This window comes from Bacillus sp. R45, assembly GCF_021729365.1.
In the GTDB taxonomy this organism is placed as follows: domain Bacteria; phylum Bacillota; class Bacilli; order Bacillales; family Bacillaceae; genus Bacillus; species Bacillus velezensis.
Genome location: NZ_CP091421.1, coordinates 748675 through 806345 on the forward strand (window position 1 = coordinate 748675; position 57671 = coordinate 806345).

General features: G+C 47.7%; 55 protein-coding genes (1 of these 55 running past the window's edge). 33 read left to right on the forward strand and 22 right to left on the reverse strand.

Translation table 11 applies throughout. The features are described 5' to 3' along the window. The 4 genes from L3V45_RS03815 to map all read right to left on the reverse strand — a co-directional run. Nucleotides 1-53, reverse strand: the 5' end (the start) of a protein-coding gene (locus tag L3V45_RS03815) for a YflJ family protein (RefSeq protein ID WP_003155609.1). Its footprint begins 82 nt before the window's first position; only the first 53 of its 135 coding nucleotides appear in the window; it begins with the start codon at nucleotides 51-53; its stop codon lies beyond the left edge, outside the window. 178 nt (nucleotides 54-231) lie between these two features. Next, nucleotides 232-387 carry a hypothetical protein gene (locus L3V45_RS03820; protein WP_003155608.1) on the reverse strand — a complete coding sequence of 52 codons (156 nt, stop codon included), beginning with the start codon at nucleotides 385-387 and terminating at the stop codon, nucleotides 232-234. Nucleotides 388-469: 82 nt separating this feature from the next. Further along, entirely contained in the window at nucleotides 470-781 is a 312-nt protein-coding gene (locus L3V45_RS03825; protein ID WP_003155607.1) for a DUF3243 domain-containing protein, read from the reverse strand. A gap of 56 nt (nucleotides 782-837) precedes the next feature. Then, complete coding sequence (gene map, locus L3V45_RS03830; protein WP_003155605.1) at nucleotides 838-1587, reverse strand: type I methionyl aminopeptidase; 750 nt, start codon at nucleotides 1585-1587, stop codon at nucleotides 838-840. Nucleotides 1588-1751: 164 nt separating this feature from the next. Between map and nagE the strand changes: the two genes are divergently transcribed. Then, a complete protein-coding gene (gene nagE, locus L3V45_RS03835) occupies nucleotides 1752-3128 on the forward strand; it encodes an N-acetylglucosamine-specific PTS transporter subunit IIBC (protein ID WP_003155603.1) in 1377 nt (458 codons plus the stop codon). Nucleotides 3129-3254: 126 nt separating this feature from the next. Then, complete coding sequence (locus L3V45_RS03840) at nucleotides 3255-3698, forward strand: YfmQ family protein (protein ID WP_003155601.1); 444 nt, start codon at nucleotides 3255-3257, stop codon at nucleotides 3696-3698. Between the two features lie 40 nt (nucleotides 3699-3738). On the opposite strand, the gene L3V45_RS03845 is transcribed toward L3V45_RS03840, so the two are convergent. Next, on the reverse strand, nucleotides 3739-5676 hold the full coding sequence (locus tag L3V45_RS03845) for a lipoteichoic acid synthase (RefSeq protein WP_003155599.1): 1938 nt from the start codon (nucleotides 5674-5676) through the stop codon (nucleotides 3739-3741). 245 nt (nucleotides 5677-5921) lie between these two features. On the opposite strand from L3V45_RS03845, the gene L3V45_RS03850 reads away from it, so the two are divergent. After that, on the forward strand, nucleotides 5922-6299 hold the full coding sequence (locus L3V45_RS03850; protein WP_003155597.1) for a DnaJ family domain-containing protein: 378 nt from the start codon (nucleotides 5922-5924) through the stop codon (nucleotides 6297-6299). 9 nt (nucleotides 6300-6308) lie between these two features. Here the strand turns inward: L3V45_RS03850 and L3V45_RS03855 are convergent, their stop codons facing one another. From L3V45_RS03855 to L3V45_RS03865, 3 genes are read right to left on the reverse strand one after another with little or no spacing between them, the layout of a single operon-like run. Next, nucleotides 6309-6740, reverse strand: coding sequence for an Hsp20/alpha crystallin family protein (locus L3V45_RS03855; protein WP_003155596.1), 432 nt, complete (start codon nucleotides 6738-6740; stop codon nucleotides 6309-6311). Nucleotides 6741-6755: 15 nt separating this feature from the next. Continuing rightward, a complete protein-coding gene (locus tag L3V45_RS03860) occupies nucleotides 6756-6998 on the reverse strand; it encodes a spore germination protein (RefSeq protein ID WP_003155595.1) in 243 nt (80 codons plus the stop codon). Nucleotides 6999-7012: 14 nt separating this feature from the next. Continuing rightward, nucleotides 7013-7273 carry a spore germination protein gene (locus tag L3V45_RS03865; RefSeq protein WP_007408496.1) on the reverse strand — a complete coding sequence of 87 codons (261 nt, stop codon included), beginning with the start codon at nucleotides 7271-7273 and terminating at the stop codon, nucleotides 7013-7015. A gap of 271 nt (nucleotides 7274-7544) precedes the next feature. Between L3V45_RS03865 and treP the strand changes: the two genes are divergently transcribed. The 4 genes from treP to L3V45_RS03885 all read left to right on the forward strand — a co-directional run bounded on the left by treP (nucleotide 7545) and on the right by L3V45_RS03885 (nucleotide 12260). Beyond that, nucleotides 7545-8960 (forward strand): PTS system trehalose-specific EIIBC component, encoded by a 1416-nt coding sequence (treP, locus tag L3V45_RS03870; protein WP_236837260.1) that lies wholly within the window; start codon nucleotides 7545-7547, stop codon nucleotides 8958-8960. Between the two features lie 75 nt (nucleotides 8961-9035). Next, nucleotides 9036-10721: an alpha,alpha-phosphotrehalase gene (gene treC / locus L3V45_RS03875; protein WP_236837261.1), complete on the forward strand. Its 1686-nt coding sequence runs from the start codon at nucleotides 9036-9038 to the stop codon at nucleotides 10719-10721. A 23-nt stretch (nucleotides 10722-10744) separates the two neighbouring features. Continuing rightward, nucleotides 10745-11461 (forward strand): trehalose operon repressor, encoded by a 717-nt coding sequence (gene treR, locus L3V45_RS03880; RefSeq protein WP_014304613.1) that lies wholly within the window; start codon nucleotides 10745-10747, stop codon nucleotides 11459-11461. A gap of 133 nt (nucleotides 11462-11594) precedes the next feature. Then, nucleotides 11595-12260 carry an NAD(P)H-dependent oxidoreductase gene (locus L3V45_RS03885; RefSeq protein ID WP_003155588.1) on the forward strand — a complete coding sequence of 222 codons (666 nt, stop codon included), beginning with the start codon at nucleotides 11595-11597 and terminating at the stop codon, nucleotides 12258-12260. Nucleotides 12261-12295: 35 nt separating this feature from the next. Here the strand turns inward: L3V45_RS03885 and L3V45_RS03890 are convergent, their stop codons facing one another. The 3 genes from L3V45_RS03890 to L3V45_RS03900 form a co-directional block, all read right to left on the reverse strand. Beyond that, nucleotides 12296-13057 carry a YibE/F family protein gene (locus L3V45_RS03890; RefSeq protein ID WP_003155586.1) on the reverse strand — a complete coding sequence of 254 codons (762 nt, stop codon included), beginning with the start codon at nucleotides 13055-13057 and terminating at the stop codon, nucleotides 12296-12298. Beyond that, nucleotides 13054-14193: a YibE/F family protein gene (locus L3V45_RS03895; protein WP_003155584.1), complete on the reverse strand. Its 1140-nt coding sequence runs from the start codon at nucleotides 14191-14193 to the stop codon at nucleotides 13054-13056. The genes L3V45_RS03890 and L3V45_RS03895 overlap by 4 nt, the downstream gene beginning before the upstream one ends. Before the next feature lie 209 nt (nucleotides 14194-14402). Next, nucleotides 14403-18698: a multifunctional 2',3'-cyclic-nucleotide 2'-phosphodiesterase/3'-nucleotidase/5'-nucleotidase gene (locus L3V45_RS03900; protein ID WP_236837262.1), complete on the reverse strand. Its 4296-nt coding sequence runs from the start codon at nucleotides 18696-18698 to the stop codon at nucleotides 14403-14405. 220 nt (nucleotides 18699-18918) lie between these two features. Here L3V45_RS03900 and L3V45_RS03905 point away from each other — a divergent pair, with 220 nt between their 5' ends. Next, nucleotides 18919-19434, forward strand: coding sequence for a type 1 glutamine amidotransferase domain-containing protein (locus L3V45_RS03905; RefSeq protein WP_003155578.1), 516 nt, complete (start codon nucleotides 18919-18921; stop codon nucleotides 19432-19434). A gap of 20 nt (nucleotides 19435-19454) precedes the next feature. Here the strand turns inward: L3V45_RS03905 and L3V45_RS03910 are convergent, their stop codons facing one another. From L3V45_RS03910 to L3V45_RS03930, 5 genes are all read right to left on the reverse strand, one after another. Beyond that, nucleotides 19455-20486 (reverse strand): LacI family DNA-binding transcriptional regulator, encoded by a 1032-nt coding sequence (locus L3V45_RS03910; RefSeq protein WP_025854009.1) that lies wholly within the window; start codon nucleotides 20484-20486, stop codon nucleotides 19455-19457. Between the two features lie 137 nt (nucleotides 20487-20623). Then, nucleotides 20624-21508 carry a shikimate dehydrogenase gene (locus L3V45_RS03915; RefSeq protein WP_210602144.1) on the reverse strand — a complete coding sequence of 295 codons (885 nt, stop codon included), beginning with the start codon at nucleotides 21506-21508 and terminating at the stop codon, nucleotides 20624-20626. A gap of 64 nt (nucleotides 21509-21572) precedes the next feature. Next, nucleotides 21573-22334 carry a type I 3-dehydroquinate dehydratase gene (gene aroD, locus L3V45_RS03920; RefSeq protein ID WP_024085013.1) on the reverse strand — a complete coding sequence of 254 codons (762 nt, stop codon included), beginning with the start codon at nucleotides 22332-22334 and terminating at the stop codon, nucleotides 21573-21575. A 26-nt stretch (nucleotides 22335-22360) separates the two neighbouring features. Then, nucleotides 22361-23554, reverse strand: coding sequence for an MFS transporter (locus tag L3V45_RS03925; RefSeq protein WP_014304620.1), 1194 nt, complete (start codon nucleotides 23552-23554; stop codon nucleotides 22361-22363). A 334-nt stretch (nucleotides 23555-23888) separates the two neighbouring features. Beyond that, the gene (locus tag L3V45_RS03930; protein ID WP_003155571.1) at nucleotides 23889-24104 is read right to left on the reverse strand and encodes a DUF1128 domain-containing protein; all 216 of its coding nucleotides are present in this window, start codon (nucleotides 24102-24104) and stop codon (nucleotides 23889-23891) included. 155 nt (nucleotides 24105-24259) lie between these two features. Here L3V45_RS03930 and L3V45_RS03935 point away from each other — a divergent pair, with 155 nt between their 5' ends. From L3V45_RS03935 to L3V45_RS03945, 3 genes are read left to right on the forward strand one after another with little or no spacing between them, the layout of a single operon-like run. After that, on the forward strand, nucleotides 24260-24733 hold the full coding sequence (locus L3V45_RS03935; RefSeq protein WP_014304622.1) for a low molecular weight protein-tyrosine-phosphatase: 474 nt from the start codon (nucleotides 24260-24262) through the stop codon (nucleotides 24731-24733). Between the two features lie 13 nt (nucleotides 24734-24746). Next, entirely contained in the window at nucleotides 24747-25073 is a 327-nt protein-coding gene (locus tag L3V45_RS03940) for a hypothetical protein (protein WP_014304623.1), read from the forward strand. 11 nt (nucleotides 25074-25084) lie between these two features. Beyond that, nucleotides 25085-25924 carry a YihY family inner membrane protein gene (locus L3V45_RS03945; protein WP_003155567.1) on the forward strand — a complete coding sequence of 280 codons (840 nt, stop codon included), beginning with the start codon at nucleotides 25085-25087 and terminating at the stop codon, nucleotides 25922-25924. A 185-nt stretch (nucleotides 25925-26109) separates the two neighbouring features. Here the strand turns inward: L3V45_RS03945 and L3V45_RS03950 are convergent, their stop codons facing one another. Then, on the reverse strand, nucleotides 26110-27288 hold the full coding sequence (locus L3V45_RS03950) for an MFS transporter (protein ID WP_014304624.1): 1179 nt from the start codon (nucleotides 27286-27288) through the stop codon (nucleotides 26110-26112). A 158-nt stretch (nucleotides 27289-27446) separates the two neighbouring features. Here L3V45_RS03950 and cax point away from each other — a divergent pair, with 158 nt between their 5' ends. Both cax and L3V45_RS03960 read left to right on the forward strand, forming a co-directional pair. Further along, nucleotides 27447-28502 (forward strand): calcium/proton exchanger, encoded by a 1056-nt coding sequence (gene cax, locus L3V45_RS03955; protein ID WP_236837263.1) that lies wholly within the window; start codon nucleotides 27447-27449, stop codon nucleotides 28500-28502. Nucleotides 28503-28572: 70 nt separating this feature from the next. Beyond that, nucleotides 28573-29367, forward strand: coding sequence for a YfkD famly protein (locus L3V45_RS03960; protein WP_088005349.1), 795 nt, complete (start codon nucleotides 28573-28575; stop codon nucleotides 29365-29367). Nucleotides 29368-29395: 28 nt separating this feature from the next. Here the strand turns inward: L3V45_RS03960 and L3V45_RS03965 are convergent, their stop codons facing one another. Then, nucleotides 29396-30229, reverse strand: a complete 834-nt coding sequence (locus L3V45_RS03965; RefSeq protein WP_043866918.1) for a mechanosensitive ion channel family protein — start codon at nucleotides 30227-30229, stop codon at nucleotides 29396-29398. Between the two features lie 6 nt (nucleotides 30230-30235). Next, nucleotides 30236-31357: a radical SAM/CxCxxxxC motif protein YfkAB gene (yfkAB, locus tag L3V45_RS03970; RefSeq protein WP_032857435.1), complete on the reverse strand. Its 1122-nt coding sequence runs from the start codon at nucleotides 31355-31357 to the stop codon at nucleotides 30236-30238. Between the two features lie 145 nt (nucleotides 31358-31502). Between yfkAB and L3V45_RS03975 the strand changes: the two genes are divergently transcribed. Both L3V45_RS03975 and pdaA read left to right on the forward strand, forming a co-directional pair. Continuing rightward, entirely contained in the window at nucleotides 31503-31688 is a 186-nt protein-coding gene (locus L3V45_RS03975) for an SE1561 family protein (RefSeq protein ID WP_003155558.1), read from the forward strand. A gap of 100 nt (nucleotides 31689-31788) precedes the next feature. After that, nucleotides 31789-32580, forward strand: a complete 792-nt coding sequence (pdaA, locus tag L3V45_RS03980) for a delta-lactam-biosynthetic de-N-acetylase (RefSeq protein WP_003155556.1) — start codon at nucleotides 31789-31791, stop codon at nucleotides 32578-32580. 34 nt (nucleotides 32581-32614) lie between these two features. On the opposite strand, the gene L3V45_RS03985 is transcribed toward pdaA, so the two are convergent. The 3 genes from L3V45_RS03985 to corA all read right to left on the reverse strand — a co-directional run bounded on the left by L3V45_RS03985 (nucleotide 32615) and on the right by corA (nucleotide 35196). Continuing rightward, the gene (locus tag L3V45_RS03985) at nucleotides 32615-33475 is read right to left on the reverse strand and encodes an NAD(P)-dependent oxidoreductase (RefSeq protein WP_014304626.1); all 861 of its coding nucleotides are present in this window, start codon (nucleotides 33473-33475) and stop codon (nucleotides 32615-32617) included. Nucleotides 33476-33525: 50 nt separating this feature from the next. Continuing rightward, nucleotides 33526-34173, reverse strand: a complete 648-nt coding sequence (locus L3V45_RS03990) for a hypothetical protein (RefSeq protein ID WP_041481845.1) — start codon at nucleotides 34171-34173, stop codon at nucleotides 33526-33528. 63 nt (nucleotides 34174-34236) lie between these two features. Continuing rightward, complete coding sequence (gene corA, locus L3V45_RS03995) at nucleotides 34237-35196, reverse strand: magnesium/cobalt transporter CorA (RefSeq protein WP_003155549.1); 960 nt, start codon at nucleotides 35194-35196, stop codon at nucleotides 34237-34239. Between the two features lie 106 nt (nucleotides 35197-35302). Between corA and L3V45_RS04000 the strand changes: the two genes are divergently transcribed. The 18 genes from L3V45_RS04000 (at nucleotide 35303) to L3V45_RS04085 (ending at nucleotide 57381) form a co-directional block, all read left to right on the forward strand. Beyond that, nucleotides 35303-36166 carry a DNA-3-methyladenine glycosylase family protein gene (locus L3V45_RS04000; protein WP_024085017.1) on the forward strand — a complete coding sequence of 288 codons (864 nt, stop codon included), beginning with the start codon at nucleotides 35303-35305 and terminating at the stop codon, nucleotides 36164-36166. A gap of 145 nt (nucleotides 36167-36311) precedes the next feature. Beyond that, a complete protein-coding gene (gene rlmD, locus L3V45_RS04005) occupies nucleotides 36312-37712 on the forward strand; it encodes a 23S rRNA (uracil(1939)-C(5))-methyltransferase RlmD (protein ID WP_003155545.1) in 1401 nt (466 codons plus the stop codon). A gap of 744 nt (nucleotides 37713-38456) precedes the next feature. Further along, nucleotides 38457-38738, forward strand: a complete 282-nt coding sequence (locus tag L3V45_RS04010; protein ID WP_159165029.1) for a YfzA family protein — start codon at nucleotides 38457-38459, stop codon at nucleotides 38736-38738. Between the two features lie 882 nt (nucleotides 38739-39620). After that, nucleotides 39621-40604: a tRNA dihydrouridine synthase gene (locus tag L3V45_RS04015; protein WP_003155542.1), complete on the forward strand. Its 984-nt coding sequence runs from the start codon at nucleotides 39621-39623 to the stop codon at nucleotides 40602-40604. Between the two features lie 156 nt (nucleotides 40605-40760). After that, nucleotides 40761-41288, forward strand: coding sequence for a DUF6884 domain-containing protein (locus L3V45_RS04020; protein ID WP_048367638.1), 528 nt, complete (start codon nucleotides 40761-40763; stop codon nucleotides 41286-41288). Between the two features lie 228 nt (nucleotides 41289-41516). Continuing rightward, on the forward strand, nucleotides 41517-42518 hold the full coding sequence (gene acoA / locus L3V45_RS04025) for an acetoin:2,6-dichlorophenolindophenol oxidoreductase subunit alpha (RefSeq protein ID WP_048367640.1): 1002 nt from the start codon (nucleotides 41517-41519) through the stop codon (nucleotides 42516-42518). 1 nt (nucleotide 42519) lies between these two features. Beyond that, nucleotides 42520-43548 carry an acetoin:2,6-dichlorophenolindophenol oxidoreductase subunit beta gene (gene acoB, locus L3V45_RS04030; RefSeq protein ID WP_094247150.1) on the forward strand — a complete coding sequence of 343 codons (1029 nt, stop codon included), beginning with the start codon at nucleotides 42520-42522 and terminating at the stop codon, nucleotides 43546-43548. Nucleotides 43549-43562: 14 nt separating this feature from the next. Then, nucleotides 43563-44756, forward strand: coding sequence for a dihydrolipoamide acetyltransferase family protein (locus tag L3V45_RS04035; RefSeq protein ID WP_003155538.1), 1194 nt, complete (start codon nucleotides 43563-43565; stop codon nucleotides 44754-44756). A gap of 14 nt (nucleotides 44757-44770) precedes the next feature. Beyond that, entirely contained in the window at nucleotides 44771-46150 is a 1380-nt protein-coding gene (lpdA, locus tag L3V45_RS04040; protein ID WP_236837264.1) for a dihydrolipoyl dehydrogenase, read from the forward strand. A gap of 106 nt (nucleotides 46151-46256) precedes the next feature. Continuing rightward, complete coding sequence (locus L3V45_RS04045; protein ID WP_015388533.1) at nucleotides 46257-48065, forward strand: sigma-54-dependent Fis family transcriptional regulator; 1809 nt, start codon at nucleotides 46257-46259, stop codon at nucleotides 48063-48065. Between the two features lie 65 nt (nucleotides 48066-48130). Continuing rightward, nucleotides 48131-48313 carry an H-type small acid-soluble spore protein gene (locus L3V45_RS04050; protein ID WP_003155535.1) on the forward strand — a complete coding sequence of 61 codons (183 nt, stop codon included), beginning with the start codon at nucleotides 48131-48133 and terminating at the stop codon, nucleotides 48311-48313. A gap of 170 nt (nucleotides 48314-48483) precedes the next feature. Beyond that, nucleotides 48484-49833 carry a maltose-6'-phosphate glucosidase gene (gene glvA / locus L3V45_RS04055; RefSeq protein ID WP_003155532.1) on the forward strand — a complete coding sequence of 450 codons (1350 nt, stop codon included), beginning with the start codon at nucleotides 48484-48486 and terminating at the stop codon, nucleotides 49831-49833. A gap of 68 nt (nucleotides 49834-49901) precedes the next feature. After that, the gene (locus L3V45_RS04060) at nucleotides 49902-50663 is read left to right on the forward strand and encodes a MurR/RpiR family transcriptional regulator (protein ID WP_007408530.1); all 762 of its coding nucleotides are present in this window, start codon (nucleotides 49902-49904) and stop codon (nucleotides 50661-50663) included. A 16-nt stretch (nucleotides 50664-50679) separates the two neighbouring features. Continuing rightward, nucleotides 50680-52266 carry an alpha-glucoside-specific PTS transporter subunit IIBC gene (locus L3V45_RS04065; protein WP_236837265.1) on the forward strand — a complete coding sequence of 529 codons (1587 nt, stop codon included), beginning with the start codon at nucleotides 50680-50682 and terminating at the stop codon, nucleotides 52264-52266. Between the two features lie 137 nt (nucleotides 52267-52403). Continuing rightward, nucleotides 52404-54137: an ABC transporter ATP-binding protein gene (locus L3V45_RS04070; protein ID WP_043866926.1), complete on the forward strand. Its 1734-nt coding sequence runs from the start codon at nucleotides 52404-52406 to the stop codon at nucleotides 54135-54137. Beyond that, a complete protein-coding gene (locus tag L3V45_RS04075; RefSeq protein ID WP_024085027.1) occupies nucleotides 54118-55935 on the forward strand; it encodes an ABC transporter ATP-binding protein in 1818 nt (605 codons plus the stop codon). The genes L3V45_RS04070 and L3V45_RS04075 overlap by 20 nt, the downstream gene beginning before the upstream one ends. Nucleotides 55936-56102: 167 nt before the next feature. Beyond that, the gene (locus tag L3V45_RS04080; protein WP_003155526.1) at nucleotides 56103-56507 is read left to right on the forward strand and encodes a DoxX family oxidoreductase CatD; all 405 of its coding nucleotides are present in this window, start codon (nucleotides 56103-56105) and stop codon (nucleotides 56505-56507) included. 16 nt (nucleotides 56508-56523) lie between these two features. Next, complete coding sequence (locus L3V45_RS04085; protein WP_024085028.1) at nucleotides 56524-57381, forward strand: catechol 2,3-dioxygenase; 858 nt, start codon at nucleotides 56524-56526, stop codon at nucleotides 57379-57381. Nucleotides 57382-57671 lie beyond the last annotated feature (290 nt).

Genomic DNA, 57671 nt, shown 5'->3' on the forward strand with positions numbered 1-57671 from the left:
ATTCCTTTTTTCTTTAACTCTTCTACATACCAGCCTTTACTGCCATAATGCATGTCAGAAAACTCCTTTCTCCGTTCTCCCGCTGGGGAGGTTTCTTCAGTTTTTGCCAAACTTTTGGCATTGTAACATCTATAAAAAGACGCTGAAAAGGGATAATGCAAAAACTGAGCCTTTCGATTCAGAGATGTAAAGCTTTCTTACATATATATGTAAAGGGCGGTCTTTTCATGCTTAATGGCCGGTTAATTTTAACAGCACCGTTCCGAGTGTCATGATTCCGAAAACGACGCCGAAATAAATCAGCATCCCCTTCTTTTTCTTCACCCCGTAAACGGTGAGAATGATGCTTTCAATAAAGAAAATAAACCCGAAGATAATAAACCACATGTTGAAAAATGGCTCCTTTCACAGACATATGTCCAGTGTAGCACAACTCTTATAACGGAGCATAAAAAAGCCGGGCACTGTATCAGTGTCCGGCAAGTTTGACGAGAAGCTGGGCCAAATGCTGTTTTTCATTATCATCCGCGATGTCCCACAGTTCTTGTAAGAGTTTTTCTTCCGCATTGCGGGGCTCCTCGTGTTTGGCGAGATAGTCCCCGAGGATGGCGGCGCTTTTGATGATTTTGCTGTCATCCAGACCCAGTTTTTTTCCGGCGGAAATTTTCTGATGAAGGTACGCCTTAAATTCCTCGAAATCCTCTAAAATCTGCTGTTTCGTTACGCCGTGCATGGCGTGTATTTCGTTTTCGATTTTGATTTTTTCTTTATCTTTTTTCATGCGTCTCCCTCCTTCGGGTTAGTTGTTGTATACCTGTTCGGGAGGGAGATGAAACATTACAATGCAGTTAAAATAATCGGTTTGTCTTTTGTGATCACGATGGTGTGTTCCACTTGGGCGACAAGGCTTTTATCCGGCGTTTTATATGTCCAGCCGTCTCCCGCTTCAACAATCGTTTCCGCTTTCGTGGAAATAAACGGCTCAAGCGCGATCACGGTTCCGTTTTTAAACAGCGCGTTATCAAACGGATCGTAGTAATTCATGATGTGGTTCGGCGCTTCATGGAGGTTTCTGCCGATTCCGTGGCCCGTCAGCGTTTTAATGACGGTAAATCCGTTGGAGCGGGCTTCATGGTAGACGGCTCTGCCGATCTGGTTTTGACGTTTGCCGGCTTTTGCCTGATCCAATCCTTTCTGAAATGCGGATGCCGCGCAGTTACAAAGCTTTTGCAGACGTTCATCGCCTTCTCCGAGCACAAATGAAATGCCCGTATCGGAATAAAAACCGCCGAACTCCGCCGAAATATCGATATTGACAAGATCTCCGGCTTTTAAGATTTTAGAGGCGCTCGGAATGCCGTGAGCGACTTCGTCATTTACGCTGATGCATGTCACGCCCGGGAAATCGTATTCCTTCTCCGGAGCGGAAGCGGCTCCGTGCTCGTCAAGCACCGCCTTTCCGATCAGGTCAAGATCTTTCGTGCTCATGCCGGGCTCGGCTTTTTTCTTCATTTCTTCACGCGCCAGCGCGACGATTCTGCCGATTTTTTTAAGGCCTTCTAATTCTTGATCGTTCGTTACAATCATTGTCATTCCCGCTTTCTATTTTTAATCATCTGATTCAAGCTTACCACAACTGGTTTATAAATAGAAAACCAACAAGCCTTATGTGAATAAATGAAGGAAAATTGGTATAGATCACTAGATAACTTATGTGGTATATTTAAGAAAAAAGAAGGGGGATGGGTAAAATGCTTCAATTTTTGCAAAAACTCGGAAAGTCTTTTATGCTTCCGATTGCCGTTCTGCCCGCCGTTGGTATTATTTTGGCCATCGGCAGAGAGGACTTATTAAATATTCCGTTCATTTACGCGGCGGGGACCGCGGTATTTGATCATCTGCCGCTGATTTTCGCGATCGGAATCGCGATCGGGATTTCGAAAGACAGCAACGGGGCCGCCGCTCTGTCGGGAGCCATTTCTTATATCATGCTGGACGCGGCTGTAAAATCAATCAATTCGACAAATAATATGGCCGTTTTCGGAGGGATTATCGCGGGGTTAATTGCGGGATACACGTATAATCGCTTTAAGGATACGAAGCTGCCCGAATATCTCGGGTTTTTCAGCGGGCGCAGGCTCGTTCCGATTGTAACGGCGCTGATTACCATTATTTTGGCGGGTATCTTCGGATTTGTGTGGCCGCCGATTCAGTCGGTGATTACGTCCTTCGGGGAATGGATGATCGGGCTTGGCGGGATCGGCGCCGGGATTTACGGGATTTTTAACCGGCTTTTGATTCCATTCGGTCTTCATCATGTGCTGAATAATATTTTTTGGTTCCAGTTTGGCGATTTTCACGGAAAAACGGGAGATCTGGCCCGTTTCTTTGCGAAGGATCCGACGGCGGGAACTTATATGACGGGATTCTTCCCGATTATGATGTTCGGGCTTCCGGCCGCATGTCTGGCAATGATTGCTGCGGCTAAGCCAAGTAAGCGCAAAGCGACGGCCGGAATGATGATCGGTCTCGCGCTGACGGCATTTATTACCGGAATTACAGAGCCGATTGAATTTGCATTTATGTTTTTATCACCGCTTTTGTACGGGGTTCATGCTATATTAACCGGGTTCTCTTTATTTATCGTGAATGTTCTCGGAATCAGGTCAGGTTTTTCATTCTCGGCGGGGGCGATCGATTATCTCCTCAGCTACGGCATTGCCGAAAAACCGCTTTTGCTGCTCGTTGTCGGGCTTTGTTATGCGGTGATCTATTTTGTCGTCTTTTATATGCTCATCAAAACGTTAAACTTGAAAACGCCGGGACGGGAAGATGATGAGGAAGAAGTGCTTAGTGAAGATACGGCCGGTTCCGTCGAAGAACATGCCATGCTCAAGGGGCTCGGCGGCAGGCAAAATCTCGAAACGATTGATCACTGTGCGACCCGCCTCAGGCTGACCGTGCAGGATACGTCTCTCATTAATGAGGCGGCGCTTAAAAAAGCGGGAGCAAAAGGGGTTATCAAAACTGGGAATAAAACGGCGCAGGTCATTATCGGGCCGAACGTCGAATTTGTCGCGGAAGAGCTGAGAGAGGCCGTCCGCCTTGACGATCAGAAGCAGACTTGAAAAATCCGGATCACCTATGTGATCCGGATTTTTTTTGAACATATATCAAGTTTCACATAATGTACAAAAAACAATGTTTCCTTCTATGTTAAGATTCATGTAGAACAAGTATGGAGATGATGTAAGGTGACATGGATTGCAGTTGTTTCAATTGTTGTCATAAGCCTGATTAAGATTGTGCTGACATGCCTTCCTACCGGAGCGGTGGAATGGATCCTCCGCAAGTTTGAAACCCATTCAAAGCTCAGTGACGAGTCCGCTGCCGTTTCCCTCGGCGGAAAACGTCTGGAAGGCGAAGACAAACGACGGGTGATTGATGATTTTAACGAAGCCGTGTTTATCGAACGGCATTATATATACCCAGGGGATGAAGAGCGTTATCTTCATCCGCAAAACGGAGCCGATCCGCTTGTCATTAAGACGAGAAAAGGAAAAAAAGATGTGACGGTGTTTGTATACAGCTACGAAGATCATGTAGATGTCGTCAAGCAGCAGAAAAAGAAAGTCGTCGCTTATTCAGTTCTTTCCGACAGCCTGCAAAAGCGCACTATGGCCGCCGCCGGGAGCTGAACATAAAAAAGCCAGATCATATCAATGATCTGGCTTTTGTTTATTCTTTTTGATCGTCTGCTGAGGAATCTTCACGCTTCGTATAATCGAATTGTGACGGATCCACTTTCTTGAAGCCTTTCGGCTGATAGAAACGAAGCAGATCGCCGTTGATGATCTTATCAGACATTTCAAGCTCAGTCTTGACGAGAGAGTCTTCTTTTTTGTCGACTTCTGAATCATCTAAAAGTCTTCCGGTTTTCGTATCGTAATACTTGCCGGACACTTTCGTATAGTTCGGCGAGATGAAGTCTCCGTTACGGAACGGAATGACTTCTCTGTGCTCTTTCGATAAGATATCAGAACCTGACATGAGATAATCTTTCGTATCGACGCCGAGCAGATGAAGAACGGTCGGCGCGACATCGACTTCACCGGCAAATTTATGATTGCGGCCGCCTTTCACGCCGGGAGCGTGGATAAAGAGCGGCACCCGCTGAAGCTGGGCATTGTCGTATTCAGTGATCTCATCTTTGCCGAGCACTTTCGCCATCGCTTTATTATGGTTTTCGGAGATGCCGTAGTGGTCTCCGTACATCACGATAATCGACTTATCGTACAGGCCGTCTTTTTTCAGGTCATTAAAGAACTGTTCAATTGATTCATCCAGATAGTTCGCGGACTGGAAGTAATTATTGACGACTGAATCGCCAAAGTCTCCCGCCGGGAAGTCCGTGTCTTCTTTATCCATTCCGAACGGGAAGTGGTTGGACAGCGTAATGAACTTCGTATAGAACGGCTGCGGCAGGCTCTTTAAGAGCGGCATGGATTCTTTGAAATACGGTTTGTCTTTCATGCCGTAGTTTTTCGTATTTTCTTCGCTCATGTCATAATAAGCGGAATCGAAAAACTTATCGATGCCTTCCGATTTGTACATTTCGTTACGGTTCCAGAAAGTCTGCGTATTTCCGTGGAAAGCGGCAGACGTGTACTTTTTGCCTTTTAAGATCGCAGGAACGGACTGCAGCGTGTTTTGCGCTTTATTGACGAAAACCGAACCTTGCGAAAGCGGGTACAGAGAGTTCTCCATCATAAATTCCGCATCAGATGTTTTACCTTGTCCCGTTTGGTGGAAAAAGTTATCAAAGTAGAATGTTTGATTATCGTGCGCCAGTTTGTTTAAAAACGGCGTCACTTCCTTGCCGTTAATTTTGTAATCAATGATAAAGGACTGCAGAGACTCTAATGAGACGTAGATGACGTTTTTTCCTTCGGCTTTTCCGAAGTAGACGTTATTCGGCACGTCATAGTTGGCCTTCATATAGTTTTCCACATCCGTTACATCGCTTGAATCGGCAAGCGCGCGCTGGCTGTTTGATTTCACATTCTGCACGGCATCGTAAATCGTAAAGTTGTACGTGCCCAAGTATTTCACCAGATAGTTTCGGTCAAATGAGCGTGTCAAAAGCTCGGGACGGTCGGATTCCGCGACGGCGAGGTTGATCAGGAACACAAGCACGGCGGAAGCCAAAACGATTCTGAATGATTTCTTCGCCGGTTTTTCAGCCGGTTTTTTCATCTTAAGGGCCAAAATAATCAAAATGACGGTATCCAGGAAGTAGAAGGCGTCTGTCCATCTCATTAACGAGAACGCGCTGTCTCCGAGCTGGCCGCCGTTTGTCTTTGCCTGCATCATGACCGGGATGGTAATGAAATCATTAAAGAATCTATAATAGACGATGTTTGCAAAAAGCAAAAAAGACAATAAAAAATGAATCACAATAATGGCTGTCTGCTGTAATTTCTTCTTGAAAAGAAGCCCAAATCCAAGAAAGAACAAGCTGGAGCTCAGCGGATTCACAAAAAGCAATATTTTTTGGATCGTGTTGTCTATGCCGAGGTTAAAGTTTAAAATATAAGCGACATATGTTTTCACCCACAATAACACGACCGCTATCAAGAAGAAGGCAAGTCCTCTTTCTTTTATAAATGTTTTCATTGTTACACTCCTTTTTTCCGATCACGGTTTACACGGAACGATAGAAAAAACGAACGTAATCAATATACCATGAAACCAGCAAATAGAAAAGGTGGAAAAGGCTCATCGGAAAAAGGGCGAAAAACGCTGTCGCAGCGGCGGTTGATCTGTTGAATGACAGCTTTAAAAAACACAAATGGCACAAACTGGGATGTGAATTTCCGTATGATCACACCCGATTCTATTGAAGAAAGAGGTGAACAGTGATGGATATTGCGCATATCGTGGCTGAAGATAAAATCAAGCGCGCCATTAAGGATGGAGAGTTCGCCGGCATCAATGGAATGGGAAAGCCCCTGCCGAAAGACGATGCCGCACATCTTCCGGAGTCGCTCAGAATGGGCTACCGCATATTAAAAAACGCCGGAATCGCCGAGGATGAGGGCGCGCTGAAGAAAGAGCTGATGACGCTCGATTATTTGATCGCCAAGTGCCGCAATGAACAGGAGCGGGATCACCTGCGGAACAAACGGACGGAAAAACAAGTCAGACTCGACAAACTGACGGAGGAGAAAGCCATGTTCTCAAAACCCGCATCTTCTCATTATAAGGAGAAAGTATACAGACGGCTGGGCCGCCCGTAAGCCGGCTCTTTATATTTTTTTCTGAAAAGGAATGTGCTCCATAAGGCGCGGGTAGGAAATGTGGAGCAGGCCGTTTACGCACTGCGCCTGTAACAGGTGGGGCTCAGCCGGTTCAGGAAGCTCAATCGTCTCATCGATTTCCCCGTAATACCGGTTTTGGCAGACGCCCATGTTCTTCGGAAAAAGGGGTGTGATGTTTCCTCTTATATGCAGCCGTGTTCTTGACAGCAGCCTCAATGTCAATTCTTCTTCGTAAACGCCGGGCATTTCCACAATGACAAATGTGTGCTGTTCATCCTGATAAATATCATAAGTCAGGGTGTTTTTTTGTAAGGAGAAAAAATCTTCGGGAGATTTCCGTTTCAGGACATTGGTCCAAAAGTCGCTGGGCTTGTGCTCGTTCGTAATCTCAAGCCACTTTCTCATTTTTTCGATATCCACTTCGGCAGAACCTCCCTATATTTGATTTGCGATCGGCATTGACGGGTTGGCGATCTGATCCTGATCGCTCACGTCAGGGTCAAGATGGCCCGAATTCAAACATCCGGCGGCCGGCGAAAAATCCCCTAAAGAAAAGTTCGCGCCGACAAATTTGCTGTTGGCGGTGTGGCTGTTTTGTACGGTCTGACCGATATCGACGTTTCCGTTTTGCGTTGCTCCGTTTACTTTTATATTGACGACGTTAATTTGGTAAGGCATTCATAAAAACCCCTTTAATCTATAATGGGCGGCACCGGCGTAATATTTGCGGTATCTGCGGTTCCGATGGCTGTCTGGTCGTTGACATCAGGATCATTTAACAAGTTCTCCATCATCGATTCTATAGGTGACGTATCGCCGAATGAAGAGTTCAGTCCTTGTGATTTGTTATTTGTGGTGGGACTGTTGTATGCCGCTTCCCCAATCGTAATAGATCCGTTGCCAGAAATACTGTTAATCTTCAAATAGTACAGGTTGATAACAGTGGATGGCATCTCTTCACACCTCTTTAACTTAGTTGTACAGTACTGTATGCTTTTTGTGCTCCTGTTGTGAATTCCGCCCGGACATGTTCCCGACCAAACAAGAAGTCAAGGCCCGGTTCCGGCGGGGCTTTTTTTGTTTCAGGGTCTTTCGCAGTATATTTGTGATGAAAGCGCTATAAAAATAGATTGACGACATGTATATACATCATTACAATAGAGTCATAAACATGTATATACAAGTTTTTTGAGACAAAATGAAAACGGTTACGGAGGGGTTGGCATGGGTGAGTTTAACCGGGCTGCGCGGCAGATCGCTGAAGCTGTCGGCGGAATCGAAAATATTGAGGCGGCGACTCATTGTGTGACGCGTTTGCGGTTTGCATTAATAGATGAAACCAAGGTAAACCAAAAAATGCTTGATGCAATAGACATTGTCAAAGGATCTTTTGCGGTAAACGGGCAGTTTCAAGTCGTGATCGGGCAGGGGACGGTCAACAAAGTATATGCGGAATTAGTGAAGGAAACAGGGATCGGGGAAGCGTCCAAGGATGACGTGAAGAAGGCGGCATCGCAAAACATGAATCCTTTACAGCGTGCTGTGAAAACGCTTGCGGACATCTTTATTCCGATCTTGCCGGCGATCGTCACGGCCGGGCTTTTAATGGGTCTGAACAATATCTTAACGGCGGAAGGCATTTTCTACAGCACGAAATCGATTGTTCAAGTGTATCCGCAATGGGCGGATCTTGCCAATATGATTAATCTGATCGCGGGGACGGCCTTCGCTTTTCTGCCGGCTTTAATCGGCTGGTCGGCAGTGAAGCGGTTCGGAGGAAGCCCGCTTTTGGGCATCGTGCTCGGGCTGATGCTGGTGCATCCTGATCTGTTAAACGCATGGGGATACGGGGCCGCCGAGCAGAGCGGCGATATTCCGGTGTGGAACTTGTTCGGCCTTGAGGTGCAGAAAGTCGGGTATCAAGGTCAGGTGCTCCCGATTCTGCTGGCGTCTTATTTACTTGCCAGGCTTGAGCTCTTTTTGACGAAACGGACGCCGGAGGGCATTCAGCTGTTGGTCGTCGCGCCGGTGACGCTTTTGGTCATCGGTTTTCTATCCTTTGTTATCGTCGGTCCGATCACCTTTGCGATCGGTAACGCGCTGACGGCGGGATTGATTGCCGTTTTCGGCCAATTCTCCGCCATCGGAGGCTTGCTGTACGGAGGGCTGTATTCGGCGCTTGTCATCACGGGGATGCATCATACGTTTCTCGCGGTCGATCTTCAATTAATCGGATCAAAGCTCGGCGGCACATTTTTATGGCCGATGCTCGCATTATCAAATATCGCTCAAGGATCGGCGGCTCTGGCCATGATGCTCATTACAAAAGATAAAAAACAGCGGGGGCTTTCACTGACGGCCGGCATTTCCGCATATTTGGGCATTACCGAGCCGGCGATTTTCGGCGTGAATCTGCGTTACAAATTTCCGTTTGTGATCGCCATGATCAGCTCGGGGATTGCGGGGATGTTCATCTCCGTCAAAGGCGTTCTCGCAAGCTCGGTCGGAGTCGGCGGCGTCCCGGGGATCTTCTCCATTATGAGCCGGTACTGGGGTCCGTTTGCGATCGGAATGCTGATCGTGCTGATACTCCCGTTTGCGGGAACATACGGGTATGCGCGGCTGAAACGGCAAAAATAGAAAACCTGCGGGGCGCCTTCTAACAGGCTGTCCCTTTTCCCTTTCCATTCAAAACAATACAGGCGGTGAAGAAAAATGAAAACAGACAGCACACCATGGTGGAAAAAGGCAGCGGTATATCAAATTTATCCGAAGAGCTTTAATGATACGACGGGAAACGGGATCGGTGATCTGAACGGTATTATCGAGAAGCTTGATTATTTGCAGAAGCTTTTGATTGATGTCATTTGGCTTACGCCGATTTACGATTCGCCGCAGAATGACAACGGTTATGACATTCGCGATTACTGCACCATTTATGAAGAATACGGAACGATGGAGGATTTTGAACGCCTCCTCGATGAAGCGCACAAAAGAGGAATCAAGGTCGTCATGGATCTTGTCGTAAACCATACATCAGTCGAGCATCAATGGTTCAAAGAAGCGGTCTCGTCACCCGACAGTCCGTATCGGGATTTTTACATTTGGAAAGACGGAAAGGAAGACGGCCGGGCGCCGAACAACTGGGAATCAAAATTCGGCGGTTCCGCTTGGGAGCTCGACCCGGCGTCAGGCCAGCACTATCTGCATTTATTCGATGTGTCGCAGGCCGATTTGAACTGGGAAAATGAAGAGATGAGAAAACAGGTTTACGACATGATGCATTTTTGGTTCCGAAAAGGGATCGACGGCTTCCGGCTGGATGTGATCAACCTCATTTCTAAAGACCAATCGTTTCCTGATGCCGAGGATGGTCGTGACGGGCGCCCTTATTATACGGACGGGCCGCGCGTGCACGAATTTCTTCATGAGATGAACCGGGAAGTTTTTTCGAAATATGACAGCATGACGGTCGGTGAAATGTCCTCGACAACGGCTGACCACTGCATCCGGTACACAAACCCTGAAAATAAAGAACTCAATATGACCTTTAACTTTCATCATTTAAAAGTGGATTATCCGAATGGTGAAAAATGGGCGCTCGCTCCGTTTGATTTTCTGAAGCTGAAACGGATTTTAGCGTTTTGGCAGACGGAGATGCAAAACGGCGGAGGCTGGAACGCATTATTCTGGTGCAACCATGACCAGCCGCGGGCCGTATCCAGATACGGAGACGACGGCGTATACCGGACGAAATCAGCCAAAATGCTGGCGGCGGCCATTCATATGATGCAGGGCACGCCTTACATTTATCAAGGTGAGGAGATCGGCATGGGCAATCCGAAGTTCGATGACATCGGCTCATACCGCGATGTCGAATCACTGAACATTTACAAAAAGATGAAGGAAGAAGGCGTGTCAGAAAAAGACATTATCGCCATTTTAAAAGAGAAATCAAGAGACAATGCAAGAACCCCCGTTCAATGGAACAGCGGGCCGAACGGCGGCTTTACGACGGGAACGCCTTGGATTCCGGCGGCGGATGATTATCGGGACATTAACGCGGAAGCGGCTTTGCGGGACCCGGATTCAATTTTCTACCATTATCAGAAGCTCATCAAGCTCAGAAAGGAATATGACATCGTGACTGAAGGAACGTTTGAGCTGCTTGCTGAAGATGATCCGGCGGTTCTGGCGTACGTCAGACACGGCAAGGATGAAAAACTTCTGTGCATCAACAACTTCTACGGGAAAGAAGCGGACTTTACGGTTCCGCTTAAAGACACGGACGGCTGGCGGTTTACGGTGCTGCTGACGAATGATGAACCGAGGGAAGGGCGGCCGGAACGATTGACGCTCCGTCCGTATGAATCGATCGTTTATCATCTGACAAAAGCGTGATACACTAATCTGGGTGGTCATGAATGAAAGTGAATAAATATATCACAATCTATAAAGATATGGTGCGGCAGATTGAAAGCGGCCAGCGGAAGGCTGAAGACGTTCTTCCGTCTGAAAATGATTTATGCGATCAATACGGCACATCACGAGAAACCGTCCGTAAAGCGCTCAATATGCTGGCGCAAAACGGCTACATCCAGAAAATCAAAGGCAAAGGCTCCGTCATATTAGACAGAGAAAAAATGCGCTTTCCCGTCTCAGGCCTGATCAGCTTCAAAGAGCTTTCGGAAACGCTCGGAAAAGAGACGCGAACGGAGGTTCACCGTCTCGGGCTGATCCTGCCTCCCTCAGAAGCCGCAAAAGAGCTTGGTACAGTGGCGGATGAAAAGGTGTGGGAAGTCGTCAGATCAAGACGGATTGACGGAGAACATATTATTTTGGACAAGGATTACTTTGTGAAAAAACATGTGCCTCTATTAACGAAGGCGATTTGTGAAGATTCGATCTATGAGTATCTCGAAGGAGAGCTCGGCCTGTCCATCAGCTACGCGCAAAAGGAAATTGTCGTGGAGCCGGCGGGGGAGGAAGACCGGAAGTATTTGGATCTCGGCGGGTTCAGCCATATGGCGGTCGTGAAAAACCGCGTCTTTTTGGAGGATACCAGCCTCTTTCAGTACACGGAAAGCCGGCACAGGCTCGATAAATTCCGTTTCGTCGACTTTGCGAGAAGAGAAAAATAAAAACGGACTGCCGCGGCAGCCCGTTTTTTTGTCAGTATCAAAATGAATACTATCCAACAAAAATGTGCGTACTGGTACTTTTAAAAATAATGGCTACAATAGTACATAACGAGATAAAAAGGAGAGATCATGAATGTCAGATAAAAAACAGCAGATCATCGAAGCGTATCAATTCAGACACGCTACAAAGGAATTTGATCCTGAGAAAAAAATTTCAGAAAGCGATTTTGAATTCATTTTAGAAACGGGAAGATTATCCCCAAGCTCACTCGGTTTGGAGCCTTGGAAATTTGTCGTCGTTCAAAATCCGGAGCTTCGTGAAAAACTCCGCGAGTTCACATGGGGGGCGCAAAAGCAGCTGCCGACCGCAAGCCATTTCGTACTTCTGCTTGCCCGGACGGCAAAGGATATCCGTTTTGACGCCGACTATGTCAAAAACCACTTGCGGGAAGTCAAAAAAATGCCGGAAGATATGTATGAAGGCTATATCAGCAAAACGGAAGACTTCCAGAAAAATGATTTCAATCTGCTTGAATCAGATCGCGCGCTGTTTGACTGGGCATCCAAACAGACTTACATCGCCCTCGGCAATATGATGACAGCCGCTGCGCAGATCGGCATCGATTCCTGCCCTGTTGAAGGCTTCAACTACAAAGAGATCCACCGGATTCTTGAAGAAGAAGGGCTTCTGGAAAACGGAAGTTTCGACATCTCTGTCATGGCCGCATTCGGCTACCGTGTCAGAGAACCGCGCCCGAAAACAAGATCTGCCTCAAAAGACGTTGTAAAGTGGGTATAAGATAAAAAAAGCTGCCGGGCGTGTCCCGGCAGCTTTTAATGTTTATTTGGTTTTGCTAAAAAACAGGCGGTGATCCAGGACGTAACGGGAATGATGATGCCGATTCCGATTCCGGCGCAAAGAATGGTGACGGCTTCCGCACTGAATACTTTTGAGTTCACTATTTTTTCAGCTGAGTATGATAAGTCTTTAAACCAGATAATTAAAGCCAAATAGCTGCCGAAAAAAGCAAAGAATAACGTATTCGTATTCGTTCCTAAAATATCTCTCCCGATGCTTAATCCGAATGTGTACAGTTCTTTTCTGCTCATGGACGGATTATGACTGTAAATTTCCCGCATGGGTGAAGTAATGGAAATCGCGACATCAGTAATCGCCCCAATCGTGCCCATGATGATCATAGCTGCGGTAACCTTCACAAAATCCACCCCGACAAACAGTGTGAATATGCCGATATCCCCCAATTCTTCTTCACCGAATCCCTGAATCGAAGTATGTTTTGTTACGGACATAATAAAAAACAGCAGCAATGCAATGGTCAGCATCGCAGAAATAAAGGCGGTTACGGTTTTGACGTTTCCTCCATTAATATAAAAAAGAGTAATGCTGCAAATCACGGCGGAAGAGAGCAATGTTAAAACAATCGGATTGATATGCGGATCTGTCATGAAAATAATGGTGAGAAAGAGAACCCCGAAATTTAAGAATAACGCAATAAAAGACCTCGCTCCTTTTTTTCCGCCGATAATGACCATTAATAGAAATAAAATCGCCGCGAGAATTACGATGACATTCATGAGCTTGCCTTCTTTCGTTTAATAAAAAAGACAGAAGCATACAGACTGGCGGGTATGGTTAATACAATTCCGATCCCCCCGGCCAATGCTCTGGCTATTTCCAAGGAAATGTTCATAGAAAGAGTGAATCCTATCGGGGAATCATTTTTCAAATACAAAAGCATCATCGGAATAGAGCCGCTTATATAAGCAAAAAACAGAATGTTGGTCATCGCCCCCATGATGTCTTTTCCGATCTCCATCCCGGAACGTCTGAGAGCTTGTAATGAGATACCCTTGTTTTCTTCATATAATCCGAAGACAGATGACGTCATGGTAATGGCTACATCCATGACCGCTCCCAGTGATCCGATAAATACCCCGGCCATAAACACCGTGTGATAAGGGCGGGTTAAATACTGCATTTCCTCATATCTGAGACCTTTCTCTCCGGTTGCCAGCATCACCAGATACGTAATCAGCAGGGAAACGAAAGTGCCTGCGAGCGTCGCGGCTATGGCGGCGTATGTTTTCGCGTGAAAACCGCTGACAAGCAGCAATGATATGACCGTAAAGATGAGAATACAGATACCGCAGATAAAAATTAACCCTATATTAGGATGCTTCCTGTACAAATCTAATGCAAACGACAGTAAAACGGCGTTAAACATCAGGCTGACGATCGAAAAGAAGCCTTGTTTTTTGCCGACGATAAGCAAGGTGAAGATGAAAACCCAAGCGATCAGCAAAAGCTGTTTATCCCGTTTTTTATCTATAATGCTTCCCGATATATCTTTGTTTGATGGTTTCCCTTTATCAATAGAAACGAATACTTCATCGCCAATCGAATATTTCTGATCATTCGCTCCGGATAAAGAATACTGATTGGACAAATGAATGAGCTGCCCTTTCTGACTGCCGTTTTCAAGTCTGGCAGTGATCGTCTGATTGAAAATCTTATCTTTGTTTTTATGCATGTCCTGTACGTCAGACTGGTGTTCCAATGTTGTTTTCGTCACTCTGGCAATCGGCCGCTCATAAAAAGAAGCGTTGTGAGTGACAAAAATGATCGAGCTGATAAAACAAAGCGCTGTTATCACGTAAAACAGCTTTTTCTTGTAAGACATGCGGATTCGTTTGTTTCCTGTAATCTTCAAAAAAAGTCCTCCAAACAGGCGGCGCCGTGTAAAAAAGAGGCCCCGCCGTGAAGTGTTAAACGATGCGGATGCAGTCTTTCGCGAATAACGTTCATATTTTATCACTCGGCCGTACGGCTGTCGACTCAGAGGGGGACCGGCAGAAAAAGCTCTCCTGATATCAGATCAGGAGAGCTCTTGGGATGAACCGCCCGATAAAAGCGGTCTTTTTATGCTTCGTTCACTTTTTTTGCTTTTCTTCTTTGGTACAGATACAGTGCCGTTCCGAGCGCGCTGATGAGTAACCCGGCAAGAAGGATGGAATACATCGTTGTGGCTGTATCAGGAAGCAGGCCGCCCGGCGATACTCCGTCCTGCGCAGGGCCGGATGACGGTTTTTGTCCGCTTGGCTGCTTTCCGGAGCCATGATCTCCGCTTGTCGGCGGCGCGCTCTTCGTGTTTGCGTTTAATATGGTGTATTCACTGAAATGATTTGTATAGCCCGTGACGAGATCGTGTGAAACCGAACCGTTGTCTGTTTTTGTATAGACGTTCTTTTTCCGGTCTACATGATAAATACCGGGCTGTTTCGCCTTTTTCATATTCTCAATGCGCAGGGTGAGCTTTACCGGCGCTTTGAATGTTTTGATGTCTTTGTTTTTCTGCTTCATTGTAAAGTCGTATACATTTGAAAGCGCCGCCCCGCTAACTTTTCCTTTCGGCGCCACGCCGAATCGTGTATCAGCTGAAGCGGCGTTTGCCATAGGCATTTTCATGCTGAACTTGTCATGCAGGATCGTAAGGGAAGAATCCGATGTTCTGTCCTTTAACAGGCCGATTTGTTTTTTGGTCACGTTGAGATCAATCGGCTTTTTGGCGCCGTCATTCTTATCGTAATACACGATCGGCGTGTTGGCGTTTTTGGCATAGACGGCAAATGCGCTGTCATCTTCAAGCGTCCACGAACCGTTTTTTTGTTTTGTCGGCAGGTACACTTCCTGCGCGCGGCCGTCAACTTTCGGTTCCACCGCTTTTCCCGCTTTTTCAAGCTGCTCAACGAAGACCTCATAGTCGGCAAAGCCAAGGTCTTCTTTATGGGACGCTTCGTTAAAGACGGAATATCCGTCTCCGCCTTCACCGACAAAGTTACTGGTGGCGACTCTGTATGTCTTCTTATCAGAAATCGGCTTTACACTGCCGTCATCCTGTACGGCCGAAGCTTGAAGAACACGGTGTCCCGGCTTTTTATTCAGTGTAAACGTGTATGTTAAACCGGCAACTTGAGGGAAGGCGCCGCCTTGAGCCTCAATTCCGCTTAATCCTTGTTCCAGGGCTTGTTTGATCTGTTTTCCGGTTAAATCCGCGACGTAAAGCGTGTTGCCGAACGGCATTACATTCAGCACGTCGCCGAGTGTGATGTCTCCTTTATCAATGCCCGCGCGGATGCCGCCCCCGTTTGTGATCGCGATTTGGGCGCCGGCCGCTTCCTTCGCTTTTTGCAGCATGCCGTCCGCGATGAAGTTTCCGAGATTGGTTTCTTTGGAGCGGACATGCTCGCGCCGGCCGTCAAGTGCGACCTTCGTTGAACCGACTTTTTCATTTTTAACTGAGACGAGCTCTTTTTTAAACGGATCAAGCTCTTTTTTCAGATCCGGGTCTTCTTTCGTCTGCTCATTCACCGGCAGCGCTTGAAGAGAGGATTGTTCCGGCAGGACGACGCCGTTTTTGTCAAATGCGACATCGACACGGCCTAAATATTCGCCGTATTCTTTTGCCTGGGCGACGATGGTCGGCTCTTCGTTTTTGACAATTTCCATTTTATCTACAAGCGTATGCGTATGTCCGCCGACGATTAAGTCGATGCCTTTTACTTTTTTGGCGAGATCGAGATCACGCTGATGCCCGATATGGGTCAGGGCGATAATTTTATTGACATGTTCCTTGTTCTGTATTTCTTTTACCGTATCTTGTGCGGATTGGAAGGCATCATGAAAGACAATGCTTTTTCCCGGGCTTGATGTGACGGACGTATCTTCTGTCGTCAAGCCGAACACGGCGACTTTTTCTCCGTTTACATCAAGCAGAATATATGGATAGATGCCTGCTTTTTTCTTTTTCCCTGCCGTAAATGTGTCTGCTTTTTTCATGAATGGTCTGAGTTTTGACTCTTTGGACACATCGACATTTGAGCTGACGAGCGGAAAGTCAGGCGCTTGAAAATTGTATTTCCCGGACGGATCAGACGCGCTCCCGTTACCGCTCAAGAAGCTGGCGAGAGCACCCGGACCTTTATCAAACTCATGATTTCCGAAGGTCATTGCGTCGTAGCCCATGCTGTTCATCAATTTTAAATCAGCCAGCCCCTGCCACTTTGTGAAATAGAGATCGCCTGAGAAAACGTCTCCCGCATCCAGCAAAATACTGCGGTCGGTTTCGCTTCTGATTTCTTTGATTTTCGTCATCCGCCTCGCCGCGTTATCAAGGTGGGCGTGCGTGTCATTTGTATGCATAACGGTGAGTTTCCATGCGTCATCTTTCGGCGGATCTGTGCCCGGTTCATCATCTTTGAATTGGAGCTTGTACTGTCCGTAGCCCGCGTTTTGTGATTCACCGATATAGGCGACGTCATCTGCGCGGTCGGCAAACGGCTTTGCGGCCAAGGAAGATTCAAATGTCAGATTTGTCCCTTTGACCGGAAGGATGGACCAGTTATGATCAGCCTGCGGATTAATCGTTTTCTGCTGGATGATGTAATCCATTAAGACCTGCCTGTTCTCATCGGCAGAAGAGTATACGATTTTGTCATTGCTTAAGTGAGGGAATCCTCCGCCGCCTGAAGCGCGGTAATTATTTGTGACGATCAGAAATTCCTGCTTGGCGCTGACGGGCTTTCCTTGATAAGAAAGGTTGACGATCCGGCTTGCATCGGGATGAATGACTGTTCCGTTTTCGTTGTATTTCGCCGGTTTTGTGACATCGACCTGATAGGTGACACCGTCAATGACATCAAAATTGTATGAGCGGTAGGCGTCATTTAAAAGCGCTTGGCTGCCGCCTTTTGCCTGATCGATCTGATTAAATTGCCCCGCGGACATTTCGAGCCAGTCTTTCACTTCGCTTCCGTTCAGCTTGACGATCTGAACCGTGTTGTCATACAGGTACAAATCGCCGATGTTTTTGATGGCGAGGTCGCCAACGGAAATGTTTGTATAGTAGTTTGAGCCGTTCCGCCCGCCGGCTTTAAACGGGGCGCCCGCCGAGAGGATAGGCAGATCTTTGTACTCCGTATCCTTCATCTTATTTTCGGCGTACCATTTTTGCGCATCCGTTACGATTTGAATGGACGGATCATCTTTGACTTGGGCGAAGAAACTGTTGATATCGGCTTTTGTCTGGCCGACGGGTTCTCTGATGTATTTCAAAGTGCCTTCGTGCGCTTTTTTGACGGTATTGACGACGGTTTCGTTTTCCGAATTCACATTGCCGGCAATCGGCTCGATGCTGCCTTTTGCATCTTCCACATGCCACGCGCTGTCTGTTTTTTCAAGCCGGAGGTCGATGACGCCCGCATATTTGCCCCAGCTGCTTGACATAACAACGGGGATGCCGTTAATCGTGCCTTTATCGACGTCGAATTGAGCAGCGCCTTTGTATTCGGCATCAGGGAAAAGCCCGTGCTGATGGCCCGATACGATCGCATCAATTCCGCTGACTTTCGTTGCCAGGTCAAAAACGGCGTTTTCCGCTCCGGAAGACTGCGCTTTTTTTTCGATGCCGCTGTGGGCGAGGGCGATGACGATATCGGCTCCTTCAGCTTTCATTTTCGGAACGGTTTTCTTTGCGGATTCCACAATGTCCTCGACCTGAACGCGGCCTTCGAGATTTTTCTTATCCCACGTCATGATCTGGGGAGGAACAAAGCCGATATAGCCGACTTTTAGCTGATGCTTGCCGCCGTTTTCATCCGTGACGGTTTTGTCTTTTATGACATAAGGCGTATAACGGTTTTCGCCGCTTACTGTTTTCACATTGGCGTTAACGATCGGATAATCAGCGCCTTTGATTGTCCCGTCCAGGAATTCAAGCCCGTAATTAAATTCATGATTGCCGAGTGTTCCTGCGTCATAATGCAGACTGTTCATCACTTCAATGATCGGATGGGTCTTTGCGCCTGAAATGATATCATTTTTCTCATATTTTACGGCGTATTCTCCGAGGGGATTCCCCTGAATCAGGTCTCCGTTATCGACAAGCAGCGTATTCGGGTTTTCGCGCCTGTGCTTCTCAATAAGCTGAGCCGTTCGGGCCAGCCCGAATTCCGTTGTCGGTTTGTCGCTGTAGTAATCGTAGTCCATCATGTTAGCGTGAACGTCAGTTGTGGCTAAAATGCTGAGATTCACACTGGAGGATTTGTTTTCTTCTGCTTTAATGGGTGATGTTGGGAGGATCAGACTAAGTATCATAACTAGGGGCAGCAGAATACGGAGTGTCATATTGACGCTGCATCGTCTTTTCTGTATTCTCACCTGTTCTCCACCTTTCAACAAATTTTGTCATGCAGTACCATTGTAAGAATATTTTGTGAAAGTTTATATAGATTTCATGATGATTCTTGTGAAAAGATAAAAAATGAGGATAATGACCTATGTAAAACAGGCGGGCGGTAAACGCGTTACCTATGTTTGATGTTAGTGTGGCTGGGGTACATGGATTTATGTAGACTTCATCAAGCAGGAGGTAGTAACTATGGGTAAAAAAATTGCAGTTGTATTAACGGATTACTTTGAGGATGTCGAGTATACTGAACCTGCGAAAGCTTTTAAAGATGCGGGTCATGAATTAACCGTAATTGAACAGGAAAAAGGAAAAACAGTCAAAGGAAAACAAGGGGAAGCGGAAGTGAAAGTGGACGCGTCCATCGATGATGTGAATCCGAAAGACTTTGACGCATTGCTGATCCCGGGCGGATTCTCACCTGACATGCTGCGTGCGGATGACCGTTTCGTCCAATTTGCCAAAGCGTTTATGGATGATAAAAAACCGGTGTTCGCTATCTGCCACGGCCCTCAGCTTCTCATCAACGCGAAAGCATTGGACGGGCGCAAAGCGACAGGATTTACTTCAATCCGAATCGATATGGAAAACGCCGGCGCGAATGTGGTGGATGAAGAAGTCGTCGTCTGCCAGAACCAGCTGGTCACAAGCCGCACACCGGATGACATTCCGGCATTCAACCGCGAATCATTAAAACTGCTTGCGTAATATAAAAGCGGAGCGCCGTATCAGGCGTTCCGCTTTTTTTGTGAAGATTCCCGGATGACCAGCTCAGGCGCCAGAATAATGCGTTGTTTTTTGTGCTGGGAATTGGTGATTTTATGATGCAGCAATTGAGCCGCTTCTTTTCCCGACTGCCGCGGAAAGGAAGAAACGGTTGTAAGCGGAGGATAAGAAATTTCAGCTTCCGGCACGTTATCAAAGCCGACAATGTCAATATCTTCGCCCGGAACGAGCCCGGCTTTTCTGATCCCTTGCATGACGCCGAACGCGACCAAATCACTGAAGCAGAAAATCGCGGTCGGGCGCTCAGACCGGCGGAGGAGCTCCGTCACGGCGTCACAGCCTGCTTCGCGGGTCGGCGCGCTGTCAATGACATATTCATTTTTCACTTCCAGATCCGCTTCACGGAGCGCTTTTTTAAACCCTTTCATACGCTTCGTCCATGTTGATGAGTGCTTCACGCCGCCCAGAAACGCAATCTCCTGATGGCCTTTCTCAATGAAATGACGCACTGCCTTATAGGTGCCTTCCTCATAATCGGCTCCGACAAAATCACAGTTGGCATCGGCAATCTCCCTGACGGCGAGCACGACCGGAATGTCAAGCTGCTCAAGGCGGGAAAGGGTTTCCTCAGCCGTACCTGAAACCGGACACAAAATCAATCCGCCGACCCTGTGCTCCAGCATGGTCGAGATCAGCTGCTCCTGCTTGGCGACGGAATCAAATGTCGTGCCTAACAGCACCGTTAATCCGACTTCCTCAAGCGTATTCTGAACGCCGATCAGAAATTCTGAGAAAAACGTATTGGAAATGTCAGTGATAATCAATCCTACCGTTGTGGACGTCTGTGATCGTAAATTCGCGGCGACCCGATCATATACGTACCCCAGCTCCCGCATGGATTGCAGCACTTTCTCACGGGTCGCTTCGGAAATTCGGGGATTATTGCGGACAATTAATGAAGCGGTGGATGTTGAGACGCCGGCATGTTCGGCGACCTGCTGCAATGTCACCCGGCGTTTTTTTTGCTGTTTCATACGTCGCATTCCTCACTTGGTTTTTATTCGTTACATCCATTATAAGCGTTTTGGCGCATGAGAAGAAAGAGAGAGGAGGGAGAAAAAGATAAAGCGCCGGAAGACGGATTGTCCTTCGGCGCTTCTGTCACAATAGGTTATTCAAACATTTGCTCTTTAATATACTGAACCGGCATTTCACGGCCTGTCCAATATTCAAACGCCATGGCGCCCTGCCAAAGCATCATGCCGAGACCGTTAATGGTGTTGCAGCCGGCTGCTTGAGCTTGTTCAAGCAATTTCGACGTAACGGGGTTGTAAACGACGTCTGTCACAATCAAATCCGGACGGAACATGGATGTATCTTCAATAACACTCAAGCCTTCAAGCGGTTTCATACCGACACCTGTTCCGTTTGTGAAAATATCGCTTGAAGCGATTTCAGCACGCAGCGCATCTTGATCTTCGAGCGGGAAGACTTTCGCTTTACAAGAAGATCCCTTCATTTCTTCATTGATGATGCGGACATTTTCTTCCGCTTTTTCGAAAAACGCGTCATTGCGGGCGAAAATAGAGATTTCTCCGAGGCCTTCCAATGCGGATTGAATCGCTATCGGAGTGGCGGCCCCGCCGGAACCGACCAGCGTCATTTTTTTGCCTGTGATATCGATGCCGTGTTCTTTTAAGTTGCGGACGTATCCCATACCGTCAGTGGAGTGGCCGATCAGTCTGCCGTTTTCATTAACGACTGTATTTACCGCGCCGGTGAATTTCGCTGAATCCGCGAGTTCATCGAGATAAGGGAGAATGTTCATCTTGTTCGGCATCGAGACATTGAAGCCTCTGACGTTTAAGGCGCGCATTCCCGTTACCACATCTTCCAGCTGTTCATTGCCGACTTCAAACGCGAGGTAAGCGTAGTTCAATCCTAATTTTTTAAACGCCAGGTTGTGCATCGCCGGAGATAATGAGTGTCCGATCGGTGTCGCGAATAATCCGATAAGCTGAGTTTTTCCGTTAATCCGTCCTAATTCTTTCTTCATGATGTATTCCTCCGTTAGTCCATTCATTTGTTTTTCCTCCCGCTTTGAGGGCAAAAAACGCTGATTACATATGTTTATTTAAAATGCTGAGTACGCTGCGCAATTCCTCAACGGGAATCTGCCCGGGCGCTGATGCTTCTTTGCCCGCTCCGAACGTGCACGCTGAGCCGAAGACTTCGCCGGCCAGCCGGCTGATCAGGCCTGTTCCCGCCATTGACATCGTGATGATCGGCCGGTCTGCGTATTGTGTTTTCATCGTGTGAGTGGCATCCAATAAGACGAAAACATCTTCAGTGCTTTGCGGCATCACCGCGATTTTCGGAATGTGCGCGCCGTACGCCTGCATGTTCCGGAGCCGGGAAATGATTTCTTCTTTTTTCGGTGTCTGATGAAAATCATGATTGGACATGACGACATATACGCCGTTGTCTTCAGCGGTTTTCACAATTGATTTGACTTCCGCTTCTCCCGTAAACAGCTCAACGTCTGCAAGGTCAATATGTTTTGTTTCGATGGCGGTTTTAAGCAATTCAATGTAAAAGCGGTCATCAATAACTTTATTTCCGCCTTCTTTATGGGTTCTGAATGTGAAAAGCAGCGGTGTTGCTCCTGCGGCTTTCCGCAGCTTTTCAAGCATGCCTTTTACGGCGTCCAGGCTGTCAACATGCTCGTATACATCCGCCCGCCACTCAATGATATCCGGGCGAAGCCTGTTGACGGCTTCAATTTCTTCGAGCAGTTCTTTCTCTCCGGCCGCCATCAGCGGCACAATGATCTTCGGAAGCCCTTCACCGATGACCGTGTTTCTGATTGTGATAGATTGCATGATAAATCCTCTCCCTTAAAAAATAGTCAGGCTTTCATCACTTGCTTAAAGCGGATTCCGATAAACAATGCGAGGAGGGCGCTGACGGCCGCAATTCCGATATCAAGCAGAAAAACAGGCGTCAGGCCGGCGGCTTTGGATATCGCTCCCGTTACAAGCGGAATGACAATAAAAGATAAGCTTGATGCTATATTAACAAAAGATGTGATTGTACCTTTATTTTTAGGGAATAAAACAGCCATAACCGTCATCGCCAATTGCAGAATGCCCGCAGTTGAAAGTCCGATGACAAAGGAGCTGATGACCGATACGGCCGGCTGCTGAATGAAAATCAGAGCAAGCAGCGCGATTGCCGCGATCACAGGGTACAGCACCATTACCGTAATCGGCTGAATCACTCTGTTTAACAGCACAGCCAGCAATAACACGGACACAAGCGCCCCGATGCTGTAATAGCTCAACAATTTGACGGCCTGCACCTCAGGCATGCCCAAAACGGATTGCCCGAACTTAGGAAGCCATACTTGAACGAGCATAAACAGCGCCGTTGATGAAAAGCCTAACAGAATGATCGCAAGGCCTTCGCGCCATATCGACGGCTGTGATGTGAACGCGTCATCAGACGGAGAGGCTTCCGTCCGGCCGCCGTCTTCTTTTTGCTTATGATTCGGAAACGGAACTTTCAACAGGAAAAAGCCGTTCAGGAAGAAAATAATGCCCGGTACGAAAAACGTCCAGCCGTAAAACAAATGCCTGTCCGCAATAAACGCGATAAAAAACGGAAGCACCGTCGCGCCGATTGATACAAATGCTTTGATTAACACGGTTGCAGAGCTTGCGTTTTTCGGAAATCCTTCAATAAGCGCCGGATATGTCCCGGAATCCAAAAAGGAATTGGCGATCCCGGCGAAAATGGCGAAGATAAACGCGGCCGTATAGTTTGTCGAAAGCGGAATCCCGATTAGGAAAATCAGATACAGAAAGGCGCCCGACACGATAAACGGCCGTCTCCCGAATGTATCCGAAAGCTTCCCGGCAAACAGAAGCGAAATCAGCTTCCCGATCCCGATGGCGGAGACCAAATAGCTGACACCGGCTGCGGAAGTATGAAGCTGTTTTGATAATGCCTCCATATTGGATGCGATAATAATATTGATCATGCCCAGCAGGAAATAGTTAATATAAAGACCCGCTGCCATTTTGGTGTATATGTTTTTCATGATGACATCCCCTAATGCGGTTAATAAAGAATTAAATTATTTTTTTAATTGATAAAAGCACAGCACCATTCCCCTTTATTGAACCACTGCCTTTCTTTGAAAACTGTTTGATACAACGGTTGCATAGACAAACTTGAATAACGCTGATATCACAATGAGTATATCGTTCTACTAAACAAAAAAAGATAAGCGGCCCGCTCATTTAGTATATCGTTCTACCAAGTTCACAGTTACTATACTCCTTCTTTTTATATGTGTCAAACCGATGAACTTTTATTTTTTACTTTTTTAAATCAAAAAAGACCCGCCGTTTTTCGGCAGGTCTGACATGGGTTTATTTCCTGAGAGAGGCGAGCTCCTCGGCAATGGCCTGCATTTCACTCGGACTGAATGATGCTTTTTTCATGACCATTTGATGAAGGTATGTAAGATCTTCTATTTTTTCATCACTGAAATCTTCCGCTCTGATGACGCCGACATTGAGCATGTTGAGCTTTTGCGAAATGTCTTCAATCATTTTATTTAACGTTTCTGTTTGTTGGCTCGGCAAATTCATGCATCCTTTCATGACCGTTTTCGTACCCTTTATTCTAACAGAATTCATTTAGAATAAAAGCTTATTTCCACAGCCGCAGAAAAATTGCTAAGATGTTGATAAGGTTTTTGATCCTCAAAATGCGGGGAAAGAATAGGGAGGTTATCGATATGATACATGTGCTGTTTGTCTGTCTGGGAAATATTTGCCGGTCGCCTATGGCAGAGGCGGTATTTTCTGATATGGTGAAGAAAAACGGGCTGAACGGGCAGATTAACATTGATTCAGCGGGAATCGGCGCCTGGCATGCGGGAAATCCGCCGCATGAAGGGACAAAGGAGATCCTGAAGGAGAAAGGGATCAGCGCAAGCGGCATCACGGCGAGGCAGGTCCGTGAGTCTGATCTGACCGATTTTGATTACGTCATTGCGATGGATGCAGAAAATATCGGACATCTGCGCAGCATGGCCGGTTATAAAAAAGCGGCGCCGCGTATTGCAAGGCTGCTTGATTATGTACCGGAGTCAGACCTTGCCGACGTGCCCGATCCGTATTATACCGGAAATTTCAGCGAGGTGTACGCTTTGGTCGAGTCCGGGTGCCGTCATTTGCTGGAGACAATAAAGAAAGACCATCATTTATAAGGGGGATTGACCGATGAAGCAGACACGCATCATGGCAAAAGCGATTCTGATCGGCGCTGCCGCCGGCGGAGCACTGTCCTTATTACATAAGCCGACGAGAGAGGCATGTTTCCGGAACATGGACGCGTGCAGGCGGCGTGCGGCATTTTACCGAAAACATCCTGAAGCCCTGAAGCAGCAGGCTTCCGCAAAACTGGATCAAGTGAAAAACATTGCCAATACCGTATCGGAAGATCTGAGTTTTTTAAACGGGCAGATCACCAAGCTGAAGCAGACGACGCCGCAGGTCATTGACCTGTTAAAAGAAACGAAGGAGCATTTTTCGAAAAACGATCATTGAGGTGGGATGTCATGAGTTTTATAAAGGAGCTGTTTGCAAGGTTTTCTCTGCATGAAGGACAAAGTAAATCGGCGGAGCTGGCGTATTTTTTCCTGCTGTCATTGTTTCCGTTGATGATTTTCATGCTGACGCTCACCGCCTATCTTCCCATATCGGCAGAAGACGTGCTCGGGGCGGTCGATCAATACGCGCCCGACAGCGCCATGTCCATGGTGAAATCCATAACGGAGCAAACGCTGAACAAGCGCAGCGGCGGGCTTTTGTCATTCGGGATTATCGCCGTCATCTGGTCGGCTTCGAATGGTATGAACGCGATTGTCAGAGCATTTAACCATGCCTACGAAGTCGAGGAAAACCGCTCATTTATCATCATTCGCCTGACCTCAATTTTTTTAACCATTGCGATGGTGGTTACGATTTTAATCGCACTGCTTCTGCCGGTGTTCGGCAGAGAAATCGGAATGCTGGCCGCGGATTTCATCGGCGCCTCGGACCTGTTTTTGCAGGTGTGGTCGGTTGTCCGCTGGGGTATCAGTCCGCTTATCCTTTTAATCGTGTTTACCGCGCTTTACATATTCGCGCCGAATAAAAAGCTTTCCCTCCGTTTTGTCCTGCCGGGAGCTGTATTCGCGGCAGCCGGCTGGATTATCGTCAGTATGCTGTTCTCATTTTACGTCGGCACCTTTGCCAACTACAGCGCCACATACGGGAGCATCGGGGGAATTATCGTCCTGATGATCTGGTTTTACCTTACGGGAACCCTTCTGATTTTAGGAGGAGAAATCAACGCGCTTTTACATAAACGTAAAAAGCTTCCTGATGAAAATCCGTACCGCGGGAGCAAGCTATAGAGGAACGGATGACGTTCAAGCTGAAAAACGGAGGGAATCGGCTATGACCAAGCATACGAAAAAAGGCGGAAGCCATAATAAACAAAACTCAAAAAACGGCCCGAAGAATAAAACAAGCGGAAGCGCCAACGGGCAGAACGGATACCACTAGAAAGAAGCCGCCTGGCTCAGATCAGGCGGCTTTTTTATGTGGCCGGAAAAGAATGGGATTCGGAAGCGGGGCTGTGCTTTGTTTTCCCGAAGACGAGCGCAAGCCAAATACAGACCAGAATCACCGTAATAAAGTAAAACAAGTTGGCGCTTTCAAACCGCTGCATATACCAGCCGCCCGCCACCGGGCCGATCATGCTTCCGAGACTGAAGGAAATGCCGCAGAGCAGGTTGCCCGCCGGCAGCAGATGGGACGGCAGCAGGTCGCTCATATAGCTGATGCCGAGGGAAAACATACTGCCGACCGCCATCCCCGCCGTGAAAAAGCAGCAGCCGATGACAGAAGGCGACGGAAACAGTCCGGCCGTCAAAAAGCAAAGGGCACCCGTTAATAAGATGACGAGCAGGACACGTTTTCTCCCGAATCGATCGCTTAATAAACCGAGAGGGAACTGGAATACAATACTTCCGATGGCAAAAGCGGGCAATATCAGCGCGACGGCATCCACGGATATGCCTAAACGAAGGGCGTACACGGGAAAGCTTCCGTTCAGCGCCGTTTCTAAAAAACCGTACCCGAAAGCCGGGAGAAAAGCGACCCAGCCGAAAAGAAGGGCGCGGTAAAACCGTTTTGCGCTGTTGTCCCCGGATGTTTCATCCGGACCTTGCGCCGGGTACTCGTTACGTAAGGCAAACACAAACAGCCAGGCACAAAGACTGATACAGCCGGATACGATAAACGGAAGGGACGGACTTGTTTTCACAAGAGGGACCATGAACGGGCCGACAGCGAATCCAAGCCCGAAGGACAGTCCGTACAGCGAAATGTTTCTTCCTCTGTTTCGGGGCGTTGACTTGGAAGTCACCCACGTTTGGGTTGAAAAATGCAGCATATGATCCCCGATTCCGATAAGCAGCCGAAGAAAAAACCATAACCATATGGATTGAAGCCAAATAAAACTGAATAAGCTGATGATAACAAGAAATCCGCCCATGACCATCAGAGGTTTGAATCCGAGCTTGCGCAGCGGGGCCTCCATAAACGGCGACGCCAGAAGCACGCCGATATAAAGGCCGGTTGCGTGAAGTCCGTTTATGGCTGCGGATTCTCCGTTCGTTTCAAAAATGACGGAGATCACCGGCAGAAGCATGCCTTGGGAAAATCCGGAGATGGAAACAAGCAGAACCAAAATAAAGAAGTACAGTCGTGACATCGCGTATTTCTCCTTCTTCAGTATCTTTCTTGATCGTACACGGATTTGCCGCGTCCGGCAACCTGAAAATGCCAATTCGGGCTGCCGAGGAAGTGTAATTGAGGGAGTTTTTGAGAAGGATATAAAAAGACTTATTCGAAAAAAGGAGCCAGGCAGATATGAATCGGATTTTTTTCTTTACGGCTGCGGCGGGAGTGCCGCTTTCAGTCATCGGCGGCCTGATGCACTGGCCGTCAGCGGTTTTGTTTATTATTTATTGCTTGACGATTATTGCGCTTGCAAGTTATATGGGGAGAGCGACTGAATCTCTTGCCATTATCGCGGGACCGCGGATCGGCGGTCTGCTGAATGCCACGTTCGGCAATGCGGTAGAGCTGATTATATCGATTTTCGCCTTAAAAGAAGGGCTGACGGGCATCGTGCTTGCTTCACTGACCGGTTCGGTGCTCGGCAATCTTTTGCTCGTCGCGGGATTGTCATTTTTTATCGGCGGTTTGAAATACAAGCGGCAGGAATTCAATATTCATGATGCCCGGCATAATTCAGGCCTGCTGATTTTTGCCATTATCGTAGCTTTTGTCATTCCCGAAGTGTTTTCCATGGATATGGGGGAAAAAAACAAGCTTGATTTGAGTGTCGGCATCAGCATCATCATGATCCTTTTGTACGTGGCAGCTCTTTATTTCAAGCTCGTCACCCACCGCGGTGTTTATCAGCCGAATCAGCCGGAGGCAAAGGAAGAAGAGGAGCAGCCAGAGTGGTCGGGGAAAAGAGCGACAGCCGTCTTATTTATTTCAACTATTATTGTCGCCTACATATCTGAAAACCTTGTCCATACGTTTCATGCGGTGGCTGAACAGTTCGGCTGGAGCGAGCTGTTTATCGGGGTGATTATCGTCGCAATTGTCGGAAATGCCGCAGAGCATGCGTCGGCGATTATTATGGCGTACAAAGACAAGATGGATGTCGCCGTTGAAATCGCGGTAGGTTCGACTTTGCAGATCGCCATGTTTGTAGCCCCGGTTCTTGTGATCTGTTCTATCTTTTTTTCGGTCAATATGCCGCTTGTATTCACATTGCCCGAGCTTGTGGCGATGATATCATCCGTCCTTTTGATGACGATGATTTCAAATGACGGCGATTCGAACTGGTTTGAAGGGGCTACGCTCCTTGCCGCTTATGTCATCATGGCGATCGGTTTTTTCCTGCTTTAACCTGTAAAAAATGCGGATAACAACGATTGCGGGGGAAAAGACTAAAGGAAAATGCTATAGAAAGAGTGATATGATGAGAAAGCTGTTTCATGCCACACTGATTCTGCTGTTATCCTTTAGTTTTTTCGCAATGCCGTCTGCCGGTGCAAAGAAACCGTTTAAGGTTCCCAACTCTGTTGTAAGCATTTCAAAGGAAAATACGTATCCGAATGCTTCACAGGACCAGCCGATGCTTCAGCCGAGCAAACTGGCAAAGGAATTGTTAGATACATCCGAGATCAACATCGAAAATCCGCATCTGATAAAAATGCTGAATGAATCCTCGGTTTCCGGTTCACCGCTTGCCATCGGCTACCGGGCGACAATATTTCTCGGGAAATGGGCGCTCGGCTATCAATCGAACGAAACGGTCGCCAACTGGGAATATAAAAAAATCAATACGAACAGAGCGGATAACCGGGGCGGACAGCAAACCGCGGTTATCTCATACGCCCAAGAACAGCAGTACAAAATTAAAGGCGGGCTCACAGCGAAGGTGCCGAACGCAGAAGACGTAAAAAGCATGATGATGCAAAAAGCGATGAAGAAAACAAAACTGCCGCTCGCGTTTGAAACGGTTATCGGCGCAGGCACAAAACGCGATCAAACCTACAAAATTTCTCCGCAGCGGCTCGGCTACCTGCACGCCTACGCTCCGGCCGTTAATGAAAAAGGAAAAGTAACATACGGTGAAGTGTATTTGGTGCTGAAAGGCAGCAAGCGGAAACTTGTCGTCAAAAATGTGACTTCGCAAGGAATCGGGGCTTGGATTCCGGTGCAGGATCACGTCACATTCGGTTTTCAAATGACAGCGCAGCCGAGATAAATAAAAAAAGCTGATTCCGGTTCGGGAATCAGCTTTTTTGTGTGTGATACATTTCCTCAAGCAATTGCACATTGTTGTTGTACAGCTCCCGGGCAAGAACGCGTCTCACCGCAAGGCTTGCCGAGAAGTATTCTTTATCTTGAACCATGCCTTTGACGGTAAATTCTATGCCTCTCGTCAATTTGTTCAGGCTCATGATTCCATGCACTTGAAACGGCTCCGCCGCATTGAGAAATTCATCCCGCTTCAGTGAATCGCGAAGCTCATCATTGAGCATGTCGCAGGCTTTTTCTAAGACGGCATATACCCGCTCGGGATCTTCTTTATAACTGATCACGACGGACTCGGTAATCCGCATAAAATCAATATTATAGTTTTGAAGCTGTCTGACCTCACCGTTTGAAATGGTAAGCAGCTTGCCGGTCCACTCACGGATCTGGAGGGAACGGAGCCCGATTTCTTCGACTGTGCCGTTGAACAGATTGTTAATTGTCACGTAATCGCCTTTATGAAGCTGGCGTTCGTATATCAAAAAGACACCGGCCAATATGTCCTTGATTAACGACTGGGCGCCGAAACCGATGACGATACCGGCAACACCCGCCCCGGCTAAAATTCGGCCGAAATCATGAACGAATAACGAAATGACGTAAAAGATAAAACCGATCGTCGCTGTATACTGGGTGATGGATCGGACGAGGCTTTCAATCGTTTTCCCTTTCCGTTCCTCCAAGAAATCTATGCGTTTAAATAACACCTGGACAAAGCGGTTGATCAGAAAAACACCGGCGTAAAGCACGAGAGCGACGATGATGATCTCAACCACTTTGCTTTTCAAAATATCCGTAATTGTCGTTTCCATCTTCTGTTAACCTCTGGCTTTTCGTAATGAAAAATCCGTGTCCTGATAATAACTGTTTTTGACAAGGACGTTCGGTCCGAGGCACCGGACGTTTGTGCAGCGGCAGTTCAGCTCCTTGCTCAGCTTCGTCTGTCTCCACTTGTCATATGCCTCGGGAAGGCTGTCTGTTTTAATATTGCCGAGCGGCGGTGTATCGCCGAAATCCGTGACAATGATATTTCCGTCAAAAATGTTGACGTTCAGGCGGGAGCGGCCGTCAGGGTCGTTTCGCACCGTAACGTTTTTCGCTTCCCGCAGGCGGCGGAGGAGCTTCTGGTCTTCTTCATCAGGGCTGCATGCGTAAAACGGGAGCGTGCCGAACAGCATCCATGTCTCTTCATCGCGAATGTCGAGCAGATGATGAATGGCCTGTCTCATGTCCTTCAGGCTGAGTGATTCAAGCGCGCTGGCGAAATCACTCGGATACATCGGATGGACTTCGTGCCGCTGGCATTTCATTTCTTCCGTAATCTGCCGGTGAATATGTTCAATATGCGGCAGCGTCCGTTTGTTCAGCATCGTTTCCGCTGAAACCATTACGCCTGCTTCGACCAGCGTGCGGCTGTTTTCAATCATTTTGTCAAAATAGCGCGCCCGCTGTTCAAATGTCGGTTTCTTCTCCATCATCGCAAATCCGATGTCGGCAAAGTCCTCGACCGTTCCCCAGTTGTGGGAAATGTGAAGAACGTCCAAATAAGGAATAATCCGTTCGTAGCGCCCGATATCAAGCGTCAGGTTTGAATTGATCTGTGTGCGCACGCCGCGTTCATGCGCATATTTCAAAAGCGGGACGACGTATTCCTTTACCGATTTCAGCGAAAGCATCGGTTCGCCGCCCGTAATGCTGATAGAGCGCAACAGAGGAATTTCATCAAGCCGCTTTAATAAAAGGTCGATCGGCAACGCATCCGGGTCTTTCGGCTGGAGCGTGTACCCGACGGCGCAGTGCTCGCATCTCATATTGCACAAAGTCGTCGTTGTGAATTCAACGTTCGTCAGTTTCATATCTCCATACTGGTCGACATCCATGTACGCTTCCCAAGGGTCGTACTCCGGTGTAATCGGACGCAGTGCTGTGTTTTGTGTCATGACTATCTAACTCCTTTATAAATGGGCATACTAACGTCTGCCAACTGTTAATTTTAGACCTGATCTGCCAAGATCGCAAGTAGCGGAACCATTGAAAAACGCCAAAAAATACGCTACCATTATAAAAAATGAATGGAGTGGAAGTATGGGGAATGCAGTAAACAGCAAAGATCAGCAGCTCGATTACCTGAAGAACAGACTCGATATGTTTATGAATGTCATTGATTCATTAGACCCTGAATCAACGGACGTTGAAGATATAGACCGGCTCATCGGCATGCTTGATGATCTGGAAGCAAAATACGAACGCTTTAAAAAAGATTGGGAATAACCCCCGGCGGATGCCGGGGTTTTTCTTTTTCCATAATGCGGCTGTATAAAAGGGCAGGGCCTACTGCAAAATAAGGAAAAATGCAGAAGGAGTGCTGGTCATGAAATGGTTTTGTTCAATTTGCTGCATGGCCGTTTTACTTGCAGGAGGCATCAACAGCGCAGAAGCGGTGCCGAATGAACGGATAAACTGGGGATTTAAACGCAGCGTCAATCATCAGCCGCCCGATGCCGGCAGACAGCTGGACAATCTGGTCAAAAAATATGATGCCTTTTATTTGGGCAATACGAAAGAAAAGACCATCTATTTAACGTTTGATAACGGATATGAAAATGGGTACACCCCGAAAGTGCTTGATGTGTTAAAAAAACATCACGTCACGGGCACTTTTTTTGTCACGGGTCATTTTGTGAAAGAGCAGCCTGATTTGATTAAACGGATGTCAAAGGAAGGCCATATCATCGGCAATCATTCTTTTCATCATCCTGATCTGACGACAAAAACGGGCGATCAGATTCAAGACGAACTCGATTCCGTCACGGAAGCTGTGTACAACATTACCGGAAAGCGGGACAACCTGTATCTCCGTCCGCCGCGCGGCGTATTCAGCGAATATGTCCTCAAAGAAACGAAGCGTCTCGGCTACCAAACGGTTTTCTGGTCCGTCGCATTTGTCGACTGGAAGGTTAACGAGCAAAAAGGAAAACAATACGCCTATGATCACATGATAAAGCAGGCGCATCCCGGCGCGATCTACCTTCTTCACACCGTTTCAAAGGACAATTCAGAAGCTCTGGACGATGCCATTACCGATTTGAAAAAAGAAGGCTACACGTTTAAAAGCATTGATGACCTGATGTTTGAGAAAGAAATGAAGCTGCCGCGCCTGTAGAAAACACCTCTCCTGGTAATGGAGAGGTGTTTTGTTATTTGATACATTTAATCAATGCCGCCCAATCCAAATCTCCGAAGCCTTGTGCGATCCCGCTTTCAAAATGGCTCTTCGCCAGTTCGGCAAGAGGGAGTTTTGCGGAAACCTGTTCAGCGGCGGCGAGCGCCAGATTGGTATCCTTGAGCCCTAAAGACATTTTGAAGCCGGCCGGCTCAAATTTCTCCTCAGCCATGATCGTGCCGTAATTTTGATAGACGGGAGAGCCAAAGAGCGCGTTGGCGATTTCTAGAAATTGTTTTTGTTCTAAACCGAACTTATCCATCATTAAGAATGATTCAGATAACGCCTCCAGCATAGAAACGAGCAAGAAATTGACGCTGATTTTCGCGGCATTGGCCGTTTTTGTTTCTTCACCCGTATCAAATACTTGCTGACTCAGGATGTTAAACAGCGGTTCGGCCTTTTTCTTCGCTTCTGCCGGTCCGGCTGTGATGATGCGAAGCTCGGCCTTCTCAGCGGCATCGGGGCGGCCGAGGACGGGAGCGGCAATAAAGGACTGCCCTCTGCCCGAATGTGCGGCGGAAAGCTGTTCTGACAGCGCCGTACTGATCGTGCTCATTGAAATATGAATGCCGTTTTCAGATAACCCGGCAATAATGCCGCAAGCTCCGAACGTCACGCCTGTTACAGCTTCATCGTCTGACAGCATTGAAAGCACAATGTCCGCATGTTCAGCTGCCTGGCGGGGCGTTTCGGCATATTCGGCCCCTTTATCCAGCAGGTCAGCCGCTTTTTCTTTCGTCCGGTTATATACAGTCAGGCTGTATCCGGCTTTCATGATATTTTCGGCGATGGGGCGGCCCATATTGCCGAGTCCGACAATGGCAATCTTCATTTGACAGTCCCTCCAATGAAAAGTTTTCCACCATTATACATGCAAAATGGTTAATCTGCTGTGTACAGGATTGCCACTTTCAGTTCCGGTTCTGAAGACCATCCGGAGTCTGATGCGGCTGTCCCCTTATAAAATCCGGTAAATCGGGTTTTGATGATTGTTTTTGAACGGGGTTTTACAGTGAATGTTTTTGATTTGAATGTGACGTCCTTTATGTTTTCTGATAAATCCGGCGTGACAGAAATGGTTTGTTCCCCTTTTCCGTAATGATTGATATAAAGCGTGCAGCTCATGCCCGCTCTTTTTCGCTCAATCAGATGACTGCATTCGCTGCGGTGCTTCAAATATTCGACAGACTCTTTTTCGGGCGCGAACTGTTTTAAGGAAAAAGCGGCATATTCGGTGGCAGGACTGATACCGGAAGCGGCCCCCATACTGAGAAAGATCAGAAACAGCCCCGCCGCGGGAAGCGTCCGCCTGAACGCGGCGGCACACCAGATTAACGCCGCAAAGTAAAGGACGACCCCGGGAATGACGGAGATATGGGCTCCGTCTTCAGACCAGGAAGAAAAGCCGAGCGACTCAAAGATGTAATCAGACACCGTACAGCCGTTATACAGCGGGGCAATGGACATAACACTGAATAGCAGGAGGACAGAAGAAATGATTTTATGAGAAAGGATGGTAACGGCGCACACCTCTTTACGTTTTTTTCCAGACTATCATGTTTTCTCAAAAAAAAGAACAGCCGGCAGCCGTTCTTACTTGAAAATATTAAACCAGCCTTTGCGGGCGAACCAAAACAGCATGGCGGCGACAAGAACGGCCATGACGCCCAAAACGATAAAATACCCGTATTTCCAATGAAGCTCAGGCATGTTATCGAAATTCATGCCGTAAACCCCCGCGATGAACGTCAGCGGGATAAAAATGGTCGAGACGATGGTTAATGTCATCATAATGGCGTTCATCCGGTTTGAATTCAGCGTCACATAGCTGTCCCGCAAATCTGACGTCATATCACGGTTTGACTCGATCAGCTCGGCCAGTTTTAACAGATGGTCATAAATATCGCTGAAATACGCCTTCGTTTCACGGCTTTCTTTTACATGGTCAAGGCTCAAAATCCGGTACATTAAATCGCGCATCGGAATGATCGTCCGTCTCAGATTCAAAAGATCAGTCCGCAATTCAAATACTTCATTCATTAAAGTGCCGTAAGATTTATGTGTTCTGCTGTCTTCAATTTCATTCAGCCGGTCTTCAATTTTGTACAGCACGGGGAAATATTCATCGACAAGCTGATCCATAATCATATAAGTGATGTGCCCCGGCCCTTTTTTGGCTAATCCCGGAGAAGCGAAAAACCGTTCTCTCACCCTTGAGACGCCGGGGGATTCGTGCAAATGGAAGCTGACGATGAAACGGTCGGACTGAAAAATGTCCACCTCTTCCATTTCCAGTGTGTCCGGGTTCAAGGCGTGGAGCACATAAAAACGGTAGCCGTCATAATGGTCGATTTTCGGCCGCTGCATATGCTGAAAGCAATCCTCGATCGCAAGCGGATGAAAGTGAAAATAATCCCGCAGCAGCTCGGTTTCATGCATCTCAGCGCCGAAAAAATCGATCCAGTACCATGCGATGTCCGGTTGTTCTGTACGTGATAGGGGGATATTATCTAATATCTCATTATGTGTTGTGATTGCGGTTATATGTATCATAAACAACCCTCCGCCTGCCATTATATCATGCGGCGTTATGAAGAAAAGTATACGAATTGCCGCCCGCCCGCTTCATGATATACTTGGACAAAAAGGGGTGGAGCATATGTGGAAGGAAACCGTTTCGGTCACGCCGCCGTATCATTTTGATAAAGTCCTTGAAAGGCTGTCGCTCGATCCGCTGAATGCGGTCGATCTTCATGCAAGATCAATCAAAGTGCCGCTCAGAACACGGGACGGCAAACTGTCCGTCATCACGGTTCAAGCGGAAGGCACCGCCGCAGACCCGGTCTTCCTCGTCAGCGGAGAAACGGACCGCGAGGAGATGATTGAACGGATCAAACACATTTTTCAGTGGGAACAGCCGCTTCAGCCTGTGCTTGATCATTTCTCAAAAACAAATCTGTCGGCGCTTTTTGAGGAGCATGCGGGTACCCCGCTCGTCTTGGAATATGACGTCTACAACTGTCTCATGAAATGCATCATCCACCAGCAGCTCAACCTGTCTTTCGCATTTACCTTAACGGAACGGTTCGTCCATGCCTTCGGTGAACAAAAAGACGGCGTCTGGTGCTATCCCGAGCCGAAAACGATCGCGGCGCTTGAGTATCAGGACTTGCGGGAGCTCCAGTTCAGCATGAGAAAAGCGGAATATGCGATTGACATTTCACGCATGATTGCAGACGGAGCGCTCAATCTGGCGGAACTTACCCATTTATCGGATGAAGACATTATGAAAAAGCTGATCACCATCAGAGGCATCGGCCCGTGGACCGTCCAAAACGTCCTCATGTTCGGCCTCGGCCGCCCGAATCTGTTTCCTTTGGCGGATATCGGCCTGCAAAATGCCATCAAACGCCGCTTCGCCCTTGAGGATAAACCGTCAAAAGACGTGATGCTTCAGGTAAGCAGCGAATGGGCGCCGTATTTAAGCTATGCGTCCTTGTATTTGTGGAGAAGTATTGAATGAAAAACCGCTTTGATCATTTTTTGGAAACTTCCAGTGAAAAACATGAAGGAACCGCCGGCTGCATGTTATACTGAAAAGATGTGATATTTCAAATCAGCCGCTTTCCCAGGAGAAAGGCTTTATATAGAAACGGAGAGAAAAAAACGTGAATCAACATCAAAAAAAGGCGCCTGCCGAATTGAAAATCGGGCAGACATTTCCGCTGACCATCAAACGTCTCGGCATTAACGGAGAGGGCGTCGGCTATTTTAAGAAAAAAGTTGTCTTCGTTCCCGGCGCTCTGCCCGGGGAAGAAGTCGTTGCCGAAGCGACAAATGTGCAGCCGAAATTTTCAGAAGCACGCGTCAAAAACATCCGCAAGCCGTCTGAACACCGCGTCACGCCGCCATGCCCGGTCTACGACCAGTGCGGCGGCTGTCAGCTTCAGCATCTGGCATACACCCAGCAGCTTCGCGAAAAACGCGACATCGTCATTCAGTCTCTGGAACGTCATACGAGATTCAATGTCGAAGAAATGAACATTAAAGATACGATCGGAATGGACAACCCTTGGAATTACCGGAACAAAAGCCAGTTCCAAGTCGGACGCTCGCAAAGCGGCAGCATCATTGCCGGCTTATACGGACTTGATTCCCATAAAATCGTCCCGATTAAGGAATGCATTGTCCAGCATCCGGCGACAAACAAAACAACGGGTATCGTCCGCCGTATTTTGGAAAAACACAACGTATCCGTTTATAACGAACGGACCAAAAAAGGCGATGTCCGCACCATCGTGACGAGAGTCGGTTTTGAAACAGGCGAAGTGCAGGTCGTGCTTGTCACCGCGAAAGAGACACTGCCGAATAAAGACGAGATCGTCAAAGCCATTCAGAACCGGCTGCCGGAAGTGAAATCGATTATTCAAAACGTCAATGGCGCGCGCACATCCGTCATTTTCGGTGACAAAACAAAAGCGCTGGCAGGAAGCCATGCCATTCAAGAAGTGCTCGGTGACGTGTCATTTGAACTGAGCGCCCGCGCCTTCTTCCAGCTCAACCCTGAGCAGACGGTCAAGCTGTATGACGAAGTGAAACAAGCGGCTCAGCTGACAGGAAAAGAAAAAGTCGTAGACGCGTATTGCGGCGTCGGTACGATCGGCATGTGGGTTTCAAGCGGCGCAAAAGAGATCCGCGGCATGGACGTCATTAAAGAATCAATTGATGATGCGAAGAAAAACGCCAAAAAACACGGCATCAAAAACGCGGCATATGTCACGGGAACAGCCGAACACTGGCTCCCGAAATGGACGAAAGAAGGCTTCCGTCCCGACGTGGTCATCGTCGACCCGCCGCGAACGGGCTGTGACAGAACATTTTTAGATACCATCAAAAAAGTAAAACCGAAACGCTTCGTCTACGTATCCTGCAATCCTTCCACACTGGCGAAAGACTTGCAGGCGCTGTCGAAAGACTATCGCGTCGAATATATTCAGCCTGTTGATATGTTTCCGCAAACGGCCCATGTGGAAGCTGTGGCGAAGCTTGTGTTGAAATCGTCTAACTAAAATAAACAATTCGTAATCAGACCTGGATTTCGGTATAAACATTTCCGATTTCCGGGTTTTTTTATGCGCAGCCTTTGCCCTGGCTGTCTTTTCTAAACTTTATCTTCCCTCTTTTCTCGGAGATCTTTAACTTAAACTGACGAAAAGAGTTGAAAAAACGTGTGGGAAAGCGAGGGAAAACAGCCAATTTTGACCTCGTTTGTATAATGACGATGTGGTTTATTATGACATTACTGGGATAATGTAAAATAATTTGATATCATTGGTTTGAGATGAAGTTGTAACATTATTCAACTGTAAAGTATTTATCATGCCAAAGTAAGTAGGTCTTTAATAAATGATAAAAAGGAGGTGAAACCGAACGAGAGATATTGGGATTTCAACAACTGAACGAAGGTTCTGAAGTAGAAGCTGTAAAAGGCAAGGGTGCTTACTTTCAATAATCACAGCGGCAGTTGGCATATCAACAACTGTCGATAAAAGATCAAATACACTAAAAAAGCATGTTTGGTCGTTATATATAATATGAAAGCCTAAACAGGAAAAGGATCCCAACTATTTCTCTTGATCCCAAAAAAGGAATAAATATGAGGCGGAACCGCAAGTGATAACAACTATTACAGTAATACCTGCGATGGTTATATCCTTAATAAGTAATTATTGCGACAATCATGCTTCATCATATAATGATGTTAAATTGACACTAGGCTAAAAAGTATTGCAGAAAAGGAAATGGATAAAGAAATGGGTAAAGTATATAAAAGAAGTTGGTTTCACACGTTGTTGGCATTTTTAGTATCACAGCTTTATTTTAACTTTGTAGAATTAACGGGATGGGGTCCTAATTATAGAGAAATGAATGGATTCCCAGCAAATATAGCTGAACTGGATTTCTTTCAAACATATCTTTCATTCTATGATAATCCATGGTTTAATATTGTCACTGTTTTCTTGGGGGTTTTCACTGTTATACAAATCATTAAAGGTATAACAAAGAATATCCGAGATGAAAGCAATAACTTCTGATGCCTTATTTAATGATGAAAGAACATGAACACTTTCTAATTAATCTTATGAATGAAGACTGCGGCACTTAGTCAGCAGTCTATTTTATTGGTTTTGGATCAGGATTACCGAAGCGTAACCTTATACAAATATATATAGGTGATTGTATAAAGATATTAACATACGGGGTTTAAAAGCCGATCAACCCTTAGTACATATACTGTATAGAGCCAAGCCACTTGCGGCGTTGGTTATTTCTAAACCATGAGCAAATCCGAAAAGATCCAGATTGAAGTTCTTGAATTCTGTTAAGTTCGAGTTTATTTTCCCATGCCATCCTCTTTACTCCATGTGATTCACCAGCGGCAAGTTAAGGCTTTTTCTTTTTACATTCTCTTCAGTACTCAGATATACCCCCCCAGCCCCATTTGCTTAATCAACTTATTTCTTGAAATTTGTTTTATGGTAATAGGGAGAACTCATATGATATTCTATTTAGGTTGGAATCCTTTTTATCCAAAAAGAGCAAAAGTAAGGCCGCTAAGAAAGATGAAGGTCAGCGCTAATCTTAATAAACCACAATATAAATAAAAATTAGGTGTAGATAATCATCACACTTTTTCTCTCTCAAACCCTTTTAAAGGTGAAGGAGTTGACTGAGTTGATCAGAAATAAACGATATGGGGTTAACTATAGCGATAGTCTATTACGTTAACTCAAGTAATGTGTTCTACTCCAGTTTGCTTTTTTACTTTTAACGTGTAAAAAGTGAAATGTTCAAAATTTACTATCGTTTGATAAGAAGTGCTGACACATGCTATAAGTGTAAAAGAAGCATGGTCAGTTTTTAATTTTGGGATAAAGGTTTCGCTGTATCCCATCATGAAAGGATTTGGATTTGTTATGACAGATAATTTCTGGCGTGAATTACCGCGGCCATTTTTTGTACTGGCACCAATGGAAGATGTGACGGATGTCGTTTTTCGCCATGTTGTGAGTGAAGCAGGCAGACCTGATGTGTTTTTCACAGAGTTTACAAACTCAGAAAGCTATTGTCACCCGGATGGGAAGGATAGTGTGCGCGGCCGTTTGACTTTCACGGAGGATGAACAGCCGATGGTTGCCCACATATGGGGAGATAAGCCTGAAAACTTTCGCCAAATGAGTATTGGGATGGCGGAATTAGGGTTTAAGGGCCTGGATATCAATATGGGCTGCCCTGTCCCTAATGTGGCGGGGAATGGAAAGGGAAGCGGCCTGATTTGCCGTCCTGAAGTTGCAGCCGAATTAATACAGGCGGCGAAAGCAGGAGGTCTGCCGGTAAGTGTGAAGACGAGACTTGGCTACACGGATGTTGACGAATGGCGCGGCTGGCTGACACACATACTGAAACAAGACATTGCGAATCTTTCCATTCATCTGCGTACAAGAGCGGAAATGAGTAAAGTAGATGCGCATTGGGAGTTGATCCCGGAAATCAAGAAACTTCGTGACGAGATTGCGCCGGATACCCTTTTGACGATCAATGGGGATATTCCTGACCGTGAAACCGGCTTGAAACTTGCTGAACAATACGGTGTTGACGGGATTATGATTGGACGAGGCATTTTTACTAATCCGTTCGCCTTTGAAAAGGAGCCGAGAGAGCATAGCAGTAAGGAATTGCTTGATCTTTTGAGATTGCATCTGGATCTTCATGATGAATATTCAAAAGCAGAAGCCAGAGCATATAAACCGCTCCCCCGCTTTTTCAAGATATATCTCCGCGGGTTCCGGGGAGCAAGTGAATTAAGAAATCAATGCATGAATACAAAGTCAACAGATGAAGTGCGTGCATTGCTCGATGACTTTGAGAGAAAGTATCTTGATGGGATGGAGCAAGAGTGACATAAACAACTCATCATCCGGCCCGGATTTCGGTTTGAATTCCGGGCCTTTTTGTGTGCAGCTTTTACCCAGACAGATCCATGGCCGGTTTCGTCATGCAGAAATAAACGAATAATGGTACATTGATAGGAGATACATCATAAAGGGGAGAGAAAAATGAAACGACTGTGCATCATCCCCTGCGGCAAGAAAAAAATTTGGGATGTCCATTCAGATACAGGGCCGGTAAGGGCGGAAGACGCTTATCTCAGCCCGTTTCATCAGGCATGCGAGCGATATGCGAAAGCATTTTTCGATGAGTGGGTGATTTTGTCGGCGAAGCACGGATTTCTTCGTCCGGATGATACTGTTCCCGGAAATTACGATGTCACTTTTGGAACCGGTCACCCGGAGATCATGGCAGCGGACGAGCTGCGCCGTCAATTTTATGAAAAAGGCTTTTCCGACGTCGAAGAGCTTGTCATGCTTGGCGGGAAAAAATACCGAAGCATTCTAAACGCCGTCATCGGAGAGCATCAGCATATCACCTGGCCTCTGTCATCGTATAAAGGCATTGGTTACATGCTTCAAGCACTGAATCGGGCTGTTGAAGAAAAGGATGAACTGCAGCGCGTGGATATGAAAAAAAAGAGTGTAACCATTCAAACGCCGCGATGGACTGTATGCGGAAGAATGAAGCAATAAAAGATTTCCGAGGAAATAAATACGTCGATCATTGTCAAAGACAGGGTGATGCCCGGTCTTTTTTTTATGCCATAAAACGAGACAAAGGGAACGGATCGAGACAAAATGAGACACCTGTCTCAAACTGTCTACATTGAAAAAATAAAAACATTCATTTTACGGGCTTCAGAGGCTGGCATGCTTCTTGCATTTATAAGTGTGAACCCTAAATAGAAGGAGGCGCACAAAATGGAATTGTTAAAACGAGAAGGCTTGTCATTAACTGAGGAAAAAGCGCTGTGGATGTACCAAAAGATGCTGGAAATCAGGGGCTTTGAAGACAAAGTGCATGAACTTTTCGCGCAAGGAGTGCTTCCCGGATTCGTCCATTTGTATGCCGGTGAAGAAGCGGTAGCTGCGGGGGTGTGCGCTCATTTAGATGATGGCGACAGCATTACAAGCACACACAGGGGACATGGCCATTGTATCGCCAAAGGCTGTGATCTGGACGGCATGATGGCGGAAATATTCGGAAAAGCGACCGGACTGTGTAAAGGCAAAGGCGGTTCTATGCACATTGCGGATCTTGATAAAGGCATGTTAGGCGCAAATGGAATCGTCGGGGGCGGATTTACGCTCGCATGCGGATCAGCGCTCACGGCTAAATATAAACAAACTAAAAATGTAAGCGTTTGCTTTTTCGGAGACGGAGCCAATAACCAAGGCACCTTCCATGAAGGGCTGAACTTAGCGGCAGTATGGAACCTTCCTGTCGTGTTCATCGCCGAAAACAACGGCTACGGCGAAGCCACGACATTTGAGTACGCGTCAGCCTGTGATTCAATCGCCGATCGGGCGGCTGCCTACAACATGCCGGGGGTCACGGTGGACGGAAAAGATATTTTAGCGGTTTATCAGGCAGCCGGGGAAGCGATAGAAAGAGCAAGAAACGGCGGAGGCCCGTCTTTGATTGAATGTATGACTTACAGAAACTACGGCCATTTCGAAGGCGATGCCCAAACTTATAAAACAAAGGATGAAAAGACTGAGCATCTTGAAGAAAAGGATGCTATCCAAGGCTTTAAAAACTATCTTCTAAAAGAAACAGATGCAAATAAATTGTCAGACATTGAACAGCGAGTCAGCGAATCGATTGAAAAAGCCGTCTCGTTCAGCGAAAAGAGTCCTTATCCGAAAGAGTCAGAGCTGTTGACAGACGTCTACGTGTCATATGAAAAAGGGGGAATTTGAGATGGCGAGAGTCATAAGCATGTCGGACGCGATCAATGAAGCAATGAAGCTTGCAATGAGAAGAGATGAAAATGTGCTTGTAATCGGTGAGGATGTCGCCGGGGGAGCGGCGGTCGATCATTTGCAAGATGATGAGGCATGGGGCGGTGTACTCGGGGTCACAAAGGGTCTCGTACAGGAATTCGGGCGCAGCCGAGTGCTGGATACACCGATTTCTGAGGCGGGCTATATGGGTGCGGCCATGGCTGCGGCATCCACGGGGCTGAGACCGATTGCCGAGCTGATGTTTAACGATTTTATCGGAACGTGCTTTGACCAAGTGATCAACCAAGGGGCGAAATTCCGCTATATGTTCGGCGGTAAAGCGCAAGTGCCGATCACCGTCCGCACCACATACGGAGCCGGGTTCCGGGCAGCGGCTCAGCATTCGCAGGCGCTGTATGGCCTGTTCACCAGCATCCCGGGTCTGAAGACGGTTGTGCCGTCCAATCCGTATGACGCCAAAGGTTTGCTGCTGGCGGCAATAGAAGACAATGATCCGGTATTCTTTTTTGAAGACAAAACGTCCTACAGCATGAAGGGCGAGGTGCCGGAAGATTATTATACAATTCCGCTCGGAAAAGCGGATATCAAACGCGAAGGCAGCGACATCACGCTGTTTGCGGTCGGCAAGCAGGTTAATACCGCGCTTGAAGCGGCTGCACAGCTTTCTGAGAAAGGCATCGACGCCGAGGTGCTTGATCCCCGGAGTCTGTCTCCTCTAGATGAGGAAGCGATTTTCACATCGTTAGAAAAAACAAACCGGCTGATCATCATTGACGAAGCCAATCCGCGCTGCAGCATCGCCACGGATATTGCTGCGATTGTCGCCGATAAGGGCTTTGATTTGCTTGATGCGCCGATTAAGCGGATTACAGCGCCGCATACACCGGTGCCGTTTTCGCCGGTGCTTGAAGATCAATATTTGCCGACACCAGACCGTATTGTCAGCGTCACACTTGAATTGCTTGGCGAGCCGGCAATGAATTAAAGGAGGGATATAGAATGGCTGTAAAAGTAGTAATGCCGAAGCTGGGAATGGCGATGAAGAAAGGTGAAGTATCCGTCTGGAATAAAAAAGTCGGCGACCCGGTAGAAAAGGGAGAAAGCATCGCCAGCATCAACTCGGAAAAAATAGAAATGGAAATAGAAGCGCCTGAAAGCGGCACGCTTCTTCACATTAAAGTCAAAGAGGGAGAAGGAGTCCCGCCGGGAACGCCCATCTGTTATATCGGGGAAAACGGCGAAGAAGTGCGGGAGAAGGAGGCGCCGGCTCCTGAAAAAGCAGGGAAACCGCAAGCTGAACCTGAACATATTCCCGCTCCAAAAGCCGGGCAAAAGCGCAAACACCGCGTGAAAATATCTCCCGTTGCCAGAAAAATGGCGGAGAAAGCCGGGTTGAAAGTCGATACGCTGAACGGGACGGGGCCCGGAGGCAGAATCGTAAAAGCTGACGTCATCAAGGCGATGAAGACAGAAGCTGAACCGCAGTCTTCGGTTCAGACAGCACAGCCGGAGGGAAAACCGGCTTCAGCGATGAGAAAAGTGATTGCAGACCGAATGCACAAAAGCCTGCAAAACAGCGCCCAGCTGACGCTGACGATGAAAGCGGACATTACGGAGCTTGTAAAATGGCAGCAGCAGCTCGCCGACAGCGCGAAAAAGCGGAGCGGTGTTAAACTGACGGTCACACATTTCATATCCCGGGCCGCGGTGCTTGCGCTGAAACAGCATCCTGAGCTGAACAGCTCTTATCAAGAGGAGCGGATCATCACCTATCCATATGTCCACCTCGGGATGGCGGTTTCTCTTGAAAACGGTCTCGTCGTGCCGGTGATCCGGGATGCGGAAAAGCTTTCATTCCTTGAGCTTGCGGATCACATCAGCACATCGGCACGCCGGGCGCGGGAAGGCAATGCTTCCGGAGATGATCTCCACGGTTCGACATTTTCTATTACAAATCTCGGGGGTTACGGAATTGAGCATTTCACCCCGATTCTTAATCCGCCTGAAGCCGGTATTCTCGGAGTGGGCGCAAGCTATGAAACGCCGGCGTTTAAAGGAGATGAGCTTGTCAAAAGCATCATGCTGCCGCTGAGTCTTACCTTTGATCACAGAGTATGTGACGGCGCCCCGGCTGCGGACTTCCTGAAAACGGTCAAAGCGCTGCTTGAAGAGCCTGCCGGTTTGATTTTATAGAGAGAGGTGAAAAAATGAAACTAGCCATTATCGGCGGCGGGCCGGCCGGATATGCAGCTGCCGTGACTGCCGCGCGGAGAGGAGCAGAAGTCGTTCTGATCGACAAAGGGCCGCTCGGAGGCACTTGTCTCAATGAGGGGTGCATCCCGACAAAGTCGCTTTTGGAAAGTGCGAATGTGCTCGATAAAATCAGGCATGCAAATACATTCGGCATCGAACTGCCGCAAAACATTACACTCAATTGGAACCGCATGCAGGGGCGCAAACGGCAAATCGTCAGCCAGCTCGTGCAGGGAATTCAATACTTAATGAAAGCAAATCAGATTAAAGTCATCAGCGGGACAGCCTCATTTCTCACAGAGCAGACATTGCTTGTTGAAGAAGAAGGAGGCGCAAAAGACATTCTGGAAGCGGACCGGATATTGATTGCATCCGGATCTGAACCGGCGGAGCTGCCGTTTGCCCCATTTGACGGCGATTGGGTAATCGACAGCAAAGATGCGCTTTCTTTACAGAAAATCCCTTCGTCTCTGCTCATTGTCGGGGGAGGTGTGATCGGCTGCGAATTTGCCTCTTTATTCAGCCGGTTTAAAACGAAAGTGACGGTGATTGAATCGGCTGACCGGCTGCTCCCGGCAGAAGACAGGGAAATCGCCGCCGTTTTCGAAGACTCTTTAAGAGACAGCGGGGCTGATATTCAGACAAAAGCCGCCCTTCAGCGGATTGACAAAGAAAGGAAAACCGCCGTGTGGACAAAAGACGGAAAAGAAATTGAAGCTCAGGCTGATCACATTTTGGTTGCAATCGGCAGAAAACCGCGTTTGCAAGGCCTGAATTTGGATCAAGCCGGCATCCGGTATTCTCCGCGCGGGATTGAAGTCAATGACCATATGCAGACCAATGTGCCTCATATATATGCGTGCGGCGACGCGGCCGGAGGAATGCAGCTCGCGCATGCCGCCATTCATGAAGGAATCACAGCCGCCGCGCATGCCTCGGGAAAGGATAGCAAAGTCAATATGCGGGCGGTGCCCCGCTGTATTTATACATCGCCGGAAATGGCAACTGTCGGGCTGACGGAAACACAGGCGAGAGAGACATACGGAGATGTGAAAATCGGAGAATGCTCATTTTCTGCTAACGGAAAAGCGTTAATTAAGCATCAGCACGGCGGCAAAATGAAAATCATTGCCGAGCCGGAATTCGGAGAAATCGTCGGGGTGTCAATGATCGGACCGGACGTGACGGAATTGATCGGTCAGGCGGTCATGATGATGAACGGTGAAATGACGGCGGATATGTCGGAGCACTTTATCGCGGCGCATCCGACTCTGTCAGAAACGCTTCAGGAAGCCCTGCTGAATGTCACCGGACTTGCGGTGCATTCCGTATAACCGGAATACCCTTTCTCAGATGAGAAGGGGTATTTTTCGTTGAAAGCGCTTTACTTTTCCCCTACAATATATGAAAAGATGGTCTGGACAGGGGGGAGCGAATACAATGAATGTCATTCGGAATGATTTTAAAACCTGGAAGCGCTTTGTGAAAGAAGGCGTGCTCGATGAATCCCGTATTCAGAAGCGGGTGGCCGCCTCATGGCACCGCTGCAAAAAAGCCGACGTCAACCCTTATCTAGAAAAGGGACCGAATGTAATGCCGGCAGATCATTTAGAAAGGCAGGCCGAAAAGCATGCGTTATTTTTAGCGGCCTCAATGCCGCACGCAGAAAGAATGAAAACAGCGATGCGGGAAATGGAAATGATGGTTCTCCTGATTGATTCAGACGGCGTTGTCCATTCAGTTGACGGCCACCCGCGCACCATTCATGAAGCGAACCGCATCAATTTCTTAAAAGGCGCCCGCTGGACGGAAACGGCCGTCGGCACGAATGCGATCGGGACGGCTCTTTATACAAATGAACCGGTCATGATACACGGCTCTGAACATTATTCGCTCGCTTCTCATCAATGGAGCTGTTCCGCCGCGCCCATCCGTTATGAAGACGGGCGGCTGGCGGGTGTCATTGATATTTCCTGCCCCGCCGCCCGCGCTCAGCCTTTTATGCTCGGAATTGCCTCCTCCATCGCTTATACGGCGGAACGGGAGCTTGCCCTAAAGATCAAAATGACAGAACTTGACATGATCAGCAAATTCGCCGGGCTTACCCGGTCTCATGATCCGATCGTGCTTTGCAATGAAATGAGCCGGGTTATCGCCGCAAGCCGTCCCGTTCAGCATTTTACCGGACATATGCTGCGCGAGCTTGAGGAACAGGGCTATCATATCAAGCGGACGAAGCGGGAGGAGAACGGCTTCACATGCGTTTACTTATCCAAACGGGAAGAAAAGCCGTCGTTTATATTTCATGGTGCGGCAGGCAAAAGCCCGTCATCCCGACATATGCTTGAGCAGCTGGAGCTTGTCGCCCGAACGGACGCAACCGTTTGTCTTACGGGAGAAACCGGGACGGGAAAGGAGGTTGCCGCCCGGGCGATTCATAACAACAGCTCCAGGAAAAACGGCCCGTTTATCGCTGTCAACTGCGGAGCGGTCCCCGAAAAGCTGATTGAAAGCGAACTGTTCGGCTACTCGGAAGGCGCCTTCACCGGGGCCAAACGGAAAGGACATAGCGGCGCTTTGCAAAAAGCCGATAAAGGCACGCTTTTCCTCGATGAAATCGGAGAAATATCACACTCCATGCAGGTGGCTCTGTTACGGGTGCTGCAGGAGCGGAAAGTCACCCCGGTCGGCGGGACAAAAGAGATTCCCGTTGACATCAGAATCATCACTGCCACCCACACTGATCTGAGACAGCTTGTCGAATGCAAAAAGCTGAGAGAAGATTTATTTTACCGGCTTCACGTCTGTCCGATCCACCTCCCTCCATTAAGAGAACGCACCGAAGACATTCCCGGACTCTTCCTTGAATTTCAGCGAAATCGCGGCTGGCGGGGGGAGCTTCCTGTTGACTTTTTAGACGTATTAAAGAGCCGGAAATGGCCGGGGAACATCAGGGAATTGTTTAATGTATTTGAACGTCTTTCCGTCATGTTCCCGGACGGACGGCTGTCAGGGCGCCCCATCGCAGCCCTGCTTGAAGCGTCAGGTCTTAAAGAAGCGGCCGAGTCTTATGAACAGGAAGAAGCGTCCTCTGTCTCCATCCGGGAGCACATTCAGAAAAACATCATCGTAAACGCGCTTGAATCAGCGAAGGGGAATGTCACGCTGGCTGCTAAAATGGCCGGAATCCCGCGGAGCACGTTTTACAAACGCCTCAAAAAATTCAAACTCACCGCCGGACAATTGTAAGAAACAAGCATACTTCTCTTGGCTGCCGGACACGTTATGTGTGAGGCCTAAAGGAGGTTTGAGACGTGAATACACAGCGTGCGAAAGACATTTCGGAATCCGCCGCCATGGCGTATGTGACGTATGAAGGAGTCCCGATTTATATTCAGCATGTCAACGAAGACAAGGAAACAGCCAGGATTTTTCCGATCGGAAATCCACAATTTGAGCAGGAAGTGCTGCTTTCTGATTTACAAGAGCATTTTTGAGAAGGGGTCTGCTGATGACAGCAGGCCTTTTTCGTACCTGTGGGAACTTTCCCGCTTTTTGAGAAAAATAACTAAAAATGATCAAATGATCTAACTCCTTCAAACCCGGTACAGATCGGACCTTCTCATGATATAAATAAAATGTAAACGTTATCAGAGGAGGGCTTCACATGACAGACAAATCATTCTCAATCGTTATTGCAGGCGGCGGCAGCACATTTACCCCCGGAATTGTATTAATGCTTTTGAATCACCTGGAAGAGTTTCCGATCAGAAAGCTGAAACTTTATGACAATGATAAAGAAAGGCAGGAGCGGATTGCGGGTGCGTGTGAGGTATTCATAAAAGAAAAAGCGCCGGACATTGAATTTTTGGCGACTGATGACCCAGAGACGGCTTTTACGGATGTTGACTTCGTCATGGCGCATATCCGCGTCGGAAAATACGCGATGCGCGCGCTCGATGAACAAATCCCGCTGAAGTACGGCGTGGTCGGCCAGGAAACATGCGGGCCGGGCGGAATCGCATACGGCATGCGCTCTATCGGCGGTGTTCTTGAGATTCTTGATTATATGGAAACGTACTCGCCTGACGCATGGATGCTGAATTACTCCAATCCGGCGGCGATTGTGGCCGAAGCTACACGGCGCCTCAGACCGAATTCAAAAATATTGAACATCTGCGACATGCCGGTCGGAATTGAGGATCGCATGGCGAACATCCTCGGATTATCTTCACGAAAAGAAATGAACGTCCGTTACTACGGCTTGAACCACTTTGGCTGGTGGACGTCCATCACGGATCGAGAAGGCAATGATTTAATGCCGAAGCTGAAAGAGCATGTCCGTGAATACGGCTACGTTCCGAAGACGGAGGCCGAACAGACTGAAGCAAGCTGGAATGACACCTTCAAAAAAGCGCGCGACGTACAGGCGGCTGATCCGGATACGCTTCCGAACACATATCTGCAATATTACTTATTCCCGGATGATATGGTGAAAAAATCAAATCCGAACCATACGAGAGCCAACGAAGTCATGGAAGGGCGCGAAGCTTTCATTTTCAGCCAATGCGATATGATTACGCGCGAACAATCATCGGAGAACAGTGAAATTAAAATTGATGATCATGCTTCCTATATCGTCGATCTTGCCCGGGCCATCGCTTATAACACCGGGGAGAGAATGCTGTTAATCGTTGAAAATAACGGCGCGATCGCAAACTTTGATCCGTCAGCCATGGTTGAGATTCCTTGTCTCGTAGGTTCAAACGGACCGGAACCGCTCTCAGTCGGGAACATACCGCAATTTCAAAAAGGCCTGATGGAACAGCAGGTGTCTGTCGAAAAACTGACGGCTGAAGCGTGGGAAGAGCGGTCATTTCAAAAGCTGTGGCAGGCGCTGATCCTGTCAAAAACAGTGCCGAATGCCCGTGTGGCAAGACTGATTCTTGAAGATCTGATGGAGGCTAATAAGGACTACTGGCCTGAGCTTGATGTAAGCCCGTCTCCTATTTCCTGATGACAATCTTCCCCGTTATCTTTATCTGTTATTCTATATAATAGAAAGAAAACGGGGGGATTTTTGGGATGAGTCTTGAAGAACTGGTTAATCAGCATTACGCGAAATTAAATGACAACGATTTTTATATTTTAAAATATATATTGAATCATAAACATACGTGCTACCATCTCGGTATCAATGACATGGCGAAAGCCTGTAATGTCTCTCGGTCTTCCATCCTGCGGCTCGCCCAAAAACTGGGCTTCAGCGGCTATAGTGAATTCCGTGTTTTTCTGAAATGGGAGGATCAGCCTGAAGAGGGCGAGAATATGACGTTTGAAAAGCTGCTGGATGATATTGAAGCCAATGTAAAATACGTGAAGTCAAAAGATATGACGGAGATGTGCCGGCTGATAGATGAAGCAAAACGGATTTTCGTTTACGGATCGGGGACGGCTCAGAGGGTGTGCGCCCGTGAGCTGCAGCGGATGTTTGTATCCCGGCGGAAGTATCTGATTTTAATTCAGGACATCACAGAGTTTGATATCATGTGTGATGATTTTAAGGTTGATGACGTATTCATCATTATTTCTTTATCAGGCGAAACACCCGAATTAATTCCGCAGGTAAGGACCCTGTCCGCAAAGGGAGTTCCGTTTATTTCAATCACCAATCTGAAAAACAACGTACTGGCGCAAACGACGCCGTATAATCTTTATGCGACCAGCAAGCCGGTGACGTTAAGCGATAAAACGGAAATCGTCGCATTTGCCCCGTTTTTTCTGGTGGGCGAAGCGTTATTCCGTGCATATGTTGATTATAAAGAGCTCGAAAATTTTGATAAATAGCGGGAGGTCACGTGAAATGATGCAAAAAGTCCAGCGCTTCGGCAGCGCGATGTTTGTGCCTGTTTTATTATTTGCATTTTCCGGTATTATTGTCGGTCTGAGCACGCTGTTTAAAAATAAAACGCTGATGGGGCCGCTGGCTGATCCTGACGGGTTTTGGTATCAATGCTGGTACGTCATTGAACAGGGCGGCTGGACCGTCTTTAATCAAATGCCGCTCCTGTTTGCGATCGGCATCCCTGTCGCCTTAGCGAAAAAAGCGCAGGCGCGGGCTTGTTTGGAAGCGCTTACAGTTTATCTGACATTCAATTACTTTATCAATGCGATTCTGACGGTTTGGGGCGGGGCTTTTCATGTGGATATGACTCAGGAAGCCGGCGGAACGAGCGGGCTGACGATGATCGCCGGCATCAAAACGCTTGATACGAATATTATCGGCGCCATCTTTATTTCATCTATTGTCGTGTATTTGCACAATCGTTATTTTGATAAAAAACTGCCGGATTTTCTGGGGATTTTTCAAGGATCTTCCTACATCGTTATCATTTCTTTCTTCATTATGATACCGATTTCACTTGCGGTGGCATACGTATGGCCGATGGTTCAGTCCGGAATCGGATCGCTGCAAAGTTTTCTCGTTTCTTCCGGGGCGATCGGCGTGTGGATTTACACATTCCTGGAGCGGATTTTAATTCCGACCGGCCTGCATCATTTTATTTACTCGCCGTTTATTTACGGTCCGGCTGTGGCTGAAGGCGGTATCGTCACCTATTGGGCCCAGCATCTCGGGGAATACTCTCAAAGCGTCAAACCGCTGAAAGAATTGTTCCCGCAGGGGGGCTTCGCGCTTCACGGCAACTCGAAAATCTTCGGCATTCCGGGAATCGCGCTCGCTTTTTACGCCACGGCTTCAAAGGAAAAGAAAAAAATCGTCGCCGGCCTTTTGATCCCGGTCACCTTGACGTCCATTGTAGCGGGGATTACAGAGCCGATTGAATTTACATTCCTTTTTATCTCGCCGTTTTTATTTGCGGTTCATGCTTTGCTTGCCGCTTCCATGGCAACCGTCATGTATATGGCAGGCGTCGTCGGAAATATGGGAGGCGGTTTGATCGAAGCTGCGACCTTGAACTGGATCCCGCTGGCGTCAAGCCACGGTTTGACGTATGTATACCAGATCATCATCGGGCTGTGTTTTACCGCTGTTTCCTTTTTCGTCTTCCGTTTCCTCATTCTCAAATTCAACATCGCCACACCGGGCAGAGAAAAAGAGGAAGGGCAGGAAACAAAGCTCTATTCGAAAAAGGAGTACAGAGAACGGAAGCAGGCTTCAAAAGAAACGGCTGCGGCAGACGAAACACAGCGGGATACAGCCGCTTTGTATATTGAAGCGCTGGGCGGAAAGGACAATATTACGGAGGTCACCAATTGCGCCACCCGTCTCCGCGTCACTGTCGCTGATGAATCAAAGGTCAAAAGTGACGCCGATTTCAGAGAGCTGGGAGCCCACGGCGTCGTCAGAAAAGGCAGGGCGCTTCAGGTCATTGTCGGATTAGGCGTTCCGCAAATGCGGGAGCGCATTGAACAGCAAATGGATCAATAAGGTCAAAACCTTCCCCTCCCCGGGAAGGTTTTATCTTTTTCGCAGATTATTGAAAAAACGGCACACCAAATTTCTTTATTCATTTGCCGGAAAGGCATAAAATAATAATATTGAACAAAGGATTTGGAGGCTTACACATGTCAAAGGCTTTATCATATGTAAAACCGTATTCCCTTTTGGCGGGAATCGCTCTGTTTTTCATGCTCATCGAGCTTGCGGTAGAGCTGATACAGCCCCTGCTGATCGGGAAAATCATTGACGAAGGAATTTTAAAGCAGGATCTCGGTACGGTTTGGCTGTGGGGCGGCGTGATGATCGGGCTGACCGCTGTTTCATTCGCATCGGGAATTTTAAATTCATTCTACTCCGCCCACATCAGCCAAAGCTATGCGTATGATACGCGAAAAGGGATTTTTCAAAAAATTCAATCCTTCTCTTATTCGACGTTTGCGCAATTCTCATCTACGTCGTTTATCACCAGGCTGACAAACGATGTGACGCAGGTCCAGAATATGCTTTTCATGAGTCTCCGGTTTATGCTCAGGGCGCCGTTAATGATTGCGGGGGGCATTATTCTCTCGCTGACCGTCAATGCGAAACTCGGGTTTTTTCTGCTGATCACGGTGCCGGTTTTGCTTTTGTTTTTGCTGTGGGTGCTGAAAAGAGGCGGCGCGCTGTTTCGGTCCGTGCAAAAGCGGCTTGATCAGGTCAACACGATCATGCAGGAAAACCTGACGGCGATCAAACTGATTAAAGCGCTCCTCCGTGCAAACCACGAAGTGAAACGTTTTTTGAAATCGAATACGAAGCTGATGGAAAAAACGGTTTCCGCTTTTCGTCTCGTGGAAGCGGCGATGCCGATTTTAATGCTGCTGATGAACAGCTGCATTTTGTTTATCTTATGGTTCGGCGCCAAAAGCATTGCTCAGGGCGGAGCGCAGGTCGGCGATGTCGTTTCCGTCATTAACTATGCGACGCGGATTACAGGCGCGCTGTCCGTCCTGCCATTTCTCATTATGGTATTTTCCCGGGCGAAGGCTTCCGGGGAAAGAATCGGCGAGGTGCTGGAAACAGAAGGCGGCGAGGGAACGGGGCATGACCCGGCGCGGGCGCTAGCAGGCGGGATTGAGTTTCGCGAAGTGTCCTTCCGCTATCCGGACATGGAAAAAGACGCGCTGCATCACGTGTCCTTTTCAGCCAGCCCGAAAGAAACGGTTGCCATTATGGGCGCGACAGGTTCAGGGAAATCAACGCTTTTTCAGCTGATTCCGCGCCTGTACACGGCTGATTCAGGCAGTATTTTCATAGACGGCAAACCGATCGGTGAATTCTCCGCTTGCGGGCTGCGCAGGGAAATCGGCTATGTGCCGCAGGAAGTGCTTCTGTTTTCGGGCACAATCCGTGAAAATATCGCCTGGGGACGGGAGGATGCTTCACTAGATGAAGTAATGGAAGCGGCCAAAGACGCGCAAATCCATGACACGATTATGAAGCTGTCAAACGGGTACGACACGGTGCTGGGACAGCGGGGCGTCAATTTGTCAGGCGGGCAGAAGCAGCGGATTTCCATCGCGCGCGCTTTTATCAGAAAACCGTCCCTCCTGCTGTTAGATGACAGTACGAGCGCGCTCGATCTTCAAACGGAAGCGAAGCTTTTACAAGCGATCAGATCCTATGAATGCACGACACTGATTATTACGCAGAAAATAACCACCGCGATGAAGGCTGACACCATCTTATTGCTTGAAGACGGCGAACTGCTGGCAAAAGGCACGCACAAAGAGCTGATGGCACAGTCTCATCTGTACCGGCAGATTTATGAATCACAATTCGGAAAGGAGGGAGCTGACAGTGGAGAAAGACATTCGTAAACCTTTCCGATATCCGAAAATACCGCTCAAATCAAATGAAGGCGGCAGAAAACGCGCGAAAGCAAAAGATACAAAAGGCACGCTGCGCAGAATCTGGTCGTATGTAGCCGAAAAAAAAGGGCTTTTAACCCTTGTGATCATCATGGTAGTCATAAGCGCCATATTCGGCCTGCTCGGACCGTTCGTCATCGGGAAAGCAATTGATCATTTTATCGTCGGACGGACGACGGACGGATTGGCGGGTGTACTGTTCATACTGTTTGGGATTTACCTCGTGCAATCATTGTCCTTATGGTTTCAAAACTATTGGATGATCAATATCTCGCAAAGCACCGTGTTTAAAATGCGGAGCGAGCTGTTCACCCATCTGCATGAGCTGCCGATACCGTTTTTTGATAAACAGCGCCTCGGCGATTTGATGAGCCGGGTTACCAATGATATCGAAAATGTCAGCTCCACTTTAAATACATCCGTCATTCAAGTGCTGTCGAGCGTCATTACATTCGTCGGCACAATCGCCGTCATGCTGTACATGAGCCCGCTTTTAACATTGATCACGCTTTTGATTATTCCGATCATGCTTTTGAGCATTAAATGGATCACCAACCGGACGGGACTCCTGTTTAAGCAGCAGCAGAAAAACCTCGGCGAGCTGAACGGTTTTATTGAAGAGTCGATATCAGGAGCGAAGGTCATTAAAGCCTATTCGAGGGAAGACCGCGTCATGGAGCAATTTTTAGAAAAAAACGCGGCGTTACAATCATCAGGGTTTTGGGCGCAGACAATTTCGGGATTCATTCCGAAAGTCATGAACTCTTTAAACAATTTAAGCTTTACGATTATAGCGGCGGTCGGCGGGCTGTTTGCGCTGAAGGGGTGGATTTCGATCGGTTCCATTGTCGTATTCGCAGAATACTCGCGGCAGTTCACGCGCCCTTTAAATGATTTGGCGAACCAGTTCAATACGATGTTATCGGCCATCGCCGGGGCTGAGCGGGTGTTTGACGTGCTGGATGAAAAAGAGGAGCGGGAAGATGAAGAGCATGCGACGCACCAGCCGATCAAAACGGGAGAGATTGAATTCCGAGATGTCTCCTTCGGCTATCAGGAAGACAGCCTGATCTTAAAACATCTGTCCTTCAGCGTTCCGAAAGGACAGTCAATCGCCTTCGTCGGACCGACCGGAGCGGGTAAAACAACCGTTACGAGCCTGATCGCCCGTTTTTACGAGCCCAATAACGGAAAAATCCTCATTGACGGAACGGACATCAAAAAACTGACGAGGTCCAGTCTGAGAAAAAACATGGGGTTTGTCCTGCAGGATTCCTTTCTCTTTCAGGGCACCATCAGGGAAAATATCCGTTACGGCCGTCTGGATGCATCTGATCAAGAGGTGGAGGCAGCCGCAAAAGCCGCCAATGCCCACGGATTCATCGAACGGCTCCCGAAAGGCTACGATACCGTCCTTACCCAAAACGGCGCGGGCATCAGCCAAGGACAAAAACAGCTTATTTCCATCGCGAGAGCTGTGCTGGCGGACCCGGTGCTGCTCATTTTGGATGAAGCGACGAGCAACATTGATACGGTGACGGAAGTGAAAATACAAGAAGCGCTCGGCCGTTTAATGGCGGGCAGAACAAGCGTCATCATCGCTCACAGGCTGAACACGATTCAAAAAGCCGATCAGATTCTTGTGCTGAAAGACGGCGAAATGGCTGAAAAAGGAACCCATGCCGAACTTCTCAGCCAGAACGGGTTTTACCGGGAATTATATGAGAGCCAGTTCCGGGAATCATAGGTAGGGAAAAAGACCTCCGACAGAGTGCGGAGGTCTTTTTTTTGCGAAGACAAATAGTACTTTTAAGTTATTTTCGTTAAATGTAACAAAATTACTTGACGTAAATAAGTTATGTATATATACTAGCTTACATAAAGTAAGTGATAATAATTTTCAAGGAGGATTTTATGAATAAATCATTCGAAACAGGAACACTGCTTTTAAGGGTTGTAACAGGTATTATCTTTTTTGTTCACGGTTTATCCAAGTTTCAAGGGTTGGAAGGAACTACGCAATTTTTCCAGAGCATCGGGCTTCCGGCCTTTATGGTCTACGTCATCGCGACGATTGAGCTTGTCGGCGGGGTTCTGATCTTTTTCGGTTTGGCGACGCGCATTATCGGCGTTCTGTTTGCCGTCACATTAGTCGGCGCCATTTTCACGGCGAAGCTTTCCTCACCATTTATGGGCGGATCGGAATTTGATTTCATCTTACTGGTTGCGTCAATTCACTTAGCGCTTTCAGGAAGCCGTCTGCTTTCATTGGATCAGCTCCTTTTCAAATCAAAAAAGGGAGAAACTTTTTCAGCATAAGAAAGAAGGCGTTCAAATGACCGGCATTCATCAAGATACAGCAATCGGTTATGTCAAATTGACGATTAAAAATATGGAACGCTCGCTCGGCTTTTACCAAAATGTCATCGGCCTTCAAGTCATCTCGCAGACAGATCGTTCTGCAGAACTGTCAGCAGACGGAAAACGCGTCCTGCTGGTGCTTGAAGAAAATCCGAGCGCCATCGTTCTCCCGGAGCGGTCTGTCACCGGCCTTTACCATTTCGCGATACTTCTGCCTGACCGGAAAGAACTCGGCATCGCATTGGCCAGGCTGATTGAAAACGGCATCGCGCTCGGTCAGGGGGATCACGCGGTCAGTGAGGCTCTTTACTTGTCTGATCCGGACGGCAACGGCATTGAAATATACGCCGATCGTCCCCGCAGCACGTGGCAGCGCGATGCAGAGGGCAATTATGTCATGCAAACGGCGCCCGTCGATGTGGACGGGCTTTTGGAAGAAGCCGGAGCTGAACGGAAAAGCCGTCTCCCGGAAGGAACCGTTATCGGCCACATCCATCTTCATGTGACGGATTTACAGAAAGCCAAAGCGTTTTACACCGATATCCTCGGTTTTGACATTGTCGGTAATTACGCGGGAATGTCCGCTCTGTTTGTTTCGGCGGGAGGGTATCACCATCACATCGGTCTGAATATATGGGCCGGAAAACATGCGCCGCCGAAACCGGGAAATGCAAGCGGGCTGGATTATTACACCATCGCGCTGCCGCATCAAAAAGAGCTGTCACGTGTGACAAAAGCGCTGACCGATGCCGGCTTTGAGATCGAAGAAAGAGAAGAGGGCGTATTCGTCAAAGACCCTGTATCAGGGGCGGATATCGCATTTACACTGTAAGAAAAAACCCTTGCCGTCTAACCGGCAAGGGTTTTTATTTTTCTAAAGGCTCGGGAAAGAAGAACGTCGATTTGCAATATACACCCGGCTTTTGTGTGACTGAAGAGAGCGAACATCTCAGTGAGGCGCAAAAATGACGCGTGGAGCCCGCCATCGCCGGCCCGAACTCAGGGCATCCGCTGGATTGAAAATGGGTGTCCGTTCGGCGGATCAGGGAGCTGTATGGGCAGACTTTGAATAGAAAAAGGGAAGAGCCGCATCCGGTCACAAGATGCGGCTTTTCATATACA

Coding starts and splice junctions, on each gene's coding strand:
- L3V45_RS04020 (WP_048367638.1), top strand. CDS start 40,761: ATGAAACGACTGTGCATCATCCCCTGCGGCAAGAAAAAAATTTGGGAT.
- L3V45_RS04070 (WP_043866926.1), top strand. CDS start 52,404: ATGTCAAAGGCTTTATCATATGTAAAACCGTATTCCCTTTTGGCGGGA.
- L3V45_RS03825 (WP_003155607.1), bottom strand. CDS start 781: ATGAAAAAAGATAAAGAAAAAATCAAAATCGAAAACGAAATACACGCC.
- L3V45_RS03975 (WP_003155558.1), top strand. CDS start 31,503: ATGGGGAATGCAGTAAACAGCAAAGATCAGCAGCTCGATTACCTGAAG.
- pdaA (WP_003155556.1), top strand. CDS start 31,789: ATGAAATGGTTTTGTTCAATTTGCTGCATGGCCGTTTTACTTGCAGGA.
- L3V45_RS03860 (WP_003155595.1), bottom strand. CDS start 6,998: ATGCCTTACCAAATTAACGTCGTCAATATAAAAGTAAACGGAGCAACG.
- treC (WP_236837261.1), top strand. CDS start 9,036: ATGAAAACAGACAGCACACCATGGTGGAAAAAGGCAGCGGTATATCAA.
- L3V45_RS03985 (WP_014304626.1), bottom strand. CDS start 33,475: ATGAAGATTGCCATTGTCGGACTCGGCAATATGGGCCGCCCCATCGCC.
- L3V45_RS04000 (WP_024085017.1), top strand. CDS start 35,303: ATGTGGAAGGAAACCGTTTCGGTCACGCCGCCGTATCATTTTGATAAA.
- cax (WP_236837263.1), top strand. CDS start 27,447: ATGAATCGGATTTTTTTCTTTACGGCTGCGGCGGGAGTGCCGCTTTCA.
- treR (WP_014304613.1), top strand. CDS start 10,745: ATGAAAGTGAATAAATATATCACAATCTATAAAGATATGGTGCGGCAG.
- L3V45_RS03935 (WP_014304622.1), top strand. CDS start 24,260: ATGATACATGTGCTGTTTGTCTGTCTGGGAAATATTTGCCGGTCGCCT.
- acoB (WP_094247150.1), top strand. CDS start 42,520: ATGGCGAGAGTCATAAGCATGTCGGACGCGATCAATGAAGCAATGAAG.
- L3V45_RS03885 (WP_003155588.1), top strand. CDS start 11,595: ATGTCAGATAAAAAACAGCAGATCATCGAAGCGTATCAATTCAGACAC.
- L3V45_RS03915 (WP_210602144.1), bottom strand. CDS start 21,508: ATGAAGAAAGAATTAGGACGGATTAACGGAAAAACTCAGCTTATCGGA.
- L3V45_RS04015 (WP_003155542.1), top strand. CDS start 39,621: ATGACAGATAATTTCTGGCGTGAATTACCGCGGCCATTTTTTGTACTG.
- L3V45_RS03950 (WP_014304624.1), bottom strand. CDS start 27,288: ATGTCACGACTGTACTTCTTTATTTTGGTTCTGCTTGTTTCCATCTCC.
- L3V45_RS04060 (WP_007408530.1), top strand. CDS start 49,902: ATGAGTCTTGAAGAACTGGTTAATCAGCATTACGCGAAATTAAATGAC.
- L3V45_RS03850 (WP_003155597.1), top strand. CDS start 5,922: ATGGATATTGCGCATATCGTGGCTGAAGATAAAATCAAGCGCGCCATT.
- lpdA (WP_236837264.1), top strand. CDS start 44,771: ATGAAACTAGCCATTATCGGCGGCGGGCCGGCCGGATATGCAGCTGCC.
- corA (WP_003155549.1), bottom strand. CDS start 35,196: ATGATACATATAACCGCAATCACAACACATAATGAGATATTAGATAAT.
- L3V45_RS03890 (WP_003155586.1), bottom strand. CDS start 13,057: ATGAATGTCATCGTAATTCTCGCGGCGATTTTATTTCTATTAATGGTC.
- acoA (WP_048367640.1), top strand. CDS start 41,517: ATGGAATTGTTAAAACGAGAAGGCTTGTCATTAACTGAGGAAAAAGCG.
- nagE (WP_003155603.1), top strand. CDS start 1,752: ATGCTTCAATTTTTGCAAAAACTCGGAAAGTCTTTTATGCTTCCGATT.
- L3V45_RS04045 (WP_015388533.1), top strand. CDS start 46,257: ATGAATGTCATTCGGAATGATTTTAAAACCTGGAAGCGCTTTGTGAAA.
- L3V45_RS03945 (WP_003155567.1), top strand. CDS start 25,085: ATGAGTTTTATAAAGGAGCTGTTTGCAAGGTTTTCTCTGCATGAAGGA.
- L3V45_RS04085 (WP_024085028.1), top strand. CDS start 56,524: ATGACCGGCATTCATCAAGATACAGCAATCGGTTATGTCAAATTGACG.
- L3V45_RS03910 (WP_025854009.1), bottom strand. CDS start 20,486: ATGAAACAGCAAAAAAAACGCCGGGTGACATTGCAGCAGGTCGCCGAA.
- L3V45_RS03865 (WP_007408496.1), bottom strand. CDS start 7,273: ATGCCATCCACTGTTATCAACCTGTACTATTTGAAGATTAACAGTATT.
- L3V45_RS03905 (WP_003155578.1), top strand. CDS start 18,919: ATGGGTAAAAAAATTGCAGTTGTATTAACGGATTACTTTGAGGATGTC.
- L3V45_RS03925 (WP_014304620.1), bottom strand. CDS start 23,554: ATGAAAAACATATACACCAAAATGGCAGCGGGTCTTTATATTAACTAT.
- L3V45_RS04035 (WP_003155538.1), top strand. CDS start 43,563: ATGGCTGTAAAAGTAGTAATGCCGAAGCTGGGAATGGCGATGAAGAAA.
- L3V45_RS03940 (WP_014304623.1), top strand. CDS start 24,747: ATGAAGCAGACACGCATCATGGCAAAAGCGATTCTGATCGGCGCTGCC.
- L3V45_RS04080 (WP_003155526.1), top strand. CDS start 56,103: ATGAATAAATCATTCGAAACAGGAACACTGCTTTTAAGGGTTGTAACA.
- L3V45_RS03965 (WP_043866918.1), bottom strand. CDS start 30,229: ATGGAAACGACAATTACGGATATTTTGAAAAGCAAAGTGGTTGAGATC.
- L3V45_RS03820 (WP_003155608.1), bottom strand. CDS start 387: ATGTGGTTTATTATCTTCGGGTTTATTTTCTTTATTGAAAGCATCATT.
- yfkAB (WP_032857435.1), bottom strand. CDS start 31,357: ATGACACAAAACACAGCACTGCGTCCGATTACACCGGAGTACGACCCT.
- map (WP_003155605.1), bottom strand. CDS start 1,587: ATGATTGTAACGAACGATCAAGAATTAGAAGGCCTTAAAAAAATCGGC.
- L3V45_RS04010 (WP_159165029.1), top strand. CDS start 38,457: ATGGGTAAAGTATATAAAAGAAGTTGGTTTCACACGTTGTTGGCATTT.
- treP (WP_236837260.1), top strand. CDS start 7,545: ATGGGTGAGTTTAACCGGGCTGCGCGGCAGATCGCTGAAGCTGTCGGC.
- glvA (WP_003155532.1), top strand. CDS start 48,484: ATGACAGACAAATCATTCTCAATCGTTATTGCAGGCGGCGGCAGCACA.
- L3V45_RS03960 (WP_088005349.1), top strand. CDS start 28,573: ATGATGAGAAAGCTGTTTCATGCCACACTGATTCTGCTGTTATCCTTT.
- L3V45_RS03845 (WP_003155599.1), bottom strand. CDS start 5,676: ATGAAAACATTTATAAAAGAAAGAGGACTTGCCTTCTTCTTGATAGCG.
- L3V45_RS04065 (WP_236837265.1), top strand. CDS start 50,680: ATGATGCAAAAAGTCCAGCGCTTCGGCAGCGCGATGTTTGTGCCTGTT.
- aroD (WP_024085013.1), bottom strand. CDS start 22,334: ATGCAATCTATCACAATCAGAAACACGGTCATCGGTGAAGGGCTTCCG.